Here is a 57,671-nt window from a genome sequence, read left to right on the forward strand (position 1 = left end):
TCGATCGCCCGATGGACGACGGCGCGGAGCACCGCGTTCAGGCCGGAGCAGTCCCCACCGCTGGTCAGGATGGCAATGCGTTTGACGTTCCTCACGGGCCGTTTCCTCCTCTTCCAAGCCTTAAGCGGCGAAACGCCACCCGGAAGGGGGGCATGCGCGGGAAAGCCCCCTATGGCCGGAACCAAGCGATCAGCGATCGGACTCCTTGAGGGTCTTCGTCTTCCCCTCCGCCTTCCGGTCGTGCTTTTGCACATACATTTCCCGGTCGGCCGCCTCGATCGCGCGGTCAATATCCTCCGTCCCCTCGAAGAGGTGCACACCATAGGAAACGGAAAGCGACATCGGTTTCCCCTTCCAATCGAAGGGGCTGGCCTCGATCAGCTCCGCCAGGGCGGCCGCTTTTTCCCGCCCCGCCTTGAGGCCGGTTTGGGCAAGCAGGACACCGAATTCATCCCCTCCCAGCCTTCCCAGGATGTCGGAATCGCGAACGTTGCCAAGGATAAGCTGGGTTACATGCCGAAGCGCCACATCGCCCGCCGCGTGGCCTTCCGAATCGTTGATCTGCTTCAACCCATCGAGATCGAAATAAAGGATGCAGCCGGTCGAGCCATAGCGTTCCGCATAGGACATCATCCGCGCCAGATGCCGAACGAAGGCGCGACGGTTGGCGATCGAAAGAAGCGGGTCGTGATCCGCCTCGTGCTCAAGCCTTCCCACGCGCTCCTTGAAAGCCGCAAGCTCGTGGCGCAGCCGGTCCACTTCCGCCATCAGATCGAGAAGGGCCGCCCGCACCTTCGGCGTGAGTTCCGCTTCCGGGATTCCCATGACGGAGGCGACGTCCTGGACGCCCTCAAGGGCGATGTCGGCCGTGCGGTCCGTCGCACGTTTCCCCCCAGCCGACGCCACCCCGGACACACCACGCAGCGGGTTGGTCTTTTCGACCTTCATGCCGCCTTCCCCACCCACCAGGCCAAAACAACAAAGCCAGGCGCAAGGCCCAGCCACTCCTTGAAACCCTAGCATAACACGTCCATCAAATCCTTAACGGAGCCGGCTTGCCTCGCAAGGGGCCCTCCCTTACATTGCGCCCTTTCCGGCACATCGCGCCCTTTTCGGCGCAGGCGAAAAGGCCGCATGGGATCGAAAAAACCGCTGGTCGGCATTCTGATGGGCAGCCAGTCCGACTGGCAAACCATGCGGCACGCCGCCGAAGCCCTTGAGGAACTTGGCGTTCCTTACGAAAAGAAGATCGTCTCCGCCCACCGCACGCCGAAGCGGCTTTACGACTACGCGGCGGCGGCTCGCGAGCGGGGTCTTAAGGTGCTGATCGCCGGCGCCGGCGGAGCCGCCCACCTGCCCGGCATGGTCGCTGCCCTGACAGCCCTTCCGGTCCTCGGCGTGCCGGTCGAAACGAAGACGCTGAAAGGCCTCGACAGCCTGCTTTCGATCGCCCAGATGCCCGGCGGCGTACCGGTCGGCACGTTAGCCGTCGGCAAGGCGGGCGCCAAGAACGCCGGACTCCTTGCCGCCGCCATCCTCGCCCTTTCCGACCCAAGGGTGGCAAAGACGCTTGACGCCTGGCGCAAAAAACAAACGGCGGGCGTCGCCAAGACGCCCAGCGACTGAACGCGCGATGAGGAATTCGGTCCTGCCACCGGGCGCAACGATCGGCATCTTCGGCGGCGGGCAGCTTGGCCGGATGACGGCGCTGGCGGCGGCCAAGCTTGGCTATCGCACCCATATCTTCGACCCCGAAGCGGACTGCCCGGCCGCCCAGGTCACGCCGTACCGCACGGTTGCCGCCTACGCCGACCTGGAGGCGCTGGCGAAATTCGCCGGCGCAATCGATGTCGCGACCTTCGAATTCGAGAACGTACCGGCGGCGGCCCTGGCTGGCGTCGAGGCCCGGGTACCGGTCCGGCCGAAAAGAGAAATCCTCTGCATCGCCCAGGACCGCCTCCGGGAAAAAGACTTCCTGCGCGGGATCGGCGTGCCGACGGTCGCCTACGGGCGGGTGGAAACGGCGGCGGACATCGGCCGCCTGGCGCCTGAGATCGGCTGGCCGGCGGTCCTCAAAGGGGCGCAACTCGGCTATGACGGCAAGGGCCAGCGCCTCCTCGACGCGACGACGGACGCGGCGGCCGTCTGGCGCGAGCTTGACGCGGAGTGCGCCATTCTCGAATCCTGGGTCGATTTCAAATGCGAAATATCCGTTCTCGTCGCGCGCGGCCTGCGTGGCGAAACGGCGACGTTTACCCCGGCCGAGAACCGGCACGAAAACCACGTTCTCCGCGAGACAATCGCGCCCGCCACCTGCGCGCCGGAAACCAGCCGGAAAGCGCAGGCCGTCGCGGAAAAGATCGCCGTCGCACTCGACCTCGAAGGCCTGCTCGCGGTCGAGTTCTTCGTCACCAAAGAAAACGGGCTTCTGGTGAACGAGCTTGCCCCGCGCCCCCACAATTCCGGCCACTGGACGATGGATGCCTGCGCGACCAGCCAGTTCGAACAGTTCGTCCGCGCCATTGCCGGCCTTCCTCTGGGCGCGACGGAACGCCATTCGGACGCCGTCATGACGAATTTGCTAGGCGCGGAGGTCGAACGCTGGCGGGAGATCGCCGCCGAACCGGGGGCAAGCCTCCATCTCTACGGCAAGAAAGAAGCGCGCCCGGGCCGCAAGATGGGACACGTCACGAAGCTCTTGCCGAAGACCGGCCCTTAGCGCCGCGCCGCCCATCGCCGCTTGAGCGGCCCCGTTACGCAACCGACCAGCTTTTCGGCCCGCCCGCGGATTTCCGGGATCCGCATGACGTCGGCGATGCGGCGGTCGAGGAACGCCCACGTATCGGCGAAACCCTCCGAAGAATCGTTCAGCCAGCAAAAGAAGGTCGAGGCGTAAACGCCGGCGAGCAGGCTGCGCTTCGTGTAGTAGCTGAAATCCGCCGAGCGGTCGCCGAGCGCATGCCAGATGGCGTCCGCCGTCCGCCAGACGGCCGCCGCCGCCAAAGGGGCGTTCGGGGGCAGCAGGAGATAGCTGGCCAAGCGCCGCGAAGCTTCGCGGCGGGAGGCGTTCTGTTCAAGCCGGGTGCGGATGGCCAAGGCGACACGGTCGCGGAACCGCATGGCGCCGAGGTCCTTCGTCTTGAGGGCCGTCACCATCTGGCGATCCGAGATATCCATGAAATAGCGGAAGAGGTCGGCCGGCCCGCGCGGAAAGGCCTGCAAAAGAACGGCGTCCGGGACGCCCGCTTCCTTGGCCCCCATCTGCAAGGCTCGCGCCGACCACCCCTCGAAGGGAACGTGGCGAAGGGTGGCTTCGAGAATCGCAACTTTCGCCTTTCCAAGCTCCGCGCCCGCCTCCGCGTCGTGTTTTGCAACCGTCATCTCGCGTCCCCTATAAGGCTTCCAGGGTCTTTTCCATCTCGTCGATATAGCCGAAGGCGGCCAGGTCCCGCATGCGCATCGGATAAAGCACGCCATCCAGATGGTCCGCCTCGTGCTGGATGACGCGGGCATGATAGCCGCTTGCCTCGCGGATGACCGCCTCCCCTTCCGGCGTCACCCCATGGTAGCGCACGCGCCGGTAGCGCGGAACAAAGCCCGCCATGCCGGGAAGCGAGAGGCAGCCTTCCCAGCCTTCTTCCATTTCCTCCCCAAGCGGCTCGACGACGGGGTTGACGAGAACGGTGAGCGGCACGGCATGCGCCGCCTCGGTTTCGGAAAGCCTGGAGGCGGGCACTTCGAAGATGAGGACGCGCTTTCCCACCCCGATCTGGGGAGCGGCCAGGCCGACGCCGCCGGCTTGCCGCATCGTCTCGATCAGGTCGAGGACGAGGGCCGCGACCTCGGGCGAGGTCGGGTCCTCCACGGTTTCCGCGATCCGGCGCAGAACCGGATGTCCCATGCGAGCGATTTCACGAACGGCCATTTCCTTACTATGGGGTCACGCCATTCCCACTGCTAGGGCATATTTCCCCAGAAAGTGGTGGAAAACGGCGGGCTTTGGCCAGACCCCCCTTCCCAAACAAACGGCGCCGTGCTATGAAGCGCCCCACTTAGGGAGTCCGTCGTTCATTCGGGTCTTAAAACAGGCCGTTTCCCAAGGGAAACGGGGGAGTGGCATTTGCAAGTTACGGTTCGCGACAACAACGTCGATCAGGCGCTTCGGGTGCTGAAGAAGAAGATGCAGCGCGAGGGCATTTTCCGCGAGATGAAGATGCGCCGCGCCTACGAAAAGCCGTCCGAGCGCCGCGCCCGCGAACACGCCGAGGCTATTCGCCGCGCCCGCAAGATGGAACGCAAGCGGCTAGAACGCGAACTCTAAAGAAACGCCGCGGCCCCCGACGAAGTAACCCCTCACGCCTTGGCGCGAGGGGTTTTTTATTTTCAAAAGCGCACGCAAAAAAAACGGCGGGGACAACCCCGCCGCTTGCAACGCCCGCCTCATGCCGTCCTAGTGGAACGCCTTCACGATATCTTCCACGACTTTCTTGGCGTCTCCGAACAGCATCATCGTATTTTCCCGATAGAAGAGCTCATTGCCAACCCCGGCGTAGCCGGCCGCCATAGAACGCTTCACGAATAAAATAGTCTTCGCGTTCTCGACGTCGAGGATCGGCATGCCGTAAATCGGGCTCGCAGGATCCGTCTTCGCCGCCGGATTCGTCACGTCGTTGGCGCCGATCACGAAGGCGACATCGGTCGAGGAAAAATCCCGGTTGATTTCCTCAAGCTCGAAAACCTCGTCGTAAGGCACGTTCGCCTCCGCCAAGAGAACGTTCATATGTCCCGGCATGCGCCCGGCGACGGGGTGAATGGCGTAGCTGACCTTTACCCCCTCCGCCTTCAGAAGGTCCGCCATCTCGCGGAGCGCATGCTGCGCCTGGGCGACGGCCATGCCGTAGCCCGGCACGATGATGACGGAGGAAGCGTTCTTTAGGATGAAAGCGGCATCGTCCCCGCTGCCCACCTTCACCGGCCGGTCGCCGGCCGCGGCGGAAGCCGCTTGGCCTTCGCCGCCGAAGCCGCCGAGAACGACGTTAAAGATCGAACGGTTCATCCCCTTGCACATGATGTAGCTGAGGATGGCGCCCGAGGAACCGACCAAGGCGCCGGTGACGATGAGGAGGTGGTTGTCGAGCGTGAACCCGATGCCGCAGGCCGCCCACCCCGAATAGGAGTTCAGCATCGAGATCACGACCGGCATATCGGCGCCGCCGATCGGCACGATGAGGAGGAACCCGATCAGGAAGGCAAGGGCCGCCATCGCCCAGAAGACCGGGACCGATTCGTTCGTCGCGAAATAGGCGGTCAGGCCTATGATCGCGACGCCGATAAGCGCGTTCAGCGGGTGCTGCCCCGGAAAGACCAGCGGCGAACCGGAAACCAGCCCCTGCAGCTTGGCGAAGGCGACGATCGAGCCGGAGAAGGTGATCGCGCCGACCACCATGCCGATCCCCATCTCGATCCGGTTCGAAACCGGGATCGCGCCGACCTCGCCGATGCCATAGGCCGCCGGCGCGTATAGGGCGGCGGCGGCGACGAGGACAGCGGTCAGACCGACCAGACTGTGGAACGCCGCCACGAGCTGCGGCAAGGCCGTCATCTGGATGCGAAACGCGATGACGGCGCCGATGCCGCCACCGATGAGAATGCCAAGGACGATGAGCGAGTAGCTGACAACAGCCGGCGACAGCAGTGTTGTCGCCACGGCGATCGCCATGCCGAGGACGCCATAGATGTTGCCGGCCCGCGCCGTGACCGGCGAGGAAAGACCCCGGAGCGCCATGATGAAGAAGACCGAGGCGGCGAGATAGGCAAGCGCCGTAGTGGTTGCGGTCACGCTTTTCTCCCCCTCTTAACCTTTTTTCCGGTACATCCGCAGCATGCGCTGCGTCACGATGAAGCCGCCGAAGATGTTGATGGAAGCGAGAACCACACCTGCAAAACCGGCCAGTTTCGAAAACGTCGTTTCCATCGGCCCTGCCGCGATCAAGGCGCCGACGATGATGACGCTGGAGATGGCGTTGGTGACGGACATCAGCGGCGAATGCAGCGCCGGCGTCACGTTCCAGACGACGTAATAGCCGACGAAGATCGCCAGAACAAAGATCGTCAGCGCAAAGACAAAGGGGTCCGCATGGGCCGTCCCGCCCACCGCCTTCGTCGCAGTTTCCATCATTGCCTGCATGTTTTCCATGGCTTATGCCCCCTTTCCGGAGAAGGCGGGATGAACGACCGCGCCGCCTTGCGTTAACAGCGTTCCCTTGATCACCTCGTCGGCCGGATCAATTTTCAGCGCTTTGGTTTCCTTGTCGACGAGAGGGGTGAGAAAGTTCACGAGGTTCTTCGCGTATAGCTGGCTCGCATCCTCGGCTATTCGGCTCGGCACGTTCGGATAGGCGACGATCGTCACGCCATAGGCCTCGACGATGCCGGGTTCGCTGAGTTCGCAATTGCCGTTGGCCTCGATCGCCAGATCCACGATGACGGAACCCGGCTTCATGTCGCGCACCATCGCTTCGGTGATGAGGATCGGCGCGCGCTTGCCGGGAATCAACGCCGTCGTGATGACGATGTCCTGCTTCTTGAGGGTCGCGTGGATAAGATCGGCCTGCTTCTTCTTATAGTCCTCGCTCATTTCCTTCGCATAGCCGGCCGCGGTTTCGGCCGCGCTTGTTTCTTCCGACTTGACCTCGACGAAGGTGGCGCCCAGGCTTTCGACCTGTTCCTTGACGGCCGGACGCACGTCGAAGGCGGAGACGATCCCGCCAAGCCGCCGCGCCGTCGCGATCGCCTGCAAACCCGCCACCCCCGCCCCCAGAATAAGGACGCGCGCCGGCGCCACCGTGCCGGCCGCCGTCATCATCATCGGCATCGCCCGGCCGAACACGTTGCACGCCTCGAAGACGGCGCGGTAGCCGGCGAGGTTGCTCTGGGAGGAAAGAACGTCCATGCTCTGCGCCCGCGTGATACGCGGCAGAAGCTCCATCGCGAAGGCATCCACCTTCGCTTTTGCATAAGCCTCGAGCTGCTTCGGATCGGCGTAAGGGGCGAGCATGCCGATCAGCTTCGCCCCCGCCTTGAGGTAGGACAGTTCGTCCGGCCCGTCTTCTTCCTGCGTCAGCGGCCGCTGAACCTTGAGCACGATGTCGGCGTCGCAAAGGGTGGCCTTCTCGTCGGCGGCAAGCGTTGCACCCGCCGCTTCATAGGCCGAATCGCGAAAGGAGGCGTCAGCGCCGGCGTCCGTCTCGACGACGACCTCGAAGCCGAGGCCGATCAGCTTCTTTACCGAATCGGGCGTTGCCGCGACGCGCTTCTCATGCGCGCGCCGCTCCTTCGGAATACCAATTTTCATTACCAGCCTCGCCTCTTCCTGCCTGCTACCCGCAGCCCGCTCGCAAAAGTCGCCGAGTGTGACCTGTTCGATCGCGTTTGCCAAGGGGGCGACCAGGCCCTAACCGGGCCCCACGCCTACGACAGCGTTTCCAACTCGTCGAGAAGGCCGGCGATGACGTCAAGGCCGCGTCCCCAGAAGGCCGGGTCCGAAGCGTCCAGCCCGAAGGGGGCCAGTAATTCCCGATGCCGGCGGGTGCCGCCGGCCTTGAGCAGGTCGAGGTATTTCTCGGCGAAGCCCGCCTCGGCACCCTCATAGACGGCGTAGAGGGAATTCACCAGGCAGTCCCCGAAGGCATAGGCGTAGACGTAGAAGGGGGAATGGAGGAAATGGGGAATGTAGGTCCAGAAGACTTCGTAGCCCTTCTCGAAACGCAGGGCCGGGCCCAAGCTTTCCCTTTGCACGTCGAGCCAGATTTCCGACAGCCGGTCGGCCGCAAGCTCGCCCGCGCGGCGCGCGTCATGGACGCGTTCCTCGAAGCTGTGGAAGGCGATCTGGCGGACCACCGTGTTCAGCATGTCCTCGATCTTCATGGCCAGCAGATTCCGCCGGCGGACGGCGTTTTTCTCGGCCGCGAGCAGCCGCCGGAAGGTCAGCATCTCGCCGAACACGGAAGCCGTCTCGGCAAGGGTGAGCGGCGTTTCCGAAAGCAGCAAGCCTTGCGGGCCGGCCAGCACCTGATGGACGCCATGACCGAGTTCGTGGGCCAGCGTCATCACGTCTCGCGGCTTGCCCTGGTAGTTCAACAGCAGATAGGGATGCGCCGAAGGCACCGTCGGGTGGGCGAAGGCGCCGGACGCCTTGCCTGGCCGGGGGGCGGCGTCGATCCAGGCCGAGTCGAAGAAAAGCCGGCCCACTTCCGCCAGCTTCGGCGTGAAGGCGGCGTAGGCTTCGAGCACGGTCGTCACCGCTTCCGCCCATGGAATCGGGCGCGTCTCCGCATCCGGCCATGGCGCGTTGCGGTCCCAGGTATCGAGCTTCTCCTGCCCGAAGGCGCGCGCCTTCAGGGCGTAGTAGCGGTGCGAAAGTTTCGGGTAAGCGTCGCGGACGGCGGTGACAAGGGCGTTCACGACCTCGTCCTCGACGTGGTTCTCGAGGTTGCGCGCCGAAACGGGTCTTGGGAAGTGACGCCATTCGTCCTCGATCGCCTTGTCCTTGGCGAGCGTGTTCGTGATCAGGGCAAAAAGTCGAACGTTCTCGCCGAGGACCTTCCCCAACGCCTGCGCCGCCTTCTTCCGAAGCGCCCCGTCCGGGCTGCTGAGAAGGTCGAGCGTCTCCGTCTCCGTCAGGAGTTTGCCGTCGACGGAAAAACGAAGGGCCGCCATCGTCTCGTCGAAAAGCCGCACCCAGGCGGCGCGCCCCGCAAGCTGCTTCTGATAGAGAAGCTTCTCAACCTCGTCGGACAATTGATGCGGACGAAAGACGCGAACATCCCGAAGCCACGGCGCGTAGCGGGCAAGTGCCGGGGCTTGCAGCTTCTCGGCCAGCGCCGCGTCCGAAAGGCGATTGATCTCAAGCGTGAAGAACAGAAGGTCGGTGCCGATCGCGTTCGTCTGTTCCTGCATGTTCTGCAGGAACGTGCCGGAGCTTGCGTCCGACACGTCCGCGGCATAGCGAAGGTAGGCGTAGGCCAGGACGCGGCCGATGCTTTCCTGAATTTTTTCATAGGCCGCGACCGCCTCGCCGAGGGCCTGGCCGGGCATCGCCGCGAGCTTGCCGGCGTGGGCCTCGCGGAAAGCCTTCGCCGCCGCAGCCGCCGAGCCGAGGTCGGCCGCAAGTTCCGGCGCGTCCGCACCGGCATAGAGACCCGCGAGATCCCATTCCGGAAGCCTGCCCAGTGGCGTGGCGCGGCTTTCCTCCATCGTTTTTCCTCCTGCGATTCCGGTTTCTTGAAGGGGCGCGATTGCCCCTCCCCCTGTCTCGCATTAAACCATAAGCAGAAAAGGAGCGGCCGACTAAGTGGGGGGAGAGATGGGATCCGCGTACGAAAGCTGGCGGAGTTTGCCGGCGATGTTTTTCGAGAAGGCGGCGGAGCTTGGCGGGAGACCCTTCCTATGGGCGAAGCGGGGGCCGAACTATCGGCCCCTGACCTGGCGGGAGACGGCGGAAGCCGTCCGCGCCTTCGCCAACGGCCTTCGCGCCATGGGCATTCACCCCGGCGACCGGGTCGTTCTCGTCTCCGAAAGCCGGCCGGAATGGCTGATCGCGGACGTCGCCATCCTGGCGGCCGGGGCGATGACGGTGCCGGCCTATATCACGAACACGGCGGCCGACCACCGGCATATCCTGACGAATTCGGGCGCCAAGGCCATTATCGTGTCTTCCACGAAACTCGCCGACCGCGTGTTCCCGGCCGCAATGGACGCCCCCCTCGTCGCGACCGTCGTAACGATGGAGCCTTGGGCGGCGGAAACGCGGACCCCCTTCAAGCACTATCTTTGGGACGAGGCCCTCGACATCGGCCGCGCGGCGCCGGATACGGTGACCGACACGGTGGCGAGGATCGGCCGCGAGGACCTCGCCTGCCTCATCTACACCTCCGGGACGGGCGGGGCGCCGAAGGGCGTCATGCAGAGCCATGGCGCGATCCTTCACAATTGCCGCGGCGCCCACGACCGTCTGCAGGAGCTTGGGCTGGACCGCGAACGCTTCCTTTCCTTCCTGCCGCTCTCCCACGCCTACGAGCACACGGCGGGCCAGTTCTTTCCGATTTCGATCGGCGCCGAAATCTACTACGCCGAATCGCTCGACAAGCTCTCGACCAACATGGCCGAGGCGAAGCCGACCCTGATGACGGCGGTGCCCAGGCTTTACGAGATCCTCTATGAACGCATCCGGAAGGGGGTCGCGAAGACGGGCGGCTTGAAGGCGAAGCTGTTCGCGAAGGCGGTTGAGCTCGGGCAAAAGGACTACGCGAATCCCGGCCTGCTTTCAGGACCCGAGCGGCTGCTCAACCGGCTGCTCGACCTTCTTGTCCGCCGCAAGGTTGCCAAACGTTTCGGCGGCAAGCTCAAGGCGCTGATCTCCGGCGGCGCCCCCTTGAACGACGAGGTCGGGCTTTTCTTCACCGCGCTCGGCCTGCGCCTTCTACAAGGTTATGGCCTGACGGAAAGCGCCCCGGTCATTAGCTGCAACCGGCCCCGCCACAACAAGCTCGGCACCGTCGGCCCGCCGCTCACCGCAACGGAGGTGCGGCTCGCCGAGGACGGCGAGATCCTCGTCCGCGGCGAGCTTGTCATGCAGGGCTATTGGGGGGACAAGGCGGCGACGGCGGCCGCCATCCGGGACGGCTGGCTTTACACCGGCGACGTCGGCCGGATCGACGAGGAGGGCTACCTCCGCATCACCGACCGCAAGAAAGACATCCTCGTGAATTCGGGCGGCGACAACATCTCGCCGCAGCGCGTCGAGGGAATTCTCGAACTCGAGCCGGAGATCGGTCAGGCCATGGTCTATGGCGACCGGAAACCGCACCTCGTCGCCCTGATCGTGCCCCATGCGGAATTCGCCCACGAATGGGCCGATGCGCAAAAGAAGTCCGCCGATCTTGCGGCGCTGGTCGAGGACGCGGCCTTCCGCAAGACGATCGCCGCGGCGGTGGAACGGGCGAACGCCAAGCTTTCCACCACCGAGCGGGTGAAGCGCTTCCTGCTGACCGGTGAGGCCTTCACGATCGAGAACCAGCTTCTGACCCCCACCCTGAAGGTCCGCCGCCACAAGATCCGCGAACGCTATGGGGAGGCGCTCGAGCAGCTCTACGCCGCGAAGAAGCCCTAGGCGCCGCGGTAGCGGCGGTACCAGTCCACGAAACGGGGGATGCCTGCGTCGATCGTGGTGGTCGGGTGAAAGCCGAGGTCGCGCTCGGAGGCGGCAATGTCGGCGTAGGTTTCCTTAACGTCGCCGGGTTGCATCGGCTGCCAATCTATTTCCGCCTTCTTGCCCAAGGCCTTTTCGATGAGGCCGATGAAACGCATCAGGGATTCGCATTTGTGATTGCCGAGATTGTATAGGCGATGGGGGGCTTCGCCTTCCACAGCCGGCGGCGGGCGGTCGAGAGTGGCGAGCACGCCTTTGACGATGTCATCGATATAGGTGAAGTCCCGTTTCATCTCGCCCCGGTTGAAGACCCGGATCGGTTTTCCTTCCAGGATCGCCTGCGTGAAGAGATAAGCCGACATGTCCGGCCTTCCCCACGGCCCGTAGACCGTGAAGAAGCGAAGGCCGGTCGCCGGCAGGCGGTGAAGGTGGCTGTAGGTATGGGCCATCAGCTCGCCCGCCCGCTTGGTCGCCGCGTAAAGCGAGATGGGGCGGTCAACCGGGTCTTCGATCGCAAAGGGCAGCTTCGTATTGCCGCCGTAAACGGAGGACGAGCTTGCGTAAACGAAGTGCCGCAGGCCGGGTAGTTTTTTGGCCAGTTCCAGCATGTGCAATTGGCCGGTGACGTTCGAGTCGATATAGGCGCGCGGGTTCTCGAAGGAATAGCGCACGCCGGCCTGGGCGGCGAGATGGACCACGCGATCTATACCTGCGAGCCGGCCTTCCAGCGCGGCCATTGCCTTGGCGTCGGCGATGTCCACCTTGTGGAAGGTGAACCCGGCCCGCGGCTTCAACTCGCCAAGGCGCGCTTCCTTCAACTTCACGTCGTAATAAGCGTTGAGGTCGTCGATCCCGACGACTCGCTCGCCGCGCGCAAGCAGCGCGGTAGCGACGTGAAAGCCGATGAAGCCGGCGGCGCCGGTCAGAAGAATGGCCATGCGACACGTAATCCCTTGCGTAAAGCAGGGCTTCCTATAGCGCGGCCAGGCTAAGAAATCACCTATTCTGAGGTGCCTGGCCGAAGCCGAGCGCGACTTTCGTTATAATACCCGCAAGGTCGAGGATGCCGAGCGCCGTGACGCGGCGGCCCTAAGGGGCATCGAAGGCATGCGCCTTACCAAACCAAGCCCATCGTATCGCCCGCCTGAAAAATTGACTTCCTGCGTGCGCTACTGGAACCGATGTCTGAGAACGAGACGATCAAGAAAGACTTTCACGACATCTTCTCTAAACTCAAATCAGCCCAAGCGAACAGAGCAAAAATCGTCCACGTAAAACGGGCCGTCAAACATTCCGATCCGTCGATTCGTGCGTTGAGGTAAAGCCGGACAAAACCGGGGCGTATACATGCCCCCCTCGTTTTGAGGGGCGTCCGTTTCATCAACGGAAGTAGAAGCGCCGCCCTGTCGGGGCATAGAAACCCTTTGTGGCACCAGCTCGATCACGCGTAGAATTATGAATATTATCCTATAGAGGGCCTGTCGCCTCGCCTTCTCGCCGGCGGCTCGATTGCAAAGGGGGCGTTGCGAACCTACGCTTAAGGCTTAGGGGATAAGGACGGACGTAACGCATGGCGCTCGCCGCGGTCTCGCTCGACGACAAATACGCGCTGAAGGAAGGCCGGATCTACCTCTCCGGCATCCAGGCCTTGGTGCGCCTGCCCTTGATGCAGCGGGCGGCCGACGCGGCGTCGGGCCTCAACACGGCGGGCTTTATTTCAGGCTATCGCGGCTCGCCCCTCGGCGGCTTTGATACGGCCCTTTGGCAGGCGAGCCGCTTCCTGGAGGCGAGCCATATCCACTTCCGCCCCGGCGTCAACGAGGACCTAGCCGCCACCGCCGTCTGGGGAAGCCAGCAGGTCAACTTGTTCGAAGGGGCGCGCTACGACGGCGTCTTTGCGATCTGGTACGGCAAAGGCCCCGGCGTCGACCGCTCGGGCGATGCCTTCAAGCACGGCAACGCCGCCGGTTCCTCGAAGCATGGCGGGGTCCTCGTGCTGGCAGGCGACGATCACGCCTGCAAGTCCTCGACCCTTCCCCACCAAAGCGAATTCGCCCTCATGGATGCGAACATCCCCGTCCTCAACCCGGCCGACGTGCAGGACGTGCTCGATTTCGGGCTGATCGGCTGGGCAATGTCGCGCTATGCGGGCTGCTGGGTCGGAATGAAGGCAATCTCGGAGACGATGGATAGCTCCATGGCCTGCCTGGTGGCGCCCGATCGCGTGCGTCCCGTCACCCCGGACACTTTCGAAATGCCGGAGGACGGCCTCAACATCCGCTGGCCGGACCGCCCGCTCGACCAGGAATTCCGGCTCCACCGGCACAAGCTTTTCGCGGCGCAGGCGTTCGCGCGCGCCAATCGGGTGGACCGCCTGTTGATCGATACTCCCACCCCCCGTTTCGGCATCCTGACGACGGGAAAAGCCACCCTCGACGTCCTCCAGGCGCTCGACGATCTCGGCATCGATCAACGGCACGCCGCCGAGATCGGCCTTCGGGTCTACAAGGTGGGGTTGAGTTGGCCGATGGACCCGGAAGGTGCGCGCCGCTTTGCCGAAGGCCTCGAGGAGGTTCTCGTCGTCGAAGAAAAACGCGCGGTCCTCGAAAGCCAAATGAAAGAGCATCTCTACACCTGGCGGAAAGACGTCCGCCCGCGCGTCATCGGCAAGCAAGACGAGAACGACGCCTGGCTTCTGCCCTCGAACGGGGAACTGACGCCGGCCAGGGTGGCGAGGGCCATCGCAAGCCGGCTCGATCGTTTTTATACGAGCGAGCGCGTCCGCGAGCGGCTCGCCTTCCTTGAGGCGAAGGAAAAAGCGCTGCGGAACCCGCAGGCCCGGGTCGAACGCGTTCCCTATTTCTGTTCCGGCTGCCCCCACAACACCTCGACCCGCGTGCCGGAAGGAAGCCGCGCCATGGCGGGCATCGGCTGTCACTACATGGCGCAGTGGATGGACCGCGCGACGGAAACCTTCACGCACATGGGCGGCGAAGGCGCGAACTGGATCGGCCAGGCCCCCTTCACGGAAACGCCGCATATCTTCCAGAACTTGGGCGACGGCACCTATTTCCATTCCGGCTCGCTCGCCATCCGCGCCGCCGTCGCCGCCGGCGTCAACGTCACTTACAAAATTCTCTACAACGACGCCGTCGCCATGACCGGCGGCCAACCAGTGGACGGCCCCCTTTCCGTCTCCCTGATCACCCATCAGCTCTATGGCGAAGGCATCCGCCGCATCGCCGTCGTGACGGACGAGCCCGACAAGTACCAGTACCGAAACGAGACCGACTTCGCGGCCGGCGTCACCATCCACCACCGGGACGCCCTCGATCGCCTCCAGCGGGAATTCCGAAAAGAAAAAGGGGTTTCCGTCATCGTCTACGACCAGACCTGCGCGGCGGAGAAGCGCCGGCGGCGGAAGCGCGGCCTGCTGCCGGACCCGCCGCTACGCGTCGTCGTCAACGAGGACGTCTGCGAGGGTTGCGGGGATTGCGGCCGGAAATCGAATTGCCTTTCCATCGTGCCGGTCGAGACGCCCTTCGGGCGCAAGCGGGCGATCGACCAGTCCTCCTGCAACAAGGACTATTCCTGCCTGAAAGGCTTCTGTCCGAGCTTCGTCACGGTCACCGGCGGAAAGTTGCGGAAACGCGGCCCGCAAAGCCTGGAGGGCCTGCCCACTCCGCCGGAACCGGCGCGGCCGGCGACCGCCGTTCCCTATGGCATCGTCCTGGCCGGCGTCGGCGGCACCGGTGTCGTCACGGTGAGCAACCTTCTCGGCATGGCGGCACATCTCGAAGGCAAGGGCGTGACCGTGCTGGACCAGGCCGGCCTCGCGCAAAAGGGCGGCGCGGTGTGGAGCCACGTGCGGATCGCCGACACCCAGGAGGCGTTGTTCGCCGCCCGCATCCCGGCCGGCGAGGCGCGGCTTCTGCTCGGCTGCGACCTCATCGTGGCGGCAAGTTTCGAATCCCTCGCCAAAACCTCCGCCGAGACGACAGCGATCGTCAACCGCCATCAAACCATGACCGGCGACTTCACGCGCAGCCCCGACAGCGCTTTCCCCGAACGCGCCATGGAAGCCGCCATCGGCGAGGCGACGGCGGGCAAGGCGACCTTTCTCGACGCCAGCCGGCTGGCGACGCGACTCATGGGCGATGCAATCGCGACGAACCTCTTTCTCCTTGGCTATGCCTTCCAGAAGGGCCTCGTTCCCCTTGCCGCGGAAGCGATCCGGCGCGCGATCGAACTCAACGGCGTCGCCGTCGCGGAGAATCTCGCCACCTTCGGCTGGGGAAGGCTGGCGGCCCACGACCCCGATCTCGTCCTGCGGACGGCCGGGATCGCGCCGGAGGAGACGCCGGAACCCGCCTCCCTCGATGCCCTGATCCGCCACCGCCGCGACTTTCTGGAGGCCTATCAGAACCGGCGGCTCGGCCAGCGCTTCGAGGCCCTCGTCCGTAAGGCCCTCGCGGCGGAGACGGCGATCAACCGCACCGGCCTTTCGGAAGCCCTCGCCCGCAGCTACGCGAAGCTGCTCGCCTACAAGGACGAATACGAAATCGGCCGGCTTTACACCGATGGCGCCTTCGAACGAAGCCTCAAGGACCAGTTCGAAGGCGATGTCCGGCTCAGCTTCCATCTTTCGCCGCCGCTTTTCGCGGCCAAGGACCCGGAGACGGGCGAGCCCCGGAAATACCGCTTCGGCCCATGGGTGAAGACGGTCTTTCGCGTGCTGGCCGCCTTGCGCTTCCTGCGCGGTACGCCGTTCGACCCATGCGGCCATGGCGTGGAACGCAAGCGCGAGCGTTGGCTGATTCGGGATTTCGAGGAAACCGTCCGGGAATTGCTCGCCGGCCTGAAACCCGAAAACCACGCGCTGGCGTGCGAGATCGCCGCCCAGGCGGAGGGAATTCGCGGCTTCGGCCATGTAAAAGAAGCAAACATGCTAAAGGTGAAGCGGCGGGAAGCCGAATTGCTATCGAATTTCCGCGACAGCGGCCGTTACGAAACGGCGGCGGAATAAGCCTGGAGACCAATCGAGCCGATGGGGGCATTCGGATCGCAAATACAAGGAGAAGACGATGCGGTTGATCGGATTCCTTTCCATCCTGCTGCTTGGCGCAAGCCTTGCCGCCTGCGGCGAGCGGGAAACCTCTTTCGAGGAATTGCTGGCCACGGCCGAAGCGGGTGATGCAAACGCCCAATACGCGGTCGGCATCATTTATCAGGAAGGCCGCGGGGTCGAAAAGGACTTGGGCAAGACGATTGCCTGGTACGAGAAGGCGGCGGCAAAGGGCGAAGTGAACGCGCTTTATACCCTCGGCTATATGAGCCACCACGGCATCGGCATGGCCCAAAACTTCGACAAGGCGGCGCAGTGGTACCGGGCGGCCGGCGACAAGGGCCACCCCAAGGCGATGTTTGAGCTGGCGCGTCTTTACATGCGCGGGCTTGGCGTCGAGCGCAGCTTCGCCGAAGCCGTGCGGTGGATCGAGAAAGCCGCCAACCAGGACATGTTCGAGGCCCAGTGGCGCATGGGCGAGATCTACACCTCCGGCGGCGTCGGCATTGAAAGCGATATCGAGAAAGCGAAGATGTGGTATGACCGCGCCGAAAAGGGCGGCGATCTCACCTCCGACTACAACCCCGACTACCGCTACCCGCCCGACTAAGGCGCGAGGCGGAGGGTTTACCCTTCCGCCTTCTTCCGGGTCTCGGCGAAGGCGGCAAGCTGCTCGGGCGAAGCTTCTTTTTGATACTTCGCCTGCCACTCGGCATGTGGCATGCCGTAAACGATCTCGCGGGCCTCGTCGTAAGACAGGGCGAGCCCCCGCTCCTCGGCGGCGGCGCGATACCACTTCGACAGGCAGTTCCGGCAAAAGCCGGCCAGGTTCATGAGATCGATGTTCTGCACGTCGGTGCGCGCGCGCAAGTGCTGGACGAGAGTGCGAAAGGCGGCGGCTTCGAGTTCGGTTTGCATTTGCTTGTCCATTGGCTCCTCCAAAGTTTTCCCCTGCTATCCCAGATATAGGGACTTAGGCCCGCCCGGTTAAGCCTCTTTCCCTGCCGGTCTCAGCGGCGTTCGGCGAACCACGCCTGGCGGTAGAGTTCGGGATCGCTCAGAATTTCCTCAAAGGCGGGACCCAGGATGCCGAACCACGCCTCGACGCCGTGACGGGTGTCGATGAGGTCCTGGCGAATTTCGACCAGGACCTGGGGAAGGCCCGCCTTCACGACATGGTGCTCCATCGTGTAGCCATAGTTGTCGCGTCCGGCATAGGGTTGGTTGTCCCCGATGGCGACACCATGGCGGTCCTTGAGAATCGCCATCAACGGCTTGGCGATCCGGGGGTCTTCGTCCCACAGAACGCCGATCTGCCACGGGCGCTCGAAGCCGCCGAGCACCGGCGTGAAGCTGTGCACGGAAAGAACGGCGGGTGAAACACCGCGCCGATTGAAATCCGCAAGACGATCGGCGATCGCGTTGTGATAGGGCCAGTAGAAGGCCTCCGCCCGCATCCGCCGCTCGTCGGGCGCAAGATTCGCGTTGCCGGGTATCGGAACGCCGTCCGCCTCCGTCGCGATGGCGGTCGGCGACGCGAGCGATCGGTTGCAGTCGATCAGAAGACGGGAATAGCCGGAAAGAACGGCCGGCGCATCCAGCCGGCGCGCAAGCGCGCGCGCCATCTCGCCGGCGCCGATGTCCCAGGCGATGTGGCGGGAAAGCACGCTTTCCTCAAGGCCGAGGCGGCGAAGCGCCCGCGGGATCGCCGCACTGGCGTGATCGCAGGTCAAAAGGACGGGCGCTTTTCCCTCAAGGTTCACGACCTCGAAGGGCGGCGGATCATCGGGCCCGATCCAGGGCAGAGCTTGCCGGTTTTCCGATGCGGGCGCCATGGGAGAAGAATAGCCGAAAGACCGGGCCCGTTTCATCAATCCGTCACATCCCCGTCATCTTGCGGACACGATTTCTCCCTACACCTTTCCGCGTTACCCCACGGACCACGACCAACCAATCGGGAGAAGAAGAATGCACCGCTCGCGTTTTCTGGCCAAGACGACGGCCCTATCCGTTGCCGGCGTGCTTGTGGCACTGCCAGCCTTTGCCCAGACCGGACAACCGCAGATCGAGCAGCTTATGCAGCAGCTCGAGACCCAGAAGAAGATGATGGACAACATCAGCCGGGAGCTTGAGAAGGTCCGGACGGAACAAACGAAGCAGGCCGCGACCGGCGGCGGCGACGTCGAGGTGACGACCAAGGGCGGCCTCGCCGTAAAGTCGAAAGACGGCAACTTCGAATTCAAGGTCGGCGGACGCCTCCAGGCCGACTACAACAGTTATGACCAGGACAAGACCGAACTCGGCGACGGCACGGAATTCCGCCGCGTCCGTATTCACGTCGAAGGCAAGATGTTCAAGGACTGGGCGTTCAAGATCGAACCCGACTTCGCCAACAACGGCGTCTCCCTCAAAGACGTTTACCTGCAATACAAGGGGTTCTCCGACGTCGGCATAACTGTCGGCCAGTTTAAACAGCCCTTCAGCCTCGAAGAGCTGACGAGCTCCCGCCATATCACCTTCATGGAGCGCGCCCTGCCGAACGTCTTCTCGCTCGCCCACAGGATCGGCGTCGGCTTCAACAGCAATGGCGACAACTGGTCGGCCGGCCTCGCCTTCGCGGGCGGCGTTGAAGGAAATGACGTCTCGAACGAGGGCGACGAAAGTTACACCACGACCGCGCGCCTGACCTTCGCGCCGATTCACGGCAAGACCGAGGCCATCCATCTCGGCGTGGCGGGAAGCTGGATCAACCCGCGAGACGAAGCGATCCGCATCCGTCAGCGGCCCGAAGCCCACGTTACCAGCGTTCGTTTCGTAGACACCGGCACCATCCCCGGCAAGATCAACAACCAGTTCCTCTATGGTTTCGAAACGGCGGCCGTCTATGGGCCTTTTTCCGCCCAGGGCGAATACATGACCCTGCGCACGACCCGCGACACCCTGGCCAATCTCAGCTTCGACGGGTGGTACGGCTATTTGAGCTTCTTCCTAACCGGCGAATCCCGCACCTACGATCCCAAGAAAGGACGGTTCGACCGTCTGAAGCCCACCCGCGCCGTTCCCGACGGCGGCTACGGCGCCTGGGAGGTCGCGCTACGCTACAGCGGGATCGATCTTACGGACGAGGACATCAACGGCGGTGGCGAGAAGAACGTGACGCTGGCGCTCAACTGGTACCCCACGCCCTATGTGCGGCTGATGGCGAACTACATCTGGGTCAACAACGACAACAAGGCGACCGGCAGCTCAGCCCCCTTGTTGCCTGGCGAGACCTTCCGCGGCGACGACGACCCGCAGATCTTCCTGCTCCGCGCCCAGGTCGACTTCTAGGAACAACGCGATGCTTCGAGGTTTCCTAAACTCTACCGTTCAAACACAAAGCCCCCCGCGGTGGGGCTGATACACCCCCGCCGCGGACAATTGGTAGAGACAAGCTCCCCCTCCGGATATTCCCCCGGAGGGGGATTTTTTTACCGAGCACCGGTCATTCCCCTTCGAACTCGACGAGGACGCGCACCTTTTTTCCCATCGCCTCAAGCCGGCGCTGACCGCCGAGGTCCGGAAGACCGATGACGAAACTGCAACCGACGACCCGGCCGCCGACCCGCTCGATGAGCTGAATGGCCGCCGCCGCCGTGCCGCCGGTCGCGATCAGGTCGTCCACCAGCAGCACGTGATCGCCCTTGCGGACGGCGTCCTCGTGCATTTCAACGCAATCCGTCCCGTATTCGAGTTCGTATTCCTGGGCGATCGTCTTCCAGGGAAGCTTTCCCTTCTTCCGTACCGGGACAAAGCCGGTCGAGAGCTGGTGCGCCACGGCGCCGCCCAGGATGAAGCCGCGCGCCTCGATTCCCGCCACCTTGTCGATGCGAACGCCGGCGTGCGGCTGGACAAGCTCGTCCACCGCCTTGCGGAAACCTCCGGCGTCCTGGAGAAGCGTCGTAATGTCGCGGAAAAGTATCCCGGCCTTCGGATGGTCTGGAATGGTGCGGATCTTGTTCTTGATGTGCATGATGAGGTCGGCCCCTTGTCTTTCCACCGGCGTTTGCCTGCCTCGGCAAACGGACGGGAAAGTGTAAGGACTTGAGACCGGATTGCCAACGCCGAGCATGCCCCCAACCGTTTGATTCCGGAGCAGAAAGCGCTTCCCGAACCAAGGCGCAAGGATTAGGGTGCCGATCATGTACCATAACCGGAAGGCAAAAATCGTCGCCACCCTAGGGCCGGCGTCTTCCGACCGCAAGGCGATCCGGGCGCTGGTGAAAGCCGGCGTCGGCGTTTTCCGCCTGAACTTCAGCCACGGCACCCACGCCGATCACCAGCGGCGCCACGCCCTTATCCGAGAAGCCGAAAAATCGGCCGGGCGGACGATCGGCACGATGGCGGATTTGCAGGGGCCCAAGCTTCGCCTCGGCGAATTCAAGGAAGGCCCCGTCACCCTCGAAGCCGGGAAACCCTTCCGCCTCGACCTTTCCAAGCGGAAAGGCGATGCGACCCGCGCGCCGCTTCCTCACCGCGAGGTGTTTGCGGTCCTCAAACCAAAGACCGACCTTCTTCTCGACGACGGCTGCGTGCGGCTTCGCGTGCGCAAGTGTGGAAGCGATTTCGCCGATACCATCGTCATCGCTGGCGGGGAGTTAAGCGACCACAAAGGCGTCAACGTCCCGGGCATCGAGCTTCCGATCTCGCCCTTGACGGCGAAGGACCGCGACGACCTGCGCGCCGCCCTCGCGATGGGAGTCGACTGGGTGGCACTTTCCTTCGTCCAGCGGCCGAACGATATCCGGCAAGTCCGAAAGCTGGTCGGCAACCAGGCGGCGATTATCACCAAGCTCGAAAAACCGGCCGCCATCGACTATCTGGATGAGATCGTCCAGCTTTCCGACGCCATCATGGTGGCGCGCGGCGATCTCGGCGTCGAATTGCCGCCGGAAGACGTGCCCAGCCTCCAGCGGCGGATCATTCGCGTCTGCCGACAGGCGGGCAAACCGGTCATCGTGGCGACCCAGATGCTGCTTTCGATGGTGGACGCCGCGACCCCGACACGGGCCGAGGCGTCCGACGTCGCCACCGCCGTCTACGAAGGCGCGGACGCCGTCATGCTGTCAACGGAAACGGCGGCCGGTCACTACCCGATCGAGGCGGTCAGGATGATGGGCCGAATCATCGCAAGCGTCGAACAGGATCCCCACTATCAAGCCATTCTCGACGCCGAACGCCCGCCCCCGAAGGCAACGGACGCGGACGCCATCACGACGGCGGCCTGCCACGTCGCCCAGACCATCTCGGCCGCCGCCATCGTGACCTATACGACCTCCGGCTCGACGACTCTGCGGGCAGCCCGGGCACGTCCCGACGTCCCGATTCTTTGTCTCACGACCCGCCGGCAAACGGCCCGGAAAATGGCACTCACCTGGGGGGTGCAGAGCGTCGTCGAACCGGAGGTCGAGGACTTCAACGACATGGTGGACAAGGCCAAACGCGTGGCTCTCCAACAAGGGCTCGCGCGTCCCGGCGAACGGATCGTGGTGACCGCCGGCATGCCCTTCGGCACGCCGGGCAGCACGAACATTCTTCGAATTGCCACCGTGAAAAGGCGCTAGCCGCGGCCAGCGGCGGCCCGCCCGGTCGCCCTAAACGTCGTCACCTTGCACCCGAAGCTTGATCGCCTCGATCTGCTGGCGCGCCTGTTCGAGGTGGGGATTGAGGGCGAGCGCCCGTTCGAACGCCTTCAACGCATCCTGATCCCGGTTCATTTCGACGAGCATCATGCCGAGACCGACCAGCGCGCCGAAATGCCGCGGCTCAAGCGCCAGCGTCTTCTCCACGTCCTGGATGGACGACTCGTAGTCGCCAAGCACATAAAAAACCGTCGCGCGAAGGTTCCAACCCTCGGCCTGGGCCGGGTCAATCTCGACGATTCGGGAAGCGATGTGAAGCGCGGTCACGTAGTCCTCGCGCAGCATGACTTCCCGGCCTTGCTCGAAAAGGCGCGCAACTTTCTGGTTATCGGTTTCGAGCCAGAGCCGCCAGATGATCTCCTGCAGGGTGGCCGCTTCGACCGGGTCTCCCGTCGCCTTCAACCGGCCGAAAAGTTCATCGAGGCGGGGATCGTCCTGGTTCGCCGAAGCCGGCACGGCGGCGAACAGAAAGAAGGCCAATATCACGATAGGGAAGCGGTTCATGAGCAAAGCATACGCTCGGAAACCGGGGGCCGCCAAGCGGGTCCTCATCACGATCCCGTTAACCGTCCGAGAGGCTTGCGCGACCGGGTTCCGGCCCGCCCGTCGCCCAGTCAAGCAGTTCGATCGTGTGCACGACCGTAAGCCCGGTTCCCCTTGACAGCCAATCCAGGCAGCCGATGTTGCCGGTGGCGACGACCGCCGGAACCAACCCTTCGATCGCGGCCAATTTGCGGGCGCGAAGCTCGTCCGCGAAGGCCGGCTCCAGCAGGTGATAGGCGCCGGCGCTGCCGCAGCAGAGATGCGAATCCGGGACCGTCGCGACCTGAAAACCCGCCCGCCCGAGCAGCCGCTGGGGAAGGTCCCCGATGCGCTGGCCGTGATGGAGCCCGCAGGCCGGATGGTAGGCGACGGCAAGCGAACGCGGCTCCCTCGGCGCAAACCCGAGCCGCTCGACGACCTCGCTCACGTCGCAGGCCAGGGCCGAAACCCGCGCCGCCTTTTCCGCCAGCGCCGGATCGTCCCGGAAAAGAAAGGCGTAATCCTTTACGAACGTCCCGCAGCCCGAGGCGTTGACGACGATCGCGTCCACCTCTTCTTCCGCGATCGCTTGCGTCCAGACCTCAAGGTTCTTGCGGGCCAGTCTCCTGGCAAGGGCCCGCTCCCCCAGGTGATGACCAAGCGCGCCACAGCACCCCGCCCCTTCCGGCACCACGACCTCGGCGCCGAGACGGGTCAAAAGCCGCACGCTTGCCGCATGAATCGCGGGCCTCAAGACAGCTTGAACGCAGCCTTCGAGAAGGAGGACGCGCGCCCGCCTTTTTCCTTCCGCGGCGTGGACGGCGGGCCCGGCCCCAGGCAAAGGCGACGGCAATTCCGCCGGCGTCATGGCGGCCAGGCGGCCGAGCCTGCCCGGCAGACGGGCCAGCCCAGCGCGGAAGGGACGCCCCATGCCAAGGGCAAGGCGAAAGGCCCGGGGTTGCGCAAGCAGGCGGGCAAGCAGGCGACGCAGAAGGCGTTCCGGCAAGGGTCGGCGATGGCCTTCCTCGACGCGCGCGCGGCCGCGATCAATAAGGTGGGCGTAATCCACGCCGGCCGGGCATACCGTCACGCAGGAAAGGCAGGTGAGACACCGATCGAAATGGGGAACGATGCCGGGCGATGGCGGGCCATCCTGCTCGAGGAGACTCTTGACGAGGTAGATGCGCCCGCGCGGGCTGTCGCGTTCGTCCCCGTTGATGACGTAAGTCGGACAAGCGGGCAGACACATGCCGCAGTGGATGCAGCTGCGCAAAATCCGGTTCGCCTCGACGATCTCGGGGTCGGCAAGCTTGGCGATCGAGAAATCCGTCTTCACGTCAAATGCCCATATACATACGGCCGGGGTTGAGAATGCGCAAAGGGTCGAAAGCCTGCTTCAAACCCTCCGTCAGGCGGAGAACCGCCTCCGGCAGCGGCGAGAAGACGGGAACGCGTTTCCGCGTTTCCTCCGGCGCCCGAACAAGCAGCGCATGCCCACCGGCATCGATCGCTGTCTTGTGGACGAGGCTTGCGAAAGCGCCCCCCGGACCGGACGCCTTGAGTCGAAGCCAGACGAGCCCGCCGCCCCAGTCCTGGAAGGCCTCGCCCGCCGCCTGGCTCAAGATCGTCTCGACCGCGCCGGTCGCGGCCGAAGGCGGCAGGGACAATCGCCAGACGACGTCTTCCTTTCCTTTTTCTTCCGCTGCTTTCGCGAAGTAATCCACGTCCCGCACCTCCCGCCAGAAAATCGCCGAACGTGCGCCGTGCAACGCCTCCGTCTTCCCGAAACGCGCCGCAAGCTTGTGCAGGCGTACTGCCCGGTGAAGGACAGAAGGCCCGTGCCCTTCGACGCGAAGTGCCGTGACCGAACGTCCGCCGCCGGCGACAAAATCCACCGCCGAACGCAAGGCGACGCAGGGCGGAAGGTAGGCTGCCCCGGACACTTCGTTCGACGAGGCAAGGGCTTCGCGCATCGCTTCCGCGGCGGTCATGGGATCGAGATCGTAGAGGAGGATCGTTCGCGTCTTCTCCGGCATCGGCATAACCTTAAGGGTGACCTCTTCGAACACGGCAAGCGTGCCGAAGGACCCCGCCATCAGCTTGGAAAGATCGTAGCCGGTGACGTTCTTGACGACGCGGCCGCCGGACTTGAAACGCTCACCCCGGCCGCTCACCGCGCGAAAGCCGAGGAAATGATCGCGCGCCGCACCCGCCCGCACCCGCCTCGGCCCGGAAAGGTTGCAGGCAAGCACCCCACCCAGGGTCGCCTTGCCGGGCGCGCCGCCGACCAGCGCGCCGTAATCGGGCGGCTCGAAGGCGAGTTGCTGACCCTGGCCTTGGAGCAGGGCTTCGATCTCCGCGAGCGGCGTCGCCGGAAGAGCGGTGAAGACGAGTTCCTTCGGCTCATACATTGGCACGCCGGAAAGTAATGAAACATCAAGAATTTCAATGGCTTCAACGGAACGCCCGAGGGCGCGTTTCGTGCCCGCGCCCCGGACCTCCAGGGTGGTCTGCCCAGCGAGCGCATCGCCAAGCGCCGCCGCGATATCCTTGCCGTCCCGTGGAGAAAGGATTGCCATCGCCCTGCGCTAGAATCTCGGCAGGTCCGGGAACGGCATCTTGCCTTCGCGGACGCGGAGCCGCCCCATCTCGGCGCACCGGTGGAGCGTCGGGAACACCTTTCCCGGGTTGAGAAGGGAGTGCGGATCGAAGACGCACTTCACGCGCTGCTGGTGTTCGAGATCCATTTCCGAAAACGCCGTCCGCATCAGATCGCGTTTCTCGACGCCGATCCCGTGTTCGCCGGAAAGGGCGCCGCCCACCTCGACGGTGAGTTTTAGGATTTCCGCCCCCAGCGCCTCCGCCTTTTCGAGGTCCCCCGGCACGTTCGCGTCGAAAAGAATGAGGGGGTGATGGTTGCCGTCGCCGGCGTGAAAGACATTCACGATGCGAAGACCGCGGGCTTTCGCAAGCTCGCCTGTCTTCAGGAAAACCTCGGCCAGTTTCCCGCGCGGAATCGTCCCGTCAAGCGCGTAGCAATCCGGCGCCAGCCTGCCCACCGCACCGAAGGTGGATTTGCGGCCCGCCCAGACCCGCACGCGTTCTTCCTCGGTTTCAGCCACCCCGGCGACGATGGCCCCAAAATCCTCGGCGATCTTGCGTACGCGCAAGACGAGGTCGTCCACCTCGACCGTCGTCCCGTCGAGCTCGACGAGGATGACGGCCTCCGCTTCCCGCGGATAACCGGACCGCACGAAGGCCTCGGTCGCCGCAACGGCGGCCTTGTCCATAAGCTCAAGCGCCGCCGGGATGATGCCGGCGGCGACGATGGCGCCGACGCAATCGCCGGCGGTGGCGTGGCTGGCAAAGCCGAGCAACAGCACCTGGGCCGTTTCCGGCCGCGGCAGGATACGGACGGTGACTTCGGTAATGACGCCGAGCAAGCCCTCGGAGCCCGTCAAAAGCCCGAGAAAATCATAGCCAGAAGCGTCCATCGCGCGGCCGCCGAGACGCACGACCCGGCCGTCCATCAGCACGACCTCGAGACCGAGCAGGTTGTTCGTCGTGACGCCGTATTTCAGGCAATGGATGCCGCCGGAATTCTCCGCCACGTTGCCGCCGATGCTGCAGGCGAACTGGCTGGAGGGATCGGGCGCGTAGTAAAAATTTTCCCTCTCGACCGCCTGCGTGATGGCCTGGTTCGTAACGCCGGGTTGGGCCACGACGCAGCGGTTCGGAAAATCAACCTCGAGGATGCGGTTCAGTTTGCCAAGCCCCAGCAGCACGCCGTCGGCAAGCGGCAGCGCGCCTCCCGAAACACCGGTGCCGGCGCCGCGCGGAACGACCTTGATACGCCCGGCGTGGCAATAGGCGAGAACGGCGGCGACTTCTTCCGTTGAGCGGGGAAGAACGGCAAGGAGCGGCAATTGCCGATAGCTGCTCAGGCCATCCGTCTCGTAGACGGAAAGACCGTCCGCATCCGCGATTACGCCGTCGGCGGCGACGATCGTGGACAAATCCGCCACGATTTTCGCTCGCCTGGAAAGGATGGCCGCGTCCGGCTCCGGCAGGCGCATGCGTTCTCCTTGAACCCGAAGGGGGCGTTGTTTGTCCGTGCACGGCCCGCGGCCGGCACGGAGACCGGCGCAAGGATTGCCGCAACGACCCATCCTAGCCCCGCAGGGAAAAGGCGGCAAACGCCACCCTCCGCACGAAATCTCGGATGTTAGCCGGGCTTTAGGAACTTTAAAGGAGCGGGCGCGGTTTCAGCCCTGACGGGCCTTAAAGCGGGGCCGCTTCGGATTGATGACGTAGACACGGCCACGGCGGCGGACGACCCGGCAGTCCTTGTGCCGCTTCTTCACCGACTTGAGAGAGTTAACAACCTTCATGGCGCTGCCTTCGACTTCGGAAAGCTTGGGGAAAGTGGCGCCAACATAAGGAGAGCGGGACGCCCTGTCAATTCACGAAGCGGGGTTCCTAACCCCTTTAGAATTTTAAGGATTCCGGCTTGATTGCGTGCACCCGGTAGACCCGCAGCCCGCCGCGGTCGAGCGCCAGCATCCGCCGCACCCAGATTTCAAGCTCGCGCAGGACGGCCCGCAGCATGGCCGGCTCGGGTTTTTGCCGCAGCATCCGCGCGACATAGGCCCGCCAGCCTTCCAGCACCATCTGCTGATAGCGTTGCGTCATGTCCTCGGTGATGCGGATGTCGAGTTCGAAGCGGTTCAGACATTCGATTACCTGCGCGATGGACCAAAGCGGCGGAACATTGCCTTCCGCTTCCAGCCACGCCGTCACTTCCGGGGGCGCCACGCCGCTTTCCTGCAGAACGTAATCGGTGAAGATGAGCTGGCCGTTCCCCTTCAGGCCTTCGCAAATCGCCGCGAACAGCCGGTCCTTGTCCGCGATGCGGTAGAAGCCTTCCTTCGAGAAGATACAATCGTAGAGACGCCGGTCCCGTTTCAGCCGCTCGCCAAGGGCTTCGTGATCGCACCGCTCGACGGGCGCGCGCTTGGCAAATCCGGCGTCTTCCGACATTTTCATGCCGAGATGGGCAAGCGTTTCGTTCGACTCGAAGGCGTTCACCCACATCTGGTAGCTGTTCGCGACGGCGCGGGCGACGGCATCGAGATGCGCATCGAGGTTGAGAACGCTCATCGCCGAGTTCAGCGCCACCGGCTTCACGAGCTCGATCGCGAACGTCTCGCCGCCGGGGGAAGTGAACCCCTCGCCCCACAACTCGGCCAGCAGGCGCAAGCGCGCCGGCGACCAAGGGTTCGACAAGTCCACCGGCGCCGACGCCAACGCCGGCGCAAGGAACGAGGCCATGACGGCCGGTGCGGCTTGGCCGCCCTGGTAACTGCGGCCCTCCCACCAAGCGCGCAAGCGCCGGTACGAGGAACCCTCCCCATGCGTGAGCAGCCGAAGGGCGGTGGAAAGTGACACGCTTTCTCCCCTGTTTGATTTGCGTCTTCCGGAATAGCGGGAGCCGGTGGATCGTCTCGGAAAAGGCTTAAATTCGAATTAAGCGAATTGCATCTTGCGGTATGCGGAAGCCGCGCCGGTGTCCTGCGATGGCCAGCAAAGGGGGCGAAGACGGCCGCGGGTCAAGCCTGCGGCCACCACTCCCCGTCCCGCTTTTCATATTTGCGCTTTACCGCGGCCCAGGCCACCCGATGGGCGGCTTCCTCCCGGCCCGCTTCCCCGCGGCGCTTGGCCGGATCGGCGAAAGCCCGGAAGGCGCTGTTGAAGGCTTGCCGGTAGATCGTCTGGGCATGGGCGGGAAGGTGTGCCCGCACGCGAGCCGGCAGCGCCGCGTTGTCCCGATAGGGCATGGGTTCTCCTTGCCGTGACACGACGGGGATAAGGATACCCGCAACGGACACGGCGGAGACGCGGAAAAGACCACGTTAACCGATTGAAAAAATGGTGGGCGCGACTGGGGTTGAACCTGTGACCCCTACGATGTCAACACCGCATCATACATATTTCTACTGCCGACCCACTCTTACAGTCTCCAACCACTCGCTTCTAATGCCGCCGTATTTTCCTTACGTTGCACGTAGGCGGCATAGACATTTTGACACTTCATTTCCTCTCATTTGCTGACCCTGTGTTGACCCGGCACAAAAAGTCAGCACGACGCGGAGAAAAAAACGCCTCGAATCAACAAGCGCACGGTGGACACGATCCGCCCCGACCCGGACGGCAAGCGCACCATGCGTTTGGATGACAAGTTGCCTGGTTTTGGCGTTGCCACGCGGCCGCCCGGTATCGCGTCGTGCATCTTCAATGATAGAGGACCGGTCTTCCCCCTCGATTCTTGCAGTGTGACAATGCCAAAGCCGATCTCTCCCGCGTTATGCTAGGCCCAATCAACCGAAGCAATTACAGGTACCAGCCGCTTCCTAAATTGCCGATCCCTCTTGAGATGCCATTCCCGGCTCATCGCCTCGCCACGCGTGTCGTAACGCTCGGCATATACAAGAACCCACTTGCGCCCGCGGGTCGAACGCGCGCCGGTACCTGAATTATGTTCGCGGAGACGGCGTTCTAAATTGGTGGTCCAGCCCACGTAGGTGCGGTATCCACCTTTACCTTCGCTTTCCAAAACATACACAAAACATGGCATTGGTTTAGGTTAGCAGGACAACTGCTCATAAAGGGGAGATCGTCACTGCACTAAAACGGATCGGCACCGGCACCGGTATTGCGCGGGCCATCCGGATCGCATTGAATATCGACACTAGCGGACGGGATTTTCAAGAGGCACAGCCCGAAAAGAAGGAGGCCGCCGGTCTCCCGACGGCCTCGATCCGGCTAAATCGCATGGAACGCTGTTAGGACTTCACAGGGGTCTTCCCGTAAGGGGACTTGGCGGCAGGCGCTTTGGCGGCCGCCGGCTTCTGCGTCTGGGCCGCCTCACGGAACTCGTCGAGGCCTTCCGAAAAGCGCGTCTGGACGACATGAACAATTGCATCTGCGGACTTCGTCGTCAGGTCCGTAAGTTCGTTGAGATTGGAGACCATCTCTTTGAAAAGAGACTCGACGAGATTGGCCTGTTCCGACGCCTTTTCCTCTGGCGTCTCGGCTCCAATGAGCGCGTTTGCCCCTTTCGTGTAGGATTCGAAGCAGTTCTTCGCGAGTTCGGCCTGACGCTTCGCCAGCGACTGGAATCCTTCAAAGGCAAGCTGGCCGACGGCTGTCACCGCCTCCATGTTCTTACGCTGACTCGCGGTCAATGCCTCGACTTCCACCCCTGGCAGGCGAAATTTATCGACGAACGTCGTGATGTCCGCGTTATAAAATGGATTCTTCAAAAATGGGTTCGTTTTGTCCATAACACTCTCCTCATTCTAGACCGACGCACTTGGCGCGATTCGGCGTCTATGTTGCACTGCACAATATAGCGAAAATGTGGGCTTTCTGGGGCAATCTGTCAAGAATATATTGCGGTGCACAAAACAACAGAAAGCCGCTTTTTCAAAGCCCGACATCTCGATCCTCTTCGATGACTTTCTTACCGAGGTACGGGGAATGCCCCAGCGCAACCTCGCCGTGGAGCTGTTGCAGAAGCCGCTGAAGGGCGAGCGGGTTGCGATCATCCGCAACAACGTCACGATCGACTGGACTCTGCGGGATAACGTGCGCGCGCAACTGCGCGTGCTGGTCAAGCGCACCCTGCGCAAAGATGGCGGTCCGCCGGACAAACGGGAGAAAGCGACGCAGACGGTGCTGAAGCAGGCCGAAGCCCTCTATGCCGGCTGGGCAGTTTGAGCCATGTCCGCCCTCGACCGCCATATCGGCATCGACTATTCGGACGGCGGCGCGCCAACTGCGAGCCTCAAGGGCCTGCGCGTCTATATGGCCAAGGGCGACGCGCCACCGGCGGAAGTGCTGCCGCTGCTGAGCCCTCGTAAATACTGAACGCGGAAGGGCTTGCCCATTGGCTGATAGGGCGGCGGGTGGAAGAGCCCCAGCGCTGGTCGGCATCGACCACGGCTTCTTGTTCCCGTTATGCTGTTTCGAGGGGCACAGCTTCAAACTCAATCAGACACTCCAGTCCGACTGCTATGCTGACCCTGTGCCGACCCAACAGAAACAATAGGTAACCACTTTATGCCAGCCGATTGAAAAAATGGTGGGCGCGACAGGGATTGAACCTGTGACCCCTACGATGTCAACGTAGTGCTCTCCCGCTGAGCTACGCGCCCTCCTGCCGGCCATCTTCGGGTGCCGGGCTGCGAGGGCGGCGATTATGACCGAAGCCCGTCACTTTGCAAGCCTTGGCAGTGGCCCGGGACGATCCCTGTCAGGCGACCAGAATATCCTCGATCTGGTGAACGAGGTCGCGCAGGTGAAAAGGTTTTGAAAGCACCTTCGTCCGGTCACCGAACGTTTCGCGGGCGCGCACGGCAACGGCGGCGAAGCCGGTGATCAGCATGATTCGGATCTTCGGAAATTCATCGGCCACGCGCTGGGCCAGTTCGATCCCGTCCATGCCCGGCATGACGATGTCGGCAAGCAGGAGCTCGAAGTCCGGCACCCGCCGGACAAGACTCAAGGCCTCCTCGCCATCCCGGACCCCGACGACGATGTGCCCCGCTTTACGCAGCGCCCGGGCAAGAAATTCCCGCATCGAACCGTCGTCTTCCGCGAGGAGAATATGCGCCATCTTCCGGATCGGCTCCTTAGGCCTTTTAAGATTTCCGACCCTTTGACAGGGACAGCTTCGGAGGAGAATTTATAGGGCGATGGGAAATATGCAACCGCAGCAAACAACGCCCGCAAATGTTGCGGAAACGGTAGGTATGCCGGCAGGGCCGGATGCCTTCGAAATCCGCAAGCCCGACCACATGTGGCCCGCCACATTGTCTAGAAGCGTGATCTAGAAGCATGAAAAAATGCGGGGCCGCATTGCGCGGCCCCGAAGTCTTTAAGGGAGGATACACTTGAGATGAGCATGCGTTGCCGAAATTCTAGGGGGGAAGCCGGCAACACTCATCTTGATGCGACGCACAATACTGTCAAATCTTGTGCGAGGCAACACAAAAAATAACATGTAGAAATGCATTTATTGAATTTGGCTGATTCCTACACGTATATCGGAAAAATATCGAGGATTACGGTATTATTTGCATACCATCGTAATTACATGTAGAATTTTGCAGCGCATGATATGCGTCGAATTTTTGCACCGCAAAGAGAAAAGGCGAAAATCACCACCGCATACCGTATGACGGGTAGCGAAAAATGGGGGTGAACACAAAACTCCGCTACACTCCGCCTCCAAGCGCAACCTCCCCAACCGCAACGCAAGCCTAGCCCATGGAGCCCGCCCCCCATATCCTGCCGGCCACGCCGGAAAACCTAAAGCTTGCCGGAGAGAGGCTGCGCGCAGGCGCCCTTGTCGCCTTCCCGACCGAGACCGTCTATGGCCTTGGCGGGGATGCGACGAACGATCAGGCCATTTCACGGATCTTCGCGACCAAGTCCCGCCCCTCCTTCAACCCGCTTATCGTCCACCTGCGGGATGTGGCGGCGGGGGAAAAGGTGGCGGTCTTCAACGAGCGGGCGCATCGCCTCGTCCAGCGCTTCTGGCCGGGGCCGCTCACTCTCGTGTTGAAGCGCCGGGAAGATTCGGGCGTCTCCCTGCTGGCCAGCGCAGGCCTCGACACCATCGCCGTGCGCGTGCCGGCGAACGCAATCGCGAGGGCGCTTCTCGAGGCGGCGGATTGCCCAATTGCCGCCCCCAGCGCCAACCGCTCCGGTAGCATCAGCCCAACGACGGCCGATCACGTCATGACCTCCCTCGGCATGGCGGTTGATCTCATCCTGGATGGGGGTGCTTGCGAACTCGGCATCGAATCGACCGTGTTGGACGTGAGCGAAAACAAAGCCCGCCTTCTCCGTCCGGGCGCCATCACGAAAGAGATGATCGAGGACGTCATCGGGGAAATTCCCGCGGTGACACAAAGCGACCGGGAAAGACCGCGTTCGCCGGGCATGGGAGATCGCCACTACGCGCCCTCGATCCCGGTTCGGCTGAACGCCACCGCCGTCGAGGCCGGCGAAGCGCTGCTTGCTTTCGGGCCTCACACCATCACCGGCTTTGCGGCCGAGCGTAATTTGAGCCTCAAGGGCGATCTCGTCGAGGCGGCGGCGAATTTCTATCGCCTCTTTCGCGAGCTGGATTGGTCGGGCTTCCGGGCGATCGCCGTCATGCCGATCCCGGAGGAAGGGCTTGGCGTGGCCATCAACGACCGCTTGCGGCGGGCCGCCGCCGGAGCGGTGGCGGACGTCGAGATCAGGCCGCAATGGGAAAAAGCCAAGCCCCGATGACCAGCGGCGAACACGACCCGGTAAAGACCGAACTCGCCGCCGCCTTGGGGCCCAAGGGCTGGACCGAGGACGCCACCCGCCTGGCGCCGCTTCTTACCGACGCCCGCGGCCGCTATCGGGGCAAAGCCTTGGGGCTTGCCGAGCCCGCCTCGACAGCGGAAGTCGCCGAAACGGTTCGCATCTGCGCGAAGCATCGGATCGGAATCGTGCCGCAGGGCGGAAACACCGGCCTCGTCGGCGGCGCCACGCCGCACACCGCGGGCGACGAAATCCTCCTGCGCGTGCGGCGCATGAACCGGGTACGCGAGCTGGACACGGCCAACGACACGATCACCGTCGAGGCTGGCGCCATCTTGGCCGATGTTCAGGCGGAAGCGGCGCGCGCCGGCCGGCTTTTCCCCTTAAGCCTCGCCTCCGAAGGAAGCGCGGAGATCGGCGGCGTGCTTTCGACAAACGCCGGCGGCAACGCCGTCCTTCGCTATGGGAACGCCCGCGAACTCACCCTCGGGCTCGAAGTCGTCCTGGGCGACGGCCGCGTATGGAACGGCTTGCGCGGGCTCCGCAAGGACAACACCGGCTATGACCTGAAACAGCTCTTCCTCGGCGCCGAAGGAACGCTTGGGATCATCACCGCCGCCGTGCTGAAGCTTTTTGCAGCACCCAGGGAAGTGGCAACCGCCTTCGTCGCCCTTGCCGATCCGAAGGCGGGTCTCGCCCTGCTCGACCTTGCCAGAAAAAGCGGCGGGGAAAGCGTGACCGCCTTCGAGCTTCTGCCGCGGATCGGGATCGACTTCGTACTCGCGCACACCCCCGGCACGCGCGACCCGTTTCGCGAACGCTACCCTTGGTACGTCCTGGTGGAGCTTGCCTCGACGAGCGCGGACGGCGGCATGAAACCCTTGCTGCTTGGCCTACTGGAGAAGGCGACGGCGGAAGGCCTCATCGAGAACGCCGCGGTCGCCGAGACGATCGCGCAGCGCGCAGCCTTCTGGCGGCTTCGCGACTCGCTGCCCGAGGCGCAGAAACAGGAAGGCGGCAGCATCAAGCACGACGTTTCCGTGCCGGTCTCGAAAATCCCGGAATTCATGGAGCGGGCGACGGCGCTCGTTACGAAGAAACTTCCCGGCGTGCGCATCGTCGCCTTCGGCCATGTCGGCGACGGCAACTTGCATTTCAATCTGAGCCAGCCGGAAAAAGCCGACCTGCGCGCGTATCTGGAAAAGTGGGACGAGGTGAACGGGTGGATCCACGACATTGCCGTTGGGCTTGGCGGCTCGTTCTCCGCCGAACATGGCATCGGACAAGTAAAGCGGGATGCGCTAAGACACTACAAATCCAAGGTTGAGATCGATCTCATGCAACGCCTGAAAGACGCCCTCGACCCTTACGGCATCTTGAATCCAGGCAAGGTACTTTAGAGCCATGCCCCCCTTTGAAGCTCCCATCCGCGACATCGGCTTTGCGATCTTCGATGTCATCGGGACGGAACGCCTCGCCGCACTGCCCGCCTTCCAGGAGATGTTGGCGCCGGATCTCGGCAAGGCGGTGCTCGAGGAAGCCGGCAAGTTCGCCGCCGGCGTGCTGGCGCCGCTCAACCGGACAGGCGACCGGGAAGGTTCCGTCTTCGAGAACGGCGTCGTGCGGACCCCGAAGGGCTTCAAGAAAGCCTACGCTGCCTTCGTCGCCGGTGGCTGGAACGCGGTTCCCTTCGAGCCGGCCATCGGCGGGCAAGGGTTTCCCTGGCTGCTCGCGACCCCCATCGCCGAGCTGTGGGCGTCCGCCAATTTGGCCTTCTCTCTTTGTCCGATGCTGACGCAAGGGGCAATCGAAGCAATCGGCCGGCACGGCAGCGCGGAGCAAAAACGCGCCTACCTGCCAAAACTCGTCTCCGGCGAATGGACCGGCACGATGAACCTGACGGAACCGCAGGCCGGGTCGGACCTTGCCCGCACAAAAGCGCGCGCGGTGCGCAAGGGGGCCCATTATCGGCTGACGGGCCAGAAGATCTTCATCACCTACGGCGAGCACGACCTGGCCGAAAACATCGTCCACATGGTGCTGGCGCGCACCCCCGACGCGCCGGAGGGCACGAAGGGCATTTCGCTCTTCATCGTGCCGAAGTTTCTCCTCAAGGCGGACGGGTCGCTGGGGGAACGCAACGATCTTCGTTGCGTATCCCTCGAACACAAGCTCGGCATCCACGCGAGTCCGACCGCCGTTTTGTCCTACGGCGACGAAGGCGGCGCGGTCGGCTACCTCGTCGGTAAGGAGAACGAAGGTCTCGTCTACATGTTCACGATGATGAATCAGGCTCGCCTCGCCGTCGGCCTCGAAGGGGTGGCGCTTGCCGAACGTGCGACCCAGCAGGCGATCGCCTACGCCAAGGAAAGGGTCCAGGGCCGCGCGGCCGGTGGCGGCGGGGACGTTCCCATCGTCCGGCACGCCGACGTGCGACGGATGCTGATGACGATGAAGGCGTATACGGAAGCCACGCGCTACCTTGCCTATCTCGCGGCGGAGGCGCAGGACCTCGCCCGCCATCACGTGGACGCCGACGTGCGAAAGGCAAGCCAGGCCCGCGTGGATTTGCTGACCCCGGTGGTGAAGGCCTGGTGTTCGGACGTCGGCTTCGAGGTCGCCTCGCTCGGCGTCCAGGTCCATGGCGGCGTCGGCTATATCGAAGAGACGGGCGCCGCCCAGCACCTGCGGGACGCCCGCATCGCCATGATCTACGAAGGGACCAACGGCATCCAGGCAATGGACCTCGTCCAGCGGAAACTGCGGCACGACAGGGGCAAGGCGGCACGGGCGTTTCTTGCCGACATGGCAAGCTTGCTGCCCGCCTTGCGGCGGCCGGACGACGCCTTCGGCCCCCTTCATCGCGGACTCGACGCGGGGTTGAAGGCGCTCGGCGAAGCGACGGACTTCCTGCTCGAGGCGGGCCGCGACGACCCCCACGCGGCGGACGCCGGGGCGGCCCCCTATCTTCGTCTCTTCGGGACGGTCGCCGGCGGCTACCTGATGGCGCGCGCCGCCCTGGCCGCCGCAAGGCGACAGGCGGAAGACGGCGCCGACAAAGTCTATTTCGAGACCCACCTTGCCCTTGCCCGCTTCTATGCGGAGCGTATCCTTCCCGAGGCCTTGGCCCTCGCCGCCGCCGTCCGCAGCGGCGGAGCAAGCGTCATGGCGATCCCGGAAGACCGGCTTTAAACGGCGTCAGACGACCAGATCGTCGGTCGCGAAGAAAAAACCGGCCAGCTCGACGCCGGCAAAGCTTCCCGGGTTACCGGCATAACCGTCAACGCGGAAAAGCGACCGGAAGAGCACGAAGGGTGCGGCCGTGTCGTGGACAAAAAGCGTGAGATCGCCAGCGCCATCGACGACGCCAAGGGCTTCCGTCGTCGACGTGAAGCCGAGGAGACGGGCAAAATTGACGCCGGAGATATCCTGGACAACATCGAAGCCGGTCTCGTCCCCATAGAAAAGATAGATGTCGTCGCCATCGCCGCCCGCCAGAAAGTCGTCGCCATTGCCACCGGCAAGCGTATCGTTGCCGCCCATACCGAAAAGGAAGTCGTCGCCGTCGCCGCCCCAAAGCGTATTCGCCCCTTCGTTCCCCGTGATCGTGTTCGGATCGGCGTTCCCGATCGCGTTGGCCGCGAGACCTCCCTCCAGACGAAGTGCTTCGATATTGTTGTCAACGAAAAAGAGATGGCCCGCGTCGACCGGGCTCTTCCCGCCGAGCGCGCCGCCCGCGAAGACGAAGGTCGCCGGCGCCGAACCGGCGCCGATGGCGGCAATCAACGGATCGCCCGCCACGGCGGTGTCAAACCCGCCGGATAGCCCCGGCAAGGCCTCGAAGGCCGTGTCGCCGGGGTCATCCAGAAAATAGGTGTCATCGCCGAAACCGCCGCTGAGAAAATCGTCGCCCGGCCCGCCGTCGAGGAAATCGTCGCCCGGCCCGCCGAAGAGTTGATCCGAACCCGCGCCCCCGAACAGCCGGTCGCTGCCGTTGCCGCCCTCAAGCCAGTCGCTTCCGCCAAGCCCCTCCAGCCGATCGTCCTCTGCTTCGCCGAACAGGAAATCCTGCAAATTCGTGCCAGTGAAAAGATCGTCCCCGTTACCGCCGATCCGCGTGAGACCGAGCGGCACCGGCGGCGGCACCGGCGGCGGGGTGACGATCGGCGCGGCCGGAAGGAAGTCCCGGCTTGGTGTCGCGATCAGAAAGGAGCCCGGCCCTTCCACGGCCCCGATTTCGGCAAGAAATTCGGCCTCGGGCGGAATGGCGAAGGTCGAGCCGAAGGCGAAATCGGCAGCAGACGGCGGAATTGGACCGGCGGAGGCGACCGTTTCGGCCGACCGGTGCGTGGCGTCGGAAAGGCCAGAGGCACGGCCATCCTCTTCGTCGTCTTCGCCGGCCGCCGGTTGCCCGATCGGTGGCGTATCGAGCGGCCCGATGGCAAGAAAAAGTGCCGCGAAATCCGGCAGGGCGACGGACGGTTCGTTGGGCAAGGCGGCAGCCGACCCCTCGACGGCCACCCCGGACACCGGTTGGGGATTCGGCGGAGGCGGATTAGGCTCGGCCATTTACCACCATAAGAATACTAAGTTAAAATCATCTCTACCTTAAATAGAAATACAAATACGTAGATTAACTATTGGTAGAAATAGTTTATTTATTATCTATTTATAAATTTATTCTTTCCTGATACTTTGGCTAATTCTCCAATTAATTAACTATTAACTAAAATCTTCTTCTGTCAATCGCGACCTGCCCTTCTCTCGCCTTCCCGATGCCGTTCGCAAAAGGGCGCGGCGTTCGGGCCGCGGCGTTCGGGCGAAGGCGGCCAAACGAATTCCCCGTCCCGCTCAAAAGGGCGGCCATGTGGTTTCGCTTGCCACGCATCGGGGAAGTAGGCAGATTTTTGGCTTGCATTCTGCTCGGCAATAAGCGAAACAACGCCGCCGATCCCGGGTTCGAATTAGAGGAGTGCTTGCAATGGCACGAAGGATCACCGTTGCAAACACGGCGGTTCCGCCCGAGCAGGACATTCCTGACTCCACGCCAACTTTGCACACCGCCACGCCAGTGGTGGATTACTTCATCCAGCGAAATGGCATGGCTTACGCCGGCACGCACCTATTGCTCGACTTTTGGGGGTGCGAAAATCTCGATCGACTCGATATCATCGAGACCGCCTTGCGCGAAGGCGCGCGAACGGCGGGGGCGACGCTTCTCGACGTTCGGCTACATCACTTCACGTCGAGCGGCGGCATTTCCGGCGTTGCCGTTCTCGCCGAATCCCATATCAGCATCCACACCTGGCCGGAGCGTGGATACGCCGCCCTCGATATTTTCATGTGCGGGGCCTGCGACCCCTATAAGGCCATTCCCGTTCTCCGCAGGGCCATGAACCCGCGGACGGTCCAGCTTCACGAGCAGCGTCGAGGACTCACGATTTGACGGATCGGTGGTTCGAGGAAACGCTGTACCCACATCACGGGCAGCGGCTGAAGGTTGCTGAAATCCTTCATCGTGAAAAGACCGATTACCAGGATCTCGTCATCTTCGAGAATCCCCAGTTCGGCCGCGTCCTGGCGCTGGACGGCAACGTTCAGACGACGGAGGCCGATGAATTCTTCTACCACGAGATGCTCGTGCATCCCGCCATCTTCGCCCATGGCGAGGTCAAGAAGGCTCTCATCATCGGCGGCGGTGACGGCGGCGCCTTGCGGGAGGCTCTCAAGCACCCGATCGAGAAGGCAACGCTTATCGAGATCGATTCAAGCGTGGTCGAGCTATCCAAAAAATACCTGCCGGCCATCTCTGGCCATGCCTTCAAGGACCCGCGTACCGAGCTCATCATCCAGGACGGGACCAAGTTCGTCGCCGAGACGGATGAGCGTTTCGATGTCATCCTCGTCGACTCGACGGATCCGATCGGCCCGGCCACCGTCCTCTTCCAGAAAGAGTTCTATACGAACTGCAAGCGATGCCTGACCGAAAGGGGCATTCTCATCGCCCAGAATGGCGTGCCTTTCCTGCAACCGGAGGAAGCCCGCGGCGCCCATCGGCTGTTCCGCGGACTCTTTCCCGATTCCAGCTTTCTCGTCGTGCCGGTGCCAACCTATGTCGGAGGGTTCATGACGCTTGGCTGGGCGTCGCTCTCCGAGAAAAACCGGGCCGTTTCACGGGATACGATCGAACGCCGTTTCGCGGGCTCCGGCGTTTCCACCCGTTACTACAACCCAGATATCCACCTTGCCGCCTTCGCCCTTCCCACCTATATCCGTGAGCTGATGGGCTGAGCCGTTTCAGGCGGCGCAGGCAACGCGGCGGCCTCAACCTCGGGGTCACAAACGGGGTTCACGAAAATGGCAGACAGCACACAGCCGACAACCCCGCTTCCCGGCATTCGCGCCGTTATCGCCGTTTCCTCGGCAAAGGGCGGCGTCGGCAAATCAACAACGGCCGTCAACCTGGCGGTCGGCATGGCACGGCGCGGGCGACGCGTGGCGATGCTCGATGCGGACATTTACGGGCCGTCCCTGCCGCGGCTGCTCGGGATTCGGGGAAAACCCGGCTCCACCGACGGCAAGCACCTCGACCCGATGCAAAGCCACGGCATTGGCTGCATGTCGATCGGCTTCTTCGTCGCCGAGGACACGCCCATGATCTGGCGCGGCGCCATGGTGATGGGGGCGATCGAGAACCTGATCCGGGATGTCGCATGGGGAGAGCTGGACGTGCTGGTCCTCGACATGCCGCCCGGCACCGGCGACGCCCAGCTCAGTATCACGCAGCGCATTCCCCTGACGGGTGCCGTTGCCGTCTCGACGCCCCAGGACATCGCCCTTCTCGATACGCGGAAAGGGATCGCCATGTTCCGGAAGGTGAACGTGCCGATCTTCGGCCTGGTGGAGAATATGAGCTACTTCCTATGCCCAAGCTGCGACGGCCGGTCGGACATTTTCGGCCATGGCGGGGCGGCAACGGCAGCGCGGGAGCTTGGCATCGATTTCCTGGGCGAAATACCGCTTGAGATTGCGATCCGGGAGACGTCGGACGCCGGCACGCCCATCGTCGCCAAAACCCCGGACAGCCCCGAGGCCCGCGCCTACATGGCAATCGCCGACCGCCTGCTCGAAAAGATCGCCGCGGCGGAGGGCACGGGGCGGAAGGCGCCGCGAATCGTCGTCCAGTAGCACGCCGCACCCGCTCAAGGGTCGCGGCTTAGGCCTTCCTTCTCCAGCCGGTCAAGGTAACGCTGCCAGATTTCCCGGTGGCGGTTTCCAAGCTCGTACAGGTAATCCCACGAATAGATGCCGGTATCGTGCAGGTCGTCGAAAGCAATCTGGATCGCGTAGTTGCCAACCGGCGTCACGTTCAGGATGCCGACATGCCGGCGCCCGCCGATCAATTTTTCCTCGCCCGCCCCGTGCCCGCGCATCTCAGCGGAAGGGCTATTGATGCGCAGGAATTCCGCCGGGAAGACAAAGGTCTTCCCGTCATCGAAATCGATTTCGAGGGCTTTTTCTTGCGTTTTGTGCCGGATTTCGGCTGGCCAGGCGCGCGCCATCTTTACCTCTTAGACCCAGCCGCCGCAGAAATGGATGAGTTGGCCGGTGAAGAAGTTCGAACGCTCCGAGGCAAGATAGCCGACCAGCTCCTCCAGCTCCTCCGGCCTCGCGTACCGCTTGATCGGGCAGCTCTCCCGAACCAGTTTCCGCATGAAATCCGTGCCCAGAATTTCCTTCGGGAAATAGGTTGGGTTTTCGGCATAGTTCGGCCCGATCGCGTTCACCTGGATGTTGGCGTCCGCCACCTCCATGGCCAACGCCCGCATCATCGCGCTCGCCCCGCCGCGCGCCGCGCAATAGGTCGCCAGATTCGGCAGGCCCTTGACCGGCCCGGCCGACGTCATGAAGACGATCTTGCCGGATTTTTGCTTCTTCATGTGGGGGATGGCGGCGCGGGCGACGCGGAAAGGCTCGATCGTGAGGCCGTCCAGATAATCCTGGAAAACCTCGAGGCTCGCCGTCTCGATCGCCGAAGGAAAGAGCGGCACGAAATTGTTGCTGAAAAGAAGGTCGATCCGGCCGTGCCGTTTGACGACTTCCGCGACCTGTTTTTCCGGCGCGAGCCCGGTGACGATTTCGACCCTCGGGTTCGCCGCGGCGAAGGCCTGGCGATCCTTCGCGTTTGCGAAGCTGCGGTCGCTGCCCAGCACGGTCGCGCCGCCCGCCAGAAGCGCCTTGGTGGCGGCCGGGCCGCCATAGCCGGTGATATGGGTGAGCAGGCAGACTTTGCTATTCGCCACCGTTTCCTCCCGTTTTTTCCTCAGGCCCACCCGCCGGTGAACGGAATGACCTGCCCGGTCACGAAATCCGAGCCTTCGGAAGCAAGAAAGGCGACGAGCCCGCCGGCCTCCTGCGGTTTTGCCTTCCGCATGGGCTTGTTCTTGAGGTAGATCGTCGTCTCGGCCGTCGTTTCTCCCATCATCTCCTTCGGAAAATAGGTCGGTCGGATCGATTCGTCCAACCCGATGGCGTTCACTTGAACGTTGGCGTCGGCAAGTTCCTCGGCCATCGAGATCATCAGCGCGTTTGCCGTGCCTTGCGCCGCGCAATAGGCGGTGTGCTTGGCAAGCCCGCGCCGGGGGCCATTCGAGGTCACGAAGATGATCTTGCCCGACTTCCGCTTCCGCATGTGAAAGACCGCCGCCTTCGCCAGCCGGAACGGCTCGATGGCCAGCCTATCCAGATAGGCCTGCAATGCCGCCGGTTTCGTCTTCTCGATGATGGCGGGCTCGTGGGCGCTCAAGGCGTTCGAAACCACGACGTCCACCCGACCGTGTTTCTTCACGACCTCGGCGACCAACGTCTCCGGATCGAGAGTCTTCGTCACGTGGAGCTTGGGATGCTTTTTCGCATAGGCCTTGTGGTCGGCCGCCTTCTGGAAGCGGCGATCGTTGACGACGACGGTCGCACCCGTCTTTGCCAACGCGTCCGCGCTGCCCTGGCCGACGCCGCTCGTGACATGGGTGACGATGCAAATTTTCTTTTTCATGACCCCTCCCCCGCATGCTTTGCGGGCCTTGCATTAAGTATTCACAAAATGGTTCGGAGGGAAAGTCGGGATGGCAAAAGGGTATCGGGACCGCCGCCCCAAGGCCCCCTTCAAGAAGCCAGACCGGATGCCGTTTCAGGCACTTCCGGTCTTGCGCGCCGCCAGGGCATCCCCCGATTTTTTGCCGGGGGCACCGCTCCAGCGCGCCAGGGCGCCGTGCAGTTTTGCCTCGTCGATCGGCTTCGAAATGTAATCGTTCATGCCGGCCGCCAGGTACTTCTCGCGGTCGCCCTTCATTGCGTTCGCCGTCAGGGCGATGATGGGGATGCGGGCGAGATCGCCGGGCAAGGACCGGATCTTCGCCGTTGCCTCCAGGCCATCCATTTCCGGCATCTGCACATCCATGAGGACGAGATCGTAAGGAATCGACTGGACGGCCTTGACCGCCTCGATGCCGTTGCCGACCGCGTCCACGCGATGGCCTTTCCTTTGCAGCATCACGGAAGCCAAGAGCTGGTTTACCTGATTGTCCTCGGCCAGAAGGATGCGCAGAGAACGCGAAGGCGACGGCGCTTTGGCCTGGGCGCGCTCTTTATCGCTCACATCGGCCGCGGCGCAGCCTTCCGATATCGCCCGGCCGCACAGATGGGCGATGGTGTCGAACAAAAGGGACTGAAAGACCGGCTTCGTGAGGCAAACGTCGAACCCGATCGAGCGGAAATGGGCGGTTTCCTTGCGAAGGCCGGCCGACGTGGCAAGGGCGAGCTTCATCCCGGCGAGTTCCCCGCACTTGCGAATGCGCCTGCCGAGTTCCTCGCCGTCCATCCCCGGCATCATGTGGTCGAGGATGGCGATGTCGAAGGCCGGCTTGCGTTGCTCCGCATCGGCCAGGATATTCAGCGCCGCCTTGCCGCTTTCGACGCAGACCACCTGCATCCCCCAGGATTCAAACTGCTTTTGTAAGATACGCCGGTTCAATTTCGAATCGTCCACAACCAGCACCCGCAAATTCGAAAGGCTTTCGAGCGGCAGGACCAGCGACCGCCTTCTTTTTTTCGGGTGCCCGACCTGAATTTCGAACCAGAAGGTGCTGCCATCGCCGGGCGCGCTGTCCACGCCGATCCGACCATTCATGAGCGTGACAAGCTGCTTGCAGATCGCCAGACCCAGGCCGGTGCCGCCATAGCGGCGCGTCGTCGAGGAATCGGCCTGGGTGAATCTCTGGAACAATTGATCCTGCGCCTTCCGTTGGATTCCGATCCCGGTGTCCGTCACTTCGAATCGCAGGCAGAATTTCTTCTTTGTGTCGCTCAACAGGCTGATACTGACCGCGACCGATCCTCCTGCCGTGAATTTGATCGCGTTGCCGACCAGATTCATCAGCACCTGCCGCAGCCGGGCTTGATCGCCGCGGACATGGGAGGGCACGTCCGGCGCGAAGAACGTCAGGAAATCGATCCCTTTCCCCGTGGCTTGGAGACCCAGCAATTCGCCAACGTCTTCAACGAGTTCAACAAGGTCAAAATCTATCACTTCGAGGGCGAGCTTGCCCGCCTCCAGTTTCGAGAAGTCGAGGATGTCGTTGATAATCGTCAGCAGGCTGTCGGCGGATTGGCGGATCGTTTCCGCGTATTGACGCTGTTCGTCGTCGAGTTTCGTCTCCAGCAACAGACCGGACATGCCGATCACGCCGTTCATCGGGGTGCGGATTTCGTGACTCATAACGGCAAGGAATTCGGACTTCGTGCGGGTAGCGATCTCGGCCGTCTCTTTCGCGGCCCTCAACGCCTGCTCGGCGCGCTGCCGTTTCGTGATATCGGTGACGATGGCCGTGAAAATGGCCTTCCCGTCGGTTTCCAGTACGGCCAGGCTAAGGGCGAGATGCATGGGAAATTCGGTGTCGTCCTGGCGCCGCCCCCGGGCCTCCCAGCCCCGGCTGAGAACTCGGTTTTCCTTTGCCCCACGGTGCCGATCCAAATAGCCGATATATTCTTCGCAATCGGCCAACGGCATTAAGACAAGAAAGTTCTGGCCGATGATTTTCTCCGCCGCGTAACCAAAAATCTGTTCGGCTGCCGGGTTGAAACTTTCGATCACGCCGTCCCCGTCGAAGGTGATGATACCGGTGGCGGCGGTGTCCAGAACCACCTGCAACCGCTTTTCGCTTTCCACAAGTTGCCGGGTTATGCGCTGGGTCTCGCCCGCGTGCAAGGCAAGCACACGTTCCATCTGCTTGCGCTCCGTAATATCGGAGGCGATGCTGCAAATCTCGGCGGGCCAGCCGCCCACGTCCTTCAGGACGAAACTCGTCTGCAAGAAGGTTCGCGAAACGCCTTTTACCTTGATGACGACTTCGTTCCCCTCGGGAACGTCGAGGGTGGCCAGCGCGATCCGCTCGCTTTGCTCCGCCCAGTCGCCAAGTTCCGGGTACACCTCGCGAATCGTCTTTCCCCGCCACGCCTTGGCATTGATGCCGAAAATCTCCTGCTGGCGCCGGTTGACCCATTTGTAGCGGCCGCCAATGTCCTTCAGGGATATGCAAAGGGGGGCCGAATCCAGGATGCCCTGAAGCTGGCGGTCGCCTTCGCGCAGCTTCGTTTCCATGCGCTTGCGTTCGGTGATGTCACGGGCAACCCCGACGAACAGAACCCTTCCCTTGATCCACATCTCGTTGATGGTGAGCCCGACCGGAAAGGTCGTACCGTCCCGCCGCTTGCCCTTCGCCTCGTGGCTGGCCTCGACCGCCCCCGTTTTCGCCAGATCGCCGAGAAAGCCGCTGACGCCGGCCTCGGCGTGGAGGTTGTCCTCGGAAGGAAAGGAAGGCATGAGAAGCCGGATATTCTCGCCGATGACCTCTTCGGCGACACGGCCAAACATCTTTTCTCCTCCCTGGTTGAAGGAAAGAAGGGTGCCGCTTTCATCGAGACTGAAGATGGCGTCCGGCGCGTTGGAAACGATGGCGTCCAGATAGGCCCGATTTTTTATCTCGTCCCTGAAGACCGCGTTCAAACTCAAGGTCAGGCCGACAAGCACGAAGCTATAGCTTGCCGCCCCAAGCACATGAGCGGCGGCAAATGCCGTTGCGGGCGACTGGTCCGAAAACGGCGTCAGCGCGAGTTGCCCAGCGAGGCCGACAAGGAGGGAAAGCACGAGCCAGTGTTCGAAAACGTCCTCCCGCCAGCCGCCTTTCCGAAGGTAACCCACCAAGGCGAGCAGAAAAAAACCGGCGGCGGTGAACGCTTCAAGCCCTAGCCGGGAGGCCTCTTCCGGGCGAAGGGGGGTTAGGGGAAGGAAAGAGAAAAAATAGATGCACGCCAGGGCTATCCCGCCTGCGACAAGGTAAAGGGTACCCTTTGGAACCAACGCGATTTTTTTTCGCAGGCCAGGGTGCCACGCCAGCCAACTGAACCACAACGCGCCCCCCAACAGAACGCCCGAGGCCGTCCGGTCCCAAGCCCCGCCTACGGAATGCCCCGATGAAGGGAAGTCTGCGAGGGGGCCATGAAGGCTGAGGATATAGTAGCTGTCCAGCAGACCGGCGCCAAAGAAGCCGGCGCCGATGAAAAGAAAGGGGCTGCTTCTCTCGCCTTGAAACCGAATCAGCATCAATGCGCTGATGAAGAACGCCAGCAGCGCCGCAACCCCTTCCCCCGCGCTGAGCACTTCATGCAAAAGCGTCCACGCGCCGCCGGGCAGCAAAAAGACGCCCGCGGCAAGACTGCCTCCAAAAATCCCGTAGAAAAGAACCCTCCGACGGGCCTGCTTGGCACGTTCCGCTTTAAATGCGACCGATTGGAACATTTCGCCACCGAAAGAATTACACGAATTACGCGTGTCGTTTCTATATGACACACGTAAAAGATGTATTAAGCGGTGGCGGTGGCGATGGCGGCTGGACCTTTACCCGCCGCCGTTCCGCCCGCAAACCGGAGAAAGTTCGTCTCGTCCGGCGCCGTGTTTAGGTTTGCCGAATCTTGATCGTCTTCGCCGTCGCCTCGGCGCCGGGCCGTTTCGCGAGGACGATCTTGAGGACGCCCTTCTCGAAGGTCGCCTCGATCTTGTTCGCGTCCACCGTCTCGGGCAAACGGAACGACCGGCGGAAGCTGCCATAACTCCGTTCGGACAGGTAGCGGTTCTTCTTCTTCTCCTCCCTCTCGATCTTCTTCTCGCCCGCGATGTTGAGATAACCGTCCGACAAGGTCGCGGAAACGTCTTTTTCATCCAGGCCGGGCAGCTCAGCCGTGATTTCAACCTGCTTGTCCGTCTCGCTCATGTCGATTCGCGGGAAGACGTCGCCAAAGACCGGGCCAAGACGTCCGCCAAGATTAGCCCCGAAGAAACTGGGCGCGGAAAAGCCGTGAAGAAACTCATCGAACATGCGGTCAATCCCCTCGCGCAAGGAAAGCAAGGGGTGGATATCGCCCGCCCTGGCCGGCGCCGTTTTAGGTGCGGATTTTTTCGCCATGTCTGCCTCCTCCTATGGATTCCTATGGATGCGTTTCCCGCTTTGGTCGGCGGGGAATACCCATACATAAGTTAGGAGTTTTCCAAAAAATCCGGAGGCGGCAAATGTCTTTTCGCAAGTTCCCGCATGGAAATTTTTCCATGCGCGCCCCGCGCCAACCAGGCACGGAAGGCTTGCCGGATCGGCAACGGCCTAGAGGGCCTGACCGTCCATCTCGCCCGTCCGGATGCGCATCGCCTGGCCCACATCAAGGACGAAAATCTTGCCGTCGCCGATCTGGCCGGTCTTGGCGGCGTCGTGAATCGCTTCCACGACCCGTTCGGCGATCCCATCGTCAACAACGGCCTCGATCTTCACCTTCGGGACGAAACTCACCGCGTATTCGGCGCCGCGGTAGATCTCCGTATGGCCTTTCTGGCGGCCATACCCCTTCACTTCGCTAACGGTCATTCCCTGAACGCCGACAGCCGTTAACGCTTCGCGAACTTCGTCGAGCTTGAACGGCTTGATGATGGCGATTACGAGTTTCATGCGCGTTTCCCCCCTGTCCAAATGGCTGGCGACGTCATCTCCCTCATAGGGTGTAACCCCTTTCGCCGTGGGTGGTGATGTCGAGCCCTTCCCTCTCTTCCTGATCGCTGACCCGAAGGCCGATGGTGGCCTTAAGGACAAGGACAAGGACGACGCTCACCACGCCCGTCCAGCCGATGACGGCGGCAGAGCCGATGAGCTGAATCCAAAGCTGGTCCAGGATCGTAACCCCTTCGGCCAGGCCGAGACCGCCGAATTGCGTGGACGCGAAGACGGCCGTAAGCAGAATGCCGAGGAGGCCGCCGACGCCGTGAACGGCGAAGACGTCGAGAGAATCATCGATGCGAACCTTCTGCTTGATGAAGGTAACCGCCCACGAGCAGACCAGCCCGGCCGCAAACCCGATCGCCAGCCCGCCCAGCGGACCGACATAGCCGGAAGCCGGCGTAATCGTCGCCAGTCCCGCCACCATGCCGGTCACGATGCCAATCAGGCTCGGCTTGCCATACTTCACCCACTCGATCGCCATCCAGGTCAACGCAGCGGTGGCCGCGGAAATGTGGGTCACGGTCATCGCCATCGCCGCGTTGCCGTTGGCGGCAAGCGCGGAACCCGCGTTGAAGCCGAACCAGCCGACCCACAGCATGGCCGCACCCATCATCGTAATACCGGGGCTGTGTGGCGGCTTCACTTCGCCGGGAAAACCCTTCCGGCCGCCCAGAGCGATCGCCAGCACCAAAGCCGAGATGCCGGCCGTCGCGTGAACGACCAGTCCGCCGGCGAAGTCGCGCACGCCAAGCTCGGCGAGCCAGCCGCCGCCCCAGATCCAATGGGTGACCGGCGCATAGACGAGAAGAAGCCAGAAGCCGCTGAACAGAAGGACGGCGGAAAACTTGATCCGTTCCGGGTAGGCGCCGACGATCAGCGCCGGCGTGATGACGGCGAAGGTCATCTGAAACATGACGAAGAGGGATTCCGGGATGTCCCCCGACATGGCGTCGAACCCGACACCGGAAAGAAAAGCCTTGCCGAAGCCGCCGTACCATTGGTTCGCAGCCCCCCCGTCCCCGAAGGCGATGCTGTAGGCGCACACGACCCAAAGGACGGAAACAAGGCAAACGATCGCGAAGCAATGCATTAAGACGGAAAGCACGTTTTCCGCCCGCACGAGCCCGCCATAGAAAAGCGCCAGTCCCGGCAGCGTCATGAACAACACGAGCGCAGTGGACGTCAGTATCCACGCGGTGTTTCCGGCGCTTAAGACCGCCTCTCCCGCAAGGGCGGGGATCGGCAAAAGGCAGAGAAGAAAAACGACAAGGCAATGAAAAAGACGGTTCGATTTCAGAATCGGCATGTGTCCCCCCTGACAGCGCAGGCCTAGCGGCCGTTTCCCGCTGCATGCGGCGGCGCGCATTTACCAAATACCCTACATCTGGATGGGAACACAAGGAAGGCCCCGGTCCGTTCGCCAGCCGTCGGCGGCAACCGCCATTGAGCGCGCTTACACCGTACCGGTTGAAACCGTTAACCGGAAATTAGCCTATTTTCCTTAAGGCTTGACGCCCTTGAACCGCGCGAACTATCCGCCTCCCGAAAGAGCCGGTCGGTGAAAATCAGCCCCCACGACCCCGCCATCCGTCCCGACCCAAAAAAACGCCGCCGCCGGGACGAAAGCGAACGCCGGCTTCGCGCCGTCGTCAAGGCGGCACCCGTGCCGCTTTTCATTACCCGTGCCGACGACGGCGAGATTCTCTATGCCAACTCGGAAGCCGGGTCGCTCCTCGGCCTTCCGCCGGAGACGTTGACCGGCCGTAAGATCACGGAATTCTATGTCGCCCCGAAAAAGCGGAAGACCGTGCTCGCCACTCTCGAGAAGAAAGGCTTCATTCGTGATTATGAAATCGAGCTAAAGAAAGCCACGGGCGAGGTGATCCTTGCCCTCATCTCGTCCAACCCCATCGTCTACGAGGAAGACCTCGCCCTTCTCACGGTCGTCAGCGACACGACGGAACGCCAGCACACGCAAGAAGCCCTTCTGGAAAGCGAAAAACGCTTCCGCGGCGCCTTCGAGGCCGCTCCGCACGGCATGGCCATTGTCGGCATCAACGGCGCGTGGCTAAAGGTAAACCAGGCGCTTTGCACGATCGTCGGCTACGACGAAGAGGAATTGCTTGCGACCAACTTCCAGGCGGTTACCCACCAAGATGATTTGCAGAAAGACCTTGCCTTGGCGAGGCAGATGCTGGATGGGGAAATTTCCAGTTGCCAGATGGAGAAGCGTTATATCCACAAGGCGGGGCACGCCGTTTGGGTCTTGCTGGCCGCATCCCTGGTGCGGGATTCCCGCGATCAACCGAGCCACTTCGTTGTCCAGTGCTATGACCTGACCGAACGCAAGCGGATCGAGGAAGCCCTTCTGGAAAGCAATCGGCGGTTTCAGGGAATTATCGACTTCAGCCCCTTGTTGATTTCCATCAAGGGGGTCGATAGCCGTTACAAGCTCATCAACAAAAATTATGCGGCCTATTTGGGCATACAGAGTGAAGACATCTCCGGCAAGACGATCGCCGAACGCTACCCTGGAAATCCTGCGGTCGTTCGACAGACCGAAGAAGAAGACCGGGAACTGATCAAGACCGGCGAACCGCAACAGGACCGCATAACGACGCGCAGCAAGGGCGGCGAAGAACATCATTTTCTGGTGACGAAATTCCTGCTTCGCGATGCCGCCGGGCAACCCAATGAGATCTGCGGAATCGCGATGGACATCACGGCACGCAAGCAGGCCGAACAGGCGCTCGAGGAAAGCCAGCGCCGGCTCCAGGGCATCCTCGATTACAGCCCGATCTACATCACGATCAAAGGGGCCGATGGGCGCTACAAGATCTTCAATAGGCATTACGAAGTTAGCTCGGGCATCAAAAGCGAAGACGTCGTCGGCAAGACGAACTTTGAGCGTCCCCGCGCCGATCCGGAGCGGCCCGCAGAAATCGAACGGGAAGACAAGGAACTGCTCCGAACCGGAAAACCGAAGCAGAATTTCGAAGTTATCCGCGTTTTCAAGGGCGAGGCACGGCAATTCCTGACGACGAAGTCGCCGCTGATGGGTCCGGATGGAAAACCCAACGAGATCGTCTCCATCGGGATCGATATCACGGAACGCAAGCGGGCCGAGGAGGCCCTTCGCGAACGCGAAGAGCAGATCCGCCTTCTCCTGGAAACGGTGGGCGAAGGAATCTACGGCCTGGACACCAACGGGAACGCCACCTTCGTGAACCCGGCCGCCGCCCGCATGGTCGGCTATTCGGTCGAGGAATTGATCGGCCGGCCGATGCACGCGCGCATCCATCACAGCCATCCCGACAGCACCCCTTACCCGGCCGAACGGTGTCCGATCCACCTGACGTTGCGGGATGGCATCAGCCATACCGTGAAAGACGATGTCCTGTGGCGGAAGGACGGCACAAGCTTCCCGGTCGAATACACGAGCACCCCCATACACAAGGAGGGCAAGCTGGTGGGCACCGTCGTGACCTTCCGCGACATCACGCAACGGAAGGAGATCGAGGCGAAGCTTCGGGAAAGCGAGGCGCGGTTCCGGATGATCGCCGAGCAGGCGCCGATCCCGATCGCGATCAACCGCCTCTCGGACAGTCGAATTCTTTACGCCAACCCCCGGATGAATGCCTATTTCGGCCTGCCCCCCGGTCGGATGACCGGGATGGTCGGGGCGGATTGCTACCAGAACCCTAAAGAGCGAAAAGGCACCGTCACCCGCATCCTGGAAAAAGGTTATCTACACGACACCGAGATCAAGCTGAAAAGGCCGGACGGCACGCCGATGACGGCGATCGCTTCCTATAGCCGCATTGACTTCGACGGCAACGATGCGGTGATCGCTGTCCTTCAGGACGTGACGGAACTCAAGGAAGCCGAGGCCGCGCTGCGGGAAAGCGAGCGGCGCTTCCGCGCCGTCGTCGAAGGGGCGCCCATGCCCTTGGTCATCGCGCACGTTTCCGACGGCAAGGTGATTTTCGCCAACGCGCACGCGGCGGGGACGTTCGGTTTTGACTCCGCGTCGGAAATTACCGGCAAGCACATACACGCCTTCTACCAGAATCCCGAGGAACGGCATAAAATCATGCGGCTTGTCCATGAACAAGGCAAAGTCCAGGGATTGGAACTCCAGCTGAAGCGGAAGGACGGCACGCCGATGACCGTTCTTCTCGCCAGCCACCTTCTCACCCTTGAGGGTGAAAAAGTCGTGCTCTCTGGCTTCCAGGACATCACCGCCCTGGAAGAAGCGGAGGAAAAATTCCGGCGCGCCCAAAAGATGGAGGCCATCGGACAGCTGACCGGCGGCATCGCCCATGATTTCAACAACCTTCTCGGAGTCGTTATCGGCAATCTGGAATTGCTGGAGGAACGCGTCAAGGACGAAGCCGTACAAAAGCTGGCGAACCGCGCGCTGGGCGCCGCGGACCGGGGGGCCATGCTTATCCGGCGACTGCTGATCTTCTCCCGCAAGCAGAACCTGGCGCCGCAGCCGACCAACCTCAACCGGCTGGTCGTCGGCATGACCGAGCTGTTCGAGCACAGCCTGGCCAAGACCGTTGAAGTCCGGATCGAACTCGCCGACGAGCTTTGGCCCGTCATGGTGGACCCCAGCCAACTGGAAACCGCCATCCTGAACCTCGCCTTAAACGCCCAGGACGCGATGCCGAACGGCGGCCGGCTGACGATCGCGACCAGGAACGTCACGGCCGCCGAGACCGGACTGACGGAAGGCGAGCTTGCTGCCGGCCGTTACGTCGCACTTGTCGTGAGCGACAACGGCATCGGCATCCCGAAGGAGAATCTGGCGCGTGTGTTCGAGCCCTTCTTCACGACGAAGGGGATCGGCAAGGGCAGCGGGCTTGGGCTCAGCGTGGCCTACGGCTTCATTCGGCAATCCAACGGCCACATTCGAATCGAAAGCGCGCCCGGCGCCGGCACCCGCGTACGCGTCTACCTGCCGGCTACCGAAAAAAGCCCGAGCCTGCCAGCTACACCTTCCCTGCCGAAGGACCGCTTCCAAGGCGAAGGCGAAACCATTCTTCTCGTCGAGGACGACATCGAAATGCGGCGTCTCGCGAAACGCCTGCTGACCGACTTGAATTACCGGGTCATCGAGGCGGAGGACGCCCTTTCCGCCCAGAAGATTCTGGCCACCGACTCGGGAAGAATTGACCTGCTCTTCACGGACGTCGTGCTGCCGCGTGGCCTGAGCGGCATCGACCTCATGCGGCAGGTCAAGGAACGCTATCCGAAACTCAAAGTCCTTCTAACCTCCGGCTATATGGCCGAATTTCCCGGCCGCGACGGCATCGCCAATTTGAAGGCCGACCTCGTCGAGAAGCCCTATCGGAGGCACGTTCTCGCCCAGAAAATCCGCGCCGTGCTAGCCGACAACCGCCCGCGCACCGCGCCATCCTCCTAACCCTATGAAAGAAGCCCTCTTTCGCCTGGAAAGCGAATTGCTTTCCGGGCCGCAAATGGTTAACGTTTCCTTAACAAAAGGAGCATCCTCAACGGCAAGGGGGAAGGATGAAGGCCTATGGGGAGCTCGTCGGTGAGGTCGGCCGACGGATTCATTATCGCGCGGATCGCTACAAGGTCCGGGATTTGTTTCGACGGGTGCTGCCCGACGTTACGGTTGACCATTCTTCTTTTACCCTCCATGACCTGAGCATGAGCGGGTTTGCCGTCTTCGCCGGTCGGCAGGACGACTGGCATGGCGAGATCGACGCCGAACTGCCCATTCGCCTTCGTCTCGGCAATGCGGTCCTGCACGAAGGCCTGGGCCGCGTCCGGCGCGTCGAGCCGACGCCGTTCGGCACCAAGGTCGCGCTCCAGATCATCAACGGCTACCTGGATATCCCCGCGCTCGTCTCGGTGCACGACGAGGCGTGCCTGCGGCAGGAACTCGCGGGCGGCCTGGAGGCGGCAAACGACCGCATTGCCCCGGCGTACCGGCAACTCGTCGCTGACGTCCTGCACCTTTTGCGCCGCTACCGCCTGGCGCTTGATAAATTCGACCGCCCAACCAACCCGCACACGCCAGCGGACGATGTTCGCATGGCCGAAGCCCTCTCGATCTGCGAGGAGCGGATTCTCCCTGAATGCCGGGCTCTCTGGTACCAGGCGAACGCCCTCGTAGAGCCCGCCCTCGAAGACCCGGAAACGCTCCGGCAAACGAAACGCTTCACGGAACTGGTTCTGACCCCGGAATTTCTCGAAGGGCCGATCTGGAAGCGAAGCTACGAGAAGCCCTTAGGCTATCCCGGCGACTACGAGGTCATGAACTACGTCTATGCCTGGCGACGGCAGGGCGCCACCGCCTTCGGCAAGTTGCTGCACCGCGTCGGTCTCGACGGAATGGAATGCATCGCCAACCGCATGGTGATGATGCAGCAAACGATCGCCGAGGTCGTCGCCAGAAAGACGGGTCCCGTCCACATCACGAATCTGGCCTGCGGCCCGGCCCAGGAAGTCGTGAACTACCTGAAGCTTGCCCATCTTCCCAATCCCGTTCACCTGACGCTGATCGATCAGGATCAGCGGGCCCTAGCCCAAGCGTACGAACGGACCTACCCGGAAACGCTGCGCCTGGCCGGGCAAGCCAGCGTCAATTGCCTGCACGTCGCCTTCGTACAGTTGATGAAGGGCGAAAAAATTCTCGAAAAAATCCCCCCCCAGGACCTCATCTACGCGATCGGGCTTGTCGACTACCTGAGCGCGCGGCAGGCCAGCACCTTGCTAAAGAGCCTCTACCAGCAACTGGCGCCGGGCGGTTGCCTCGTGATCGGCAACGTCAAGAAGGGCCGACACGGGCTTTTATGGCCGGCCGAGTTCTTGTGCGACTGGTCTCTCGTATACCGGACCGAAGCCGATCTCGCGGACCTGGCAAGGGACCTGCCGACCGCGACGCGGACGATCAAGTCGGACGCCACCGACCGCATCCAGCTTCTTTATCTGCAAAGGCCGAAGCCGTAAGCCTCAAGCGGCATCGCCCGCCCGCTGCGGCATATCCTTCGACCCGGCCACCCGCTTGGCCGGAAAGCGCAGGGTCACCGTCGTGCCGATCCCAAGTTCGCTTTCGATCTCGACCGCACCGTCGTGCAGTTCCATGATTTTCTTCGCCAGCGGCAGGCCAAGGCCTGTCCCTTCATGGCCGCGGGAATAAGCACTTTCCACCTGGACAAAAGGCTCGAAGATCTTCGGGATATCTTCCTTGGCGATTCCGATGCCGGTATCTTCGATCCGAACCAGCACGCCGCCGTCCTTGGTCTCCCCGACAGAAACGGCGACGGCCCCTCCGCGCTGCGTGAACTTCACGGCGTTCGACACCAGGTTAATGAGACTTTGCCGCAAGAGCCGTGGGTCCGCCAGCAACCGGGTCACCGCCTGCGGTACGTCGAAGTGAAGTCGGACCCCGCCTTCCGCCGCCCGCTCGCGGAACATGCGCAAGCACCGGTCGATGACTTCCGTCAGGTTCACGACCTCCTCGCGCAGGGTCAGCTTGCCGGCTTCCGCCTTCGAAAGATCCAGGATATCCGTGATCAGGCTAAGGAGATGGCTTCCGCTGCTGTGGATGTCCTCGATATAGGCCCGGTATTTTTCCGAGCCAAGCGGGCCGAACATCTGCTGCTTGATGATGTCGGAAAAGCCGAGGATGGCGTTCAGCGGCGTGCGCAGTTCGTGGCTCATGACGGCAAGGAATTCCGTTTTTGCCTGGCTGCTGGCGCGGGCTTCCTCCAAAAGCTGATCGGAGCGCCATTTTTCTTTGAGAAGAAGCTGCATGTTGACGAAGTTCTGGCGAATATAGAGTTCCTGCGTGTAGCTCGTGAACACGCCAACCAGCAACGCAACACCAAGAAAGAAATTGTTGTTGATAAGGGTTTCAAGCGGGATCGGGTTGGCGACCAGCGCCACGTACTGGTAAAGCCCGATCAGCGCGACGGAAACGGCGGCGGCGTATAGGTACCGAAGCACGCTCAGGCTGGAGCAGTAGATGATGACGAGGATAAGCCCGGCGTAATAAAAATGATTGCCCGGCGCGTCCGCGATGGCCACCATGCCGAGAACGCCAAGGCCGGGAACGAGCATGCCGAGCGCGAGAATGGGCTGCGAGAATTTCCAAAAGGTTTTTGTGAGCGTAACCAGGAACATTCCGAACAGGATCGGGCAGACCAGCCCGAAACGGATAGCCCAGATTGCCATCAGTTGTTCGGGAACGATGTAAAGGTCAAGAATCGCGAACAGGGCATAGAGAAACATCCCGGAAAAGATCGATACCCAGACGATGGGAAGCGACTGCCGGATGTGCATGTTCTGGTAGCGCCGCTCCGTCTCCCCGTCGTTGAAACGAAGGCGGAGCTTTCCGAGACGGAGCTGCGGCACATTCCACGTCTCGATCGGGTTTTCTTTCATCCTTCTCCCTCAAAAGGTTAGTGCCGAACCAGGCGCGCTCCTTCGAGCGCACTGCCCGCCCCGTCGGTTAACGGTTCGTTACCAACCTATGGGAAAAGTTTAAAAAATCCTTTAAACCGCCAGGCGCTGGGTGGCCGGTTCGGAATAACCTTGCGATTCATGGGGTTCTAGAAAAAGCGGCTGAGGCGAAGTGTCACGAAATCGTCCTGGGCGATCCCGGCGAGCAGGCGCTCCCCCTTCGAATCGAAGGAGAGGCGCGCCTCCATCTCGACCTTCCAGCGGTCGCCGACCCGGCGCTCCGCCTCGACGAAGAGAAACGTCGCCTGGGAAGTCCGGTCAACGATCGCGCCGACCAGCGCCCCCGTACTCTGGGCATCGTTCAAGGCCAGCCGCGAGCCGAAAAAAACGTCCCCCTCGTTCGCCGTAAGCGGCGCGCGCGCCGGGTCGCGGCCGTCGTACTGGTGTTCGGCCAGAAGCCCAAGGTCGTAATCGGTTTCGAAGATCTGGTAGAGCGTGTATTCGAAACCGGCTACGGTCGCGAAGAACCGCCGGCCATGGCCGCTCCGCGTCATCGCCTCCAATTTCCAGAGCCACGCCCCCGTCGTCAGTTGGGCATCCAGCGAGGTTTGGTCGATCTGGTCGTAGTGCGGAACGAGAACGAGTCGGCCGCTGGTTCGAGGCGTGACGATCAGCCGAGGTTCGCGGCTTGTCCCGTGAAAATGCGCAACCCCGATGTCCCACTTACTCACCGTATGCGACCAACGCAGGGCATAATCCACATGGGCTTCTTTGGCCGCCGAGTCGTAGGTGGGATCGTCGGCGTCGATGGCAAGCGGCCCGCGCAGCCTGGCGTCGTCATCCGCGAACGTACGCTCCCGGAACCCAGGCAAGACGAAAAAACTCAGCGTTCCCCACTCCTGCCGCAGCCGGAAATTCACCATCGGCTGGCCCAACTTGTCCTCGTTATCAATGTCTTCGACGCCATCGAACTGGTTGATGATATCGACCAGATGGCGGGATTCCGTGACCCCCCAGAAAACGCGGTCGAAACCGACGACAAGATCCCAGCCGTCCCCAATATGGAGCCAGTTTGCCTCGCGGATATCGGCGTGGGTGCGGCGGTCGTCGTCGGCGTCCCAGCGCGCAAAAGGAAGAAAGGTCAGGCGGTTTTGCCGCCCGTCCCATTCGTAGACGATTTCCGGCGCGGCCTCGAAGGAGGGGGAAACCCGCGTGTCGTCCTGTTCGGAAAAGAGCGGCGGGTTTGGGAAAAACCGCGCCTCGATGGCGAGGGACCCGGCAAGGTCCCACTCCCCGGCGAAAGCGTTTCCCGCCGGTAAAAGCGCCGCGGCGACAAGAAAGAAAGTACGCGTCTTTGTCACCGGACTCGCGACAGTTGGCTTGACGTAAAGTTATCCTCGCTCAAGCCGATCCGGAAACGGTAGTCGCTAAAAAGCAGGGTCGTCGATTTTCCGGTTTGCACGTTATCCACTTCCATCCGCTGCGGTCGCCAGTAGCGATCCAGGTAACGCCGGTATTCCGACTGGACGAGAATCTTCAACAGCTCTTCCTTGCGGTCGTAGTATTCCACTTTCACGGCACGGTATTCGCTCTGGTCAATCCAGACGACCTGTTTCGTATAGCCCGAATGCTCATAGAGCGGGACGCGCGCGACGACGAAGCACATGAGCTCACCGCACGGTTCGTCCCGAAGCCATGCGTAGCTGTATTTGGCGACCTCCTGACTGGCAAGGTCTTCGTAGGCAAATTCACTGCCCATGAAGGGACCGGATTTGTTGATCGAGGAGATACGCTTCACGCGCTGGACGGCCGGCAGGTAAAGCCACTGGTCGTCGGGTTCAAGGGTCTTAGTGTGCGAAAGAAACGCCGCACCCTGCACATCGCGAGGCTCGTCAAAAATGGTCAGGCCCTTGTCGCCAAGCCCCGGCTCCGTCACTTCGAGCGCCTGGGAGCGAAGGACACGGGTGCTGGTCTCGCCGCTCCGGTTTTTCAGCACCATCTCCAACTTAACCTCGCTGTCGCCCCAGCCGAGATCGCGACGGTCCGCTTCCACGGCGATAGCAAGCCCCTTCTCTTCCGGCGTTTGCGCAAAAGCGCCGGCCGACAGGGCGAGGCCGGCGACGACGGCCAGGTGCAGAAGTGCCTTTTTACGCCACCGGATCGGCGGCGGCTTTCTTTCCATCTTTTTTCTCCTTCCAATATATCTGGCCGCGCGAAAGCGCCATGAGCAGCGGCGGCAACAATAGAAAATCCGCAAACAACGCGGCGGAAATCGCCGTGGCCGTCAACAGGCC

General features: G+C 62.6%; 52 protein-coding genes, 1 tRNA gene and 1 pseudogene (2 of these 54 running past the window's edge). 19 read left to right on the forward strand and 35 right to left on the reverse strand.

The window, feature by feature from the left end; genetic code table 11:
- Positions 1–95, reverse strand: the start of a protein-coding gene (locus AB1781_10560) for an ATP-dependent 6-phosphofructokinase (protein ID MEW5705008.1). 991 nt of this gene lie to the left of the window's left edge; the window shows 95 of its 1,086 coding nt (coding positions 1–95); the start codon lies at positions 93–95; its stop codon lies beyond the left edge, outside the window.
- A gap of 94 nt (positions 96–189) precedes the next feature.
- On the reverse strand, positions 190–948 hold the full coding sequence (locus tag AB1781_10565) for a GGDEF domain-containing protein (GenBank protein MEW5705009.1): 759 nt from the start codon (positions 946–948) through the stop codon (positions 190–192).
- Between the two features lie 186 nt (positions 949–1,134).
- Here AB1781_10565 and purE point away from each other — a divergent pair, with 186 nt between their 5' ends.
- Entirely contained in the window at positions 1,135–1,626 is a 492-nt protein-coding gene (purE, locus tag AB1781_10570) for a 5-(carboxyamino)imidazole ribonucleotide mutase (GenBank protein ID MEW5705010.1), read from the forward strand.
- A 7-nt stretch (positions 1,627–1,633) separates the two neighbouring features.
- Positions 1,634–2,719, forward strand: coding sequence for a 5-(carboxyamino)imidazole ribonucleotide synthase (locus AB1781_10575; protein MEW5705011.1), 1,086 nt, complete (start codon positions 1,634–1,636; stop codon positions 2,717–2,719).
- On the opposite strand, the gene AB1781_10580 is transcribed toward AB1781_10575, so the two are convergent.
- Both AB1781_10580 and def read right to left on the reverse strand, forming a co-directional pair.
- On the reverse strand, positions 2,716–3,381 hold the full coding sequence (locus tag AB1781_10580; protein MEW5705012.1) for a COQ9 family protein: 666 nt from the start codon (positions 3,379–3,381) through the stop codon (positions 2,716–2,718). The two genes, AB1781_10575 and AB1781_10580, sit on opposite strands and share 4 nt — an antisense overlap.
- Before the next feature lie 10 nt (positions 3,382–3,391).
- On the reverse strand, positions 3,392–3,925 hold the full coding sequence (gene def, locus AB1781_10585; protein ID MEW5705013.1) for a peptide deformylase: 534 nt from the start codon (positions 3,923–3,925) through the stop codon (positions 3,392–3,394).
- A 195-nt stretch (positions 3,926–4,120) separates the two neighbouring features.
- On the opposite strand from def, the gene rpsU reads away from it, so the two are divergent.
- Positions 4,121–4,321, forward strand: a complete 201-nt coding sequence (gene rpsU, locus AB1781_10590; protein ID MEW5705014.1) for a 30S ribosomal protein S21 — start codon at positions 4,121–4,123, stop codon at positions 4,319–4,321.
- A 129-nt stretch (positions 4,322–4,450) separates the two neighbouring features.
- Here the strand turns inward: rpsU and AB1781_10595 are convergent, their stop codons facing one another.
- The 4 genes from AB1781_10595 to AB1781_10610 form a co-directional block, all read right to left on the reverse strand.
- Positions 4,451–5,839: an NAD(P)(+) transhydrogenase (Re/Si-specific) subunit beta gene (locus AB1781_10595; protein ID MEW5705015.1), complete on the reverse strand. Its 1,389-nt coding sequence runs from the start codon at positions 5,837–5,839 to the stop codon at positions 4,451–4,453.
- A gap of 15 nt (positions 5,840–5,854) precedes the next feature.
- Complete coding sequence (locus AB1781_10600; protein MEW5705016.1) at positions 5,855–6,175, reverse strand: NAD(P) transhydrogenase subunit alpha; 321 nt, start codon at positions 6,173–6,175, stop codon at positions 5,855–5,857.
- Positions 6,176–6,199: 24 nt separating this feature from the next.
- The gene (locus AB1781_10605) at positions 6,200–7,354 is read right to left on the reverse strand and encodes a Re/Si-specific NAD(P)(+) transhydrogenase subunit alpha (GenBank protein ID MEW5705017.1); all 1,155 of its coding nucleotides are present in this window, start codon (positions 7,352–7,354) and stop codon (positions 6,200–6,202) included.
- Positions 7,355–7,470: 116 nt separating this feature from the next.
- Complete coding sequence (locus AB1781_10610) at positions 7,471–9,255, reverse strand: M3 family oligoendopeptidase (GenBank protein ID MEW5705018.1); 1,785 nt, start codon at positions 9,253–9,255, stop codon at positions 7,471–7,473.
- Between the two features lie 109 nt (positions 9,256–9,364).
- On the opposite strand from AB1781_10610, the gene AB1781_10615 reads away from it, so the two are divergent.
- Positions 9,365–11,170 (forward strand): AMP-dependent synthetase/ligase, encoded by a 1,806-nt coding sequence (locus AB1781_10615; GenBank protein ID MEW5705019.1) that lies wholly within the window; start codon positions 9,365–9,367, stop codon positions 11,168–11,170.
- Here the strand turns inward: AB1781_10615 and AB1781_10620 are convergent.
- Positions 11,167–12,147, reverse strand: a complete 981-nt coding sequence (locus AB1781_10620) for an NAD-dependent epimerase/dehydratase family protein (protein MEW5705020.1) — start codon at positions 12,145–12,147, stop codon at positions 11,167–11,169. The genes AB1781_10615 and AB1781_10620 overlap by 4 nt on opposite strands.
- 632 nt (positions 12,148–12,779) lie before the next feature.
- Here AB1781_10620 and AB1781_10625 point away from each other — a divergent pair.
- Together AB1781_10625 and AB1781_10630 are read left to right on the forward strand one after the other, a co-directional pair.
- Positions 12,780–16,235 (forward strand): indolepyruvate ferredoxin oxidoreductase family protein, encoded by a 3,456-nt coding sequence (locus tag AB1781_10625; GenBank protein MEW5705021.1) that lies wholly within the window; start codon positions 12,780–12,782, stop codon positions 16,233–16,235.
- Positions 16,236–16,293: 58 nt separating this feature from the next.
- Positions 16,294–16,884, forward strand: coding sequence for a tetratricopeptide repeat protein (locus tag AB1781_10630; GenBank protein ID MEW5705022.1), 591 nt, complete (start codon positions 16,294–16,296; stop codon positions 16,882–16,884).
- Positions 16,885–16,901: 17 nt separating this feature from the next.
- On the opposite strand, the gene AB1781_10635 is transcribed toward AB1781_10630, so the two are convergent.
- Together AB1781_10635 and AB1781_10640 are read right to left on the reverse strand one after the other, a co-directional pair.
- A complete protein-coding gene (locus AB1781_10635; GenBank protein MEW5705023.1) occupies positions 16,902–17,204 on the reverse strand; it encodes a DUF1244 domain-containing protein in 303 nt (100 codons plus the stop codon).
- A gap of 80 nt (positions 17,205–17,284) precedes the next feature.
- Positions 17,285–18,109 (reverse strand): N-formylglutamate amidohydrolase, encoded by an 825-nt coding sequence (locus tag AB1781_10640; protein MEW5705024.1) that lies wholly within the window; start codon positions 18,107–18,109, stop codon positions 17,285–17,287.
- A 133-nt stretch (positions 18,110–18,242) separates the two neighbouring features.
- Between AB1781_10640 and AB1781_10645 the strand changes: the two genes are divergently transcribed.
- Positions 18,243–19,604 (forward strand): porin, encoded by a 1,362-nt coding sequence (locus tag AB1781_10645; GenBank protein MEW5705025.1) that lies wholly within the window; start codon positions 18,243–18,245, stop codon positions 19,602–19,604.
- Positions 19,605–19,758: 154 nt separating this feature from the next.
- On the opposite strand, the gene AB1781_10650 is transcribed toward AB1781_10645, so the two are convergent.
- On the reverse strand, positions 19,759–20,286 hold the full coding sequence (locus tag AB1781_10650) for an adenine phosphoribosyltransferase (GenBank protein MEW5705026.1): 528 nt from the start codon (positions 20,284–20,286) through the stop codon (positions 19,759–19,761).
- A 169-nt stretch (positions 20,287–20,455) separates the two neighbouring features.
- Here AB1781_10650 and pyk point away from each other — a divergent pair, with 169 nt between their 5' ends.
- Entirely contained in the window at positions 20,456–21,877 is a 1,422-nt protein-coding gene (gene pyk / locus AB1781_10655; protein MEW5705027.1) for a pyruvate kinase, read from the forward strand.
- A 30-nt stretch (positions 21,878–21,907) separates the two neighbouring features.
- On the opposite strand, the gene AB1781_10660 is transcribed toward pyk, so the two are convergent.
- From AB1781_10660 to AB1781_10700, 9 genes are all read right to left on the reverse strand, one after another.
- On the reverse strand, positions 21,908–22,459 hold the full coding sequence (locus AB1781_10660) for a tetratricopeptide repeat protein (GenBank protein MEW5705028.1): 552 nt from the start codon (positions 22,457–22,459) through the stop codon (positions 21,908–21,910).
- A 58-nt stretch (positions 22,460–22,517) separates the two neighbouring features.
- Complete coding sequence (gene glcF / locus AB1781_10665) at positions 22,518–23,813, reverse strand: glycolate oxidase subunit GlcF (GenBank protein MEW5705029.1); 1,296 nt, start codon at positions 23,811–23,813, stop codon at positions 22,518–22,520.
- Position 23,814: 1 nt separating this feature from the next.
- Positions 23,815–25,056: a glycolate oxidase subunit GlcE gene (gene glcE / locus AB1781_10670; protein MEW5705030.1), complete on the reverse strand. Its 1,242-nt coding sequence runs from the start codon at positions 25,054–25,056 to the stop codon at positions 23,815–23,817.
- A gap of 9 nt (positions 25,057–25,065) precedes the next feature.
- On the reverse strand, positions 25,066–26,553 hold the full coding sequence (locus AB1781_10675; GenBank protein ID MEW5705031.1) for an FAD-linked oxidase C-terminal domain-containing protein: 1,488 nt from the start codon (positions 26,551–26,553) through the stop codon (positions 25,066–25,068).
- Between the two features lie 189 nt (positions 26,554–26,742).
- Entirely contained in the window at positions 26,743–26,868 is a 126-nt protein-coding gene (gene ykgO / locus AB1781_10680) for a type B 50S ribosomal protein L36 (GenBank protein ID MEW5705032.1), read from the reverse strand.
- Between the two features lie 97 nt (positions 26,869–26,965).
- Positions 26,966–27,925, reverse strand: coding sequence for a hypothetical protein (locus AB1781_10685; GenBank protein MEW5705033.1), 960 nt, complete (start codon positions 27,923–27,925; stop codon positions 26,966–26,968).
- Positions 27,926–28,086: 161 nt separating this feature from the next.
- On the reverse strand, positions 28,087–28,314 hold the full coding sequence (locus tag AB1781_10690; GenBank protein MEW5705034.1) for a ChaB family protein: 228 nt from the start codon (positions 28,312–28,314) through the stop codon (positions 28,087–28,089).
- Positions 28,315–28,844: 530 nt separating this feature from the next.
- A complete protein-coding gene (locus AB1781_10695; GenBank protein ID MEW5705035.1) occupies positions 28,845–29,111 on the reverse strand; it encodes a GIY-YIG nuclease family protein in 267 nt (88 codons plus the stop codon).
- Between the two features lie 208 nt (positions 29,112–29,319).
- A complete protein-coding gene (locus tag AB1781_10700; GenBank protein MEW5705036.1) occupies positions 29,320–29,820 on the reverse strand; it encodes a phasin family protein in 501 nt (166 codons plus the stop codon).
- Between the two features lie 76 nt (positions 29,821–29,896).
- On the opposite strand from AB1781_10700, the gene AB1781_10705 reads away from it, so the two are divergent.
- Positions 29,897–30,256, forward strand: a complete 360-nt coding sequence (locus AB1781_10705; GenBank protein ID MEW5705037.1) for a type I restriction enzyme endonuclease domain-containing protein — start codon at positions 29,897–29,899, stop codon at positions 30,254–30,256.
- A gap of 3 nt (positions 30,257–30,259) precedes the next feature.
- Positions 30,260–30,406 (forward strand): hypothetical protein, encoded by a 147-nt coding sequence (locus AB1781_10710; protein MEW5705038.1) that lies wholly within the window; start codon positions 30,260–30,262, stop codon positions 30,404–30,406.
- 212 nt (positions 30,407–30,618) lie between these two features.
- Here AB1781_10710 and AB1781_10715 read toward each other — a convergent pair.
- Positions 30,619–30,693 (reverse strand) — tRNA-Val (locus AB1781_10715).
- A gap of 98 nt (positions 30,694–30,791) precedes the next feature.
- On the reverse strand, positions 30,792–31,154 hold the full coding sequence (locus AB1781_10720; protein ID MEW5705039.1) for a response regulator: 363 nt from the start codon (positions 31,152–31,154) through the stop codon (positions 30,792–30,794).
- A 653-nt stretch (positions 31,155–31,807) separates the two neighbouring features.
- Between AB1781_10720 and AB1781_10725 the strand changes: the two genes are divergently transcribed.
- Genes AB1781_10725 through AB1781_10735 form a run of 3 tightly spaced genes read left to right on the forward strand, consistent with a single transcriptional unit; the run spans position 31,808 to position 36,031 of the window.
- Positions 31,808–32,821 carry an L-threonylcarbamoyladenylate synthase gene (locus tag AB1781_10725; GenBank protein MEW5705040.1) on the forward strand — a complete coding sequence of 338 codons (1,014 nt, stop codon included), beginning with the start codon at positions 31,808–31,810 and terminating at the stop codon, positions 32,819–32,821.
- Positions 32,818–34,239, forward strand: coding sequence for an FAD-binding oxidoreductase (locus tag AB1781_10730; protein MEW5705041.1), 1,422 nt, complete (start codon positions 32,818–32,820; stop codon positions 34,237–34,239). Before AB1781_10725 ends, AB1781_10730 begins: the two co-directional genes overlap by 4 nt.
- Before the next feature lie 4 nt (positions 34,240–34,243).
- Positions 34,244–36,031: an acyl-CoA dehydrogenase gene (locus tag AB1781_10735; GenBank protein ID MEW5705042.1), complete on the forward strand. Its 1,788-nt coding sequence runs from the start codon at positions 34,244–34,246 to the stop codon at positions 36,029–36,031.
- A gap of 6 nt (positions 36,032–36,037) precedes the next feature.
- Here the strand turns inward: AB1781_10735 and AB1781_10740 are convergent, their stop codons facing one another.
- The gene (locus AB1781_10740) at positions 36,038–37,333 is read right to left on the reverse strand and encodes a hypothetical protein (protein MEW5705043.1); all 1,296 of its coding nucleotides are present in this window, start codon (positions 37,331–37,333) and stop codon (positions 36,038–36,040) included.
- 487 nt (positions 37,334–37,820) lie between these two features.
- On the opposite strand from AB1781_10740, the gene speD reads away from it, so the two are divergent.
- The 3 genes and pseudogenes from speD (at position 37,821) to AB1781_10755 (ending at position 40,027) form a co-directional block, all read left to right on the forward strand.
- Positions 37,821–38,285, forward strand: a complete 465-nt coding sequence (speD, locus tag AB1781_10745; protein ID MEW5705044.1) for an adenosylmethionine decarboxylase — start codon at positions 37,821–37,823, stop codon at positions 38,283–38,285.
- Positions 38,282–39,130, forward strand: coding sequence for a polyamine aminopropyltransferase (gene speE, locus AB1781_10750; protein ID MEW5705045.1), 849 nt, complete (start codon positions 38,282–38,284; stop codon positions 39,128–39,130). The genes speD and speE overlap by 4 nt, the downstream gene beginning before the upstream one ends.
- A 96-nt stretch (positions 39,131–39,226) precedes the next feature.
- Positions 39,227–40,027 (forward strand): annotated as a pseudogene (locus AB1781_10755) (Mrp/NBP35 family ATP-binding protein).
- A gap of 14 nt (positions 40,028–40,041) precedes the next feature.
- Here the strand turns inward: AB1781_10755 and AB1781_10760 are convergent.
- From AB1781_10760 to AB1781_10775, 4 genes are all read right to left on the reverse strand, one after another.
- Positions 40,042–40,401, reverse strand: coding sequence for a DUF971 domain-containing protein (locus tag AB1781_10760; GenBank protein MEW5705046.1), 360 nt, complete (start codon positions 40,399–40,401; stop codon positions 40,042–40,044).
- 9 nt (positions 40,402–40,410) lie between these two features.
- Positions 40,411–41,142: an SDR family oxidoreductase gene (locus AB1781_10765; GenBank protein ID MEW5705047.1), complete on the reverse strand. Its 732-nt coding sequence runs from the start codon at positions 41,140–41,142 to the stop codon at positions 40,411–40,413.
- Positions 41,143–41,162: 20 nt separating this feature from the next.
- Positions 41,163–41,891, reverse strand: a complete 729-nt coding sequence (locus AB1781_10770) for an SDR family oxidoreductase (GenBank protein MEW5705048.1) — start codon at positions 41,889–41,891, stop codon at positions 41,163–41,165.
- 135 nt (positions 41,892–42,026) lie between these two features.
- Positions 42,027–45,254 (reverse strand): PAS domain S-box protein, encoded by a 3,228-nt coding sequence (locus tag AB1781_10775; protein MEW5705049.1) that lies wholly within the window; start codon positions 45,252–45,254, stop codon positions 42,027–42,029.
- A gap of 138 nt (positions 45,255–45,392) precedes the next feature.
- On the opposite strand from AB1781_10775, the gene AB1781_10780 reads away from it, so the two are divergent.
- The gene (locus AB1781_10780; protein ID MEW5705050.1) at positions 45,393–45,740 is read left to right on the forward strand and encodes a hypothetical protein; all 348 of its coding nucleotides are present in this window, start codon (positions 45,393–45,395) and stop codon (positions 45,738–45,740) included.
- 109 nt (positions 45,741–45,849) lie between these two features.
- Here AB1781_10780 and AB1781_10785 read toward each other — a convergent pair whose 3' ends face one another.
- From AB1781_10785 to AB1781_10795, 3 genes are all read right to left on the reverse strand, one after another.
- Positions 45,850–46,356: an Hsp20/alpha crystallin family protein gene (locus tag AB1781_10785; GenBank protein ID MEW5705051.1), complete on the reverse strand. Its 507-nt coding sequence runs from the start codon at positions 46,354–46,356 to the stop codon at positions 45,850–45,852.
- 192 nt (positions 46,357–46,548) lie between these two features.
- Positions 46,549–46,887 carry a P-II family nitrogen regulator gene (locus AB1781_10790; protein ID MEW5705052.1) on the reverse strand — a complete coding sequence of 113 codons (339 nt, stop codon included), beginning with the start codon at positions 46,885–46,887 and terminating at the stop codon, positions 46,549–46,551.
- Between the two features lie 43 nt (positions 46,888–46,930).
- On the reverse strand, positions 46,931–48,241 hold the full coding sequence (locus AB1781_10795; protein ID MEW5705053.1) for an ammonium transporter: 1,311 nt from the start codon (positions 48,239–48,241) through the stop codon (positions 46,931–46,933).
- A 252-nt stretch (positions 48,242–48,493) separates the two neighbouring features.
- Here AB1781_10795 and AB1781_10800 point away from each other — a divergent pair, with 252 nt between their 5' ends.
- Together AB1781_10800 and AB1781_10805 are read left to right on the forward strand one after the other, a co-directional pair.
- A complete protein-coding gene (locus AB1781_10800) occupies positions 48,494–52,366 on the forward strand; it encodes a PAS domain S-box protein (GenBank protein MEW5705054.1) in 3,873 nt (1,290 codons plus the stop codon).
- A gap of 107 nt (positions 52,367–52,473) precedes the next feature.
- Positions 52,474–53,922: a class I SAM-dependent methyltransferase gene (locus AB1781_10805; protein MEW5705055.1), complete on the forward strand. Its 1,449-nt coding sequence runs from the start codon at positions 52,474–52,476 to the stop codon at positions 53,920–53,922.
- A 3-nt stretch (positions 53,923–53,925) separates the two neighbouring features.
- On the opposite strand, the gene AB1781_10810 is transcribed toward AB1781_10805, so the two are convergent.
- The 4 genes from AB1781_10810 to AB1781_10825 form a co-directional block, all read right to left on the reverse strand.
- Positions 53,926–55,359 carry an ATP-binding protein gene (locus AB1781_10810; protein MEW5705056.1) on the reverse strand — a complete coding sequence of 478 codons (1,434 nt, stop codon included), beginning with the start codon at positions 55,357–55,359 and terminating at the stop codon, positions 53,926–53,928.
- Between the two features lie 167 nt (positions 55,360–55,526).
- On the reverse strand, positions 55,527–56,738 hold the full coding sequence (locus tag AB1781_10815) for a hypothetical protein (GenBank protein MEW5705057.1): 1,212 nt from the start codon (positions 56,736–56,738) through the stop codon (positions 55,527–55,529).
- Positions 56,735–57,559 (reverse strand): outer membrane lipoprotein-sorting protein, encoded by an 825-nt coding sequence (locus AB1781_10820; GenBank protein MEW5705058.1) that lies wholly within the window; start codon positions 57,557–57,559, stop codon positions 56,735–56,737. Before AB1781_10820 ends, AB1781_10815 begins: the two co-directional genes overlap by 4 nt.
- Positions 57,525–57,671: the 3' end of an MMPL family transporter gene (locus AB1781_10825; GenBank protein ID MEW5705059.1), read on the reverse strand. The gene runs 2,211 nt beyond the window's last position; the window shows 147 of its 2,358 coding nt (coding positions 2,212–2,358); its start codon lies off the right edge, out of view — the gene reads right to left on this strand; it ends in the stop codon at positions 57,525–57,527. Before AB1781_10825 ends, AB1781_10820 begins: the two co-directional genes overlap by 35 nt.

It is taken from the genome of Pseudomonadota bacterium, assembly GCA_040752895.1.
Lineage (GTDB): Bacteria > Pseudomonadota > Alphaproteobacteria.

Coding starts and splice junctions, on each gene's coding strand:
- AB1781_10565 (MEW5705009.1), bottom strand. CDS start 948: ATGAAGGTCGAAAAGACCAACCCGCTGCGTGGTGTGTCCGGGGTGGCG.
- purE (MEW5705010.1), top strand. CDS start 1,135: ATGGGATCGAAAAAACCGCTGGTCGGCATTCTGATGGGCAGCCAGTCC.
- AB1781_10575 (MEW5705011.1), top strand. CDS start 1,634: ATGAGGAATTCGGTCCTGCCACCGGGCGCAACGATCGGCATCTTCGGC.
- AB1781_10580 (MEW5705012.1), bottom strand. CDS start 3,381: ATGACGGTTGCAAAACACGACGCGGAGGCGGGCGCGGAGCTTGGAAAG.
- def (MEW5705013.1), bottom strand. CDS start 3,925: ATGGCCGTTCGTGAAATCGCTCGCATGGGACATCCGGTTCTGCGCCGG.
- AB1781_10600 (MEW5705016.1), bottom strand. CDS start 6,175: ATGGAAACTGCGACGAAGGCGGTGGGCGGGACGGCCCATGCGGACCCC.
- AB1781_10605 (MEW5705017.1), bottom strand. CDS start 7,354: ATGAAAATTGGTATTCCGAAGGAGCGGCGCGCGCATGAGAAGCGCGTC.
- AB1781_10610 (MEW5705018.1), bottom strand. CDS start 9,255: ATGGAGGAAAGCCGCGCCACGCCACTGGGCAGGCTTCCGGAATGGGAT.
- AB1781_10615 (MEW5705019.1), top strand. CDS start 9,365: ATGGGATCCGCGTACGAAAGCTGGCGGAGTTTGCCGGCGATGTTTTTC.
- AB1781_10620 (MEW5705020.1), bottom strand. CDS start 12,147: ATGGCCATTCTTCTGACCGGCGCCGCCGGCTTCATCGGCTTTCACGTC.
- AB1781_10625 (MEW5705021.1), top strand. CDS start 12,780: ATGGCGCTCGCCGCGGTCTCGCTCGACGACAAATACGCGCTGAAGGAA.
- AB1781_10630 (MEW5705022.1), top strand. CDS start 16,294: ATGCGGTTGATCGGATTCCTTTCCATCCTGCTGCTTGGCGCAAGCCTT.
- AB1781_10635 (MEW5705023.1), bottom strand. CDS start 17,204: ATGGACAAGCAAATGCAAACCGAACTCGAAGCCGCCGCCTTTCGCACT.
- AB1781_10640 (MEW5705024.1), bottom strand. CDS start 18,109: ATGGCGCCCGCATCGGAAAACCGGCAAGCTCTGCCCTGGATCGGGCCC.
- AB1781_10645 (MEW5705025.1), top strand. CDS start 18,243: ATGCACCGCTCGCGTTTTCTGGCCAAGACGACGGCCCTATCCGTTGCC.
- AB1781_10650 (MEW5705026.1), bottom strand. CDS start 20,286: ATGCACATCAAGAACAAGATCCGCACCATTCCAGACCATCCGAAGGCC.
- pyk (MEW5705027.1), top strand. CDS start 20,456: ATGTACCATAACCGGAAGGCAAAAATCGTCGCCACCCTAGGGCCGGCG.
- AB1781_10660 (MEW5705028.1), bottom strand. CDS start 22,459: ATGAACCGCTTCCCTATCGTGATATTGGCCTTCTTTCTGTTCGCCGCC.
- glcE (MEW5705030.1), bottom strand. CDS start 25,056: ATGGCAATCCTTTCTCCACGGGACGGCAAGGATATCGCGGCGGCGCTT.
- AB1781_10675 (MEW5705031.1), bottom strand. CDS start 26,553: ATGCGCCTGCCGGAGCCGGACGCGGCCATCCTTTCCAGGCGAGCGAAA.
- ykgO (MEW5705032.1), bottom strand. CDS start 26,868: ATGAAGGTTGTTAACTCTCTCAAGTCGGTGAAGAAGCGGCACAAGGAC.
- AB1781_10690 (MEW5705034.1), bottom strand. CDS start 28,314: ATGCCCTATCGGGACAACGCGGCGCTGCCGGCTCGCGTGCGGGCACAC.
- AB1781_10695 (MEW5705035.1), bottom strand. CDS start 29,111: ATGCCATGTTTTGTGTATGTTTTGGAAAGCGAAGGTAAAGGTGGATAC.
- AB1781_10700 (MEW5705036.1), bottom strand. CDS start 29,820: ATGGACAAAACGAACCCATTTTTGAAGAATCCATTTTATAACGCGGAC.
- AB1781_10710 (MEW5705038.1), top strand. CDS start 30,260: ATGTCCGCCCTCGACCGCCATATCGGCATCGACTATTCGGACGGCGGC.
- AB1781_10720 (MEW5705039.1), bottom strand. CDS start 31,154: ATGGCGCATATTCTCCTCGCGGAAGACGACGGTTCGATGCGGGAATTT.
- AB1781_10725 (MEW5705040.1), top strand. CDS start 31,808: ATGGAGCCCGCCCCCCATATCCTGCCGGCCACGCCGGAAAACCTAAAG.
- AB1781_10730 (MEW5705041.1), top strand. CDS start 32,818: ATGACCAGCGGCGAACACGACCCGGTAAAGACCGAACTCGCCGCCGCC.
- AB1781_10735 (MEW5705042.1), top strand. CDS start 34,244: ATGCCCCCCTTTGAAGCTCCCATCCGCGACATCGGCTTTGCGATCTTC.
- speD (MEW5705044.1), top strand. CDS start 37,821: ATGGCACGAAGGATCACCGTTGCAAACACGGCGGTTCCGCCCGAGCAG.
- AB1781_10760 (MEW5705046.1), bottom strand. CDS start 40,401: ATGGCGCGCGCCTGGCCAGCCGAAATCCGGCACAAAACGCAAGAAAAA.
- AB1781_10770 (MEW5705048.1), bottom strand. CDS start 41,891: ATGAAAAAGAAAATTTGCATCGTCACCCATGTCACGAGCGGCGTCGGC.
- AB1781_10780 (MEW5705050.1), top strand. CDS start 45,393: ATGAAGGCTGAGGATATAGTAGCTGTCCAGCAGACCGGCGCCAAAGAA.
- AB1781_10785 (MEW5705051.1), bottom strand. CDS start 46,356: ATGGCGAAAAAATCCGCACCTAAAACGGCGCCGGCCAGGGCGGGCGAT.
- AB1781_10790 (MEW5705052.1), bottom strand. CDS start 46,887: ATGAAACTCGTAATCGCCATCATCAAGCCGTTCAAGCTCGACGAAGTT.
- AB1781_10795 (MEW5705053.1), bottom strand. CDS start 48,241: ATGCCGATTCTGAAATCGAACCGTCTTTTTCATTGCCTTGTCGTTTTT.
- AB1781_10805 (MEW5705055.1), top strand. CDS start 52,474: ATGAAGGCCTATGGGGAGCTCGTCGGTGAGGTCGGCCGACGGATTCAT.
- AB1781_10810 (MEW5705056.1), bottom strand. CDS start 55,359: ATGAAAGAAAACCCGATCGAGACGTGGAATGTGCCGCAGCTCCGTCTC.
- AB1781_10820 (MEW5705058.1), bottom strand. CDS start 57,559: ATGGAAAGAAAGCCGCCGCCGATCCGGTGGCGTAAAAAGGCACTTCTG.